At 36.7% G+C, this 57,671-nt stretch carries 46 protein-coding genes, 1 tRNA gene, 1 other RNA gene, 1 pseudogene, 2 riboswitches and 1 other annotated feature (1 of these 52 only partly in view); of the genes and pseudogenes, 33 read left to right on the forward strand and 16 right to left on the reverse strand.

Annotation, left to right across the window (positions count from 1 at the left end; all coding sequences use genetic code 11):
• A protein-coding gene (locus M948_RS39130; protein ID WP_021292033.1) for a NupC/NupG family nucleoside CNT transporter crosses the window boundary here: on the forward strand, positions 1 to 833 show its 3' portion. Its footprint begins 379 nt before the window's first position; 833 of the gene's 1,212 nt are visible here — the last part of the coding sequence; its start codon lies off the left edge, out of view; the stop codon is at positions 831 to 833.
• 41 nt (positions 834 to 874) lie between these two features.
• Here the strand turns inward: M948_RS39130 and M948_RS43295 are convergent, their stop codons facing one another.
• A complete protein-coding gene (locus tag M948_RS43295; RefSeq protein ID WP_021292034.1) occupies positions 875 to 1,252 on the reverse strand; it encodes a hypothetical protein in 378 nt (125 codons plus the stop codon).
• A 215-nt stretch (positions 1,253 to 1,467) separates the two neighbouring features.
• Between M948_RS43295 and htpG the strand changes: the two genes are divergently transcribed.
• Positions 1,468 to 3,351: a molecular chaperone HtpG gene (gene htpG / locus M948_RS39140; protein ID WP_031335713.1), complete on the forward strand. Its 1,884-nt coding sequence runs from the start codon at positions 1,468 to 1,470 to the stop codon at positions 3,349 to 3,351.
• A 137-nt stretch (positions 3,352 to 3,488) separates the two neighbouring features.
• Positions 3,489 to 4,418 (forward strand): MBL fold metallo-hydrolase, encoded by a 930-nt coding sequence (locus M948_RS39145; RefSeq protein ID WP_021292036.1) that lies wholly within the window; start codon positions 3,489 to 3,491, stop codon positions 4,416 to 4,418.
• Between the two features lie 481 nt (positions 4,419 to 4,899).
• Here the strand turns inward: M948_RS39145 and M948_RS39150 are convergent, their stop codons facing one another.
• Genes M948_RS39150 through M948_RS39160 form a run of 3 tightly spaced genes read right to left on the reverse strand, consistent with a single transcriptional unit; the run spans position 4,900 to position 7,444 of the window.
• Positions 4,900 to 5,892 (reverse strand): ABC transporter substrate-binding protein, encoded by a 993-nt coding sequence (locus tag M948_RS39150; RefSeq protein WP_021292038.1) that lies wholly within the window; start codon positions 5,890 to 5,892, stop codon positions 4,900 to 4,902.
• A gap of 15 nt (positions 5,893 to 5,907) precedes the next feature.
• Positions 5,908 to 6,669, reverse strand: a complete 762-nt coding sequence (locus M948_RS39155) for an ABC transporter permease (protein WP_021292039.1) — start codon at positions 6,667 to 6,669, stop codon at positions 5,908 to 5,910.
• Entirely contained in the window at positions 6,647 to 7,444 is a 798-nt protein-coding gene (locus M948_RS39160) for an ABC transporter ATP-binding protein (RefSeq protein WP_021292040.1), read from the reverse strand. The genes M948_RS39155 and M948_RS39160 overlap by 23 nt, the downstream gene beginning before the upstream one ends.
• Positions 7,445 to 7,700: 256 nt before the next feature.
• Here M948_RS39160 and thpD point away from each other — a divergent pair, with 256 nt between their 5' ends.
• On the forward strand, positions 7,701 to 8,603 hold the full coding sequence (gene thpD, locus M948_RS39165; RefSeq protein ID WP_021292041.1) for an ectoine hydroxylase: 903 nt from the start codon (positions 7,701 to 7,703) through the stop codon (positions 8,601 to 8,603).
• Positions 8,604 to 8,730: 127 nt separating this feature from the next.
• Positions 8,731 to 8,883, forward strand: a pseudogene (locus M948_RS43300) (winged helix-turn-helix transcriptional regulator); the annotation flags it as partial.
• Positions 8,884 to 9,048: 165 nt separating this feature from the next.
• Here the strand turns inward: M948_RS43300 and M948_RS39170 are convergent.
• Positions 9,049 to 10,143: a branched-chain amino acid aminotransferase gene (locus tag M948_RS39170; protein ID WP_021292042.1), complete on the reverse strand. Its 1,095-nt coding sequence runs from the start codon at positions 10,141 to 10,143 to the stop codon at positions 9,049 to 9,051.
• A 147-nt stretch (positions 10,144 to 10,290) separates the two neighbouring features.
• On the opposite strand from M948_RS39170, the gene M948_RS39175 reads away from it, so the two are divergent.
• Positions 10,291 to 11,070: an HAD family hydrolase gene (locus tag M948_RS39175; protein ID WP_021292043.1), complete on the forward strand. Its 780-nt coding sequence runs from the start codon at positions 10,291 to 10,293 to the stop codon at positions 11,068 to 11,070.
• A gap of 108 nt (positions 11,071 to 11,178) precedes the next feature.
• On the opposite strand, the gene serA is transcribed toward M948_RS39175, so the two are convergent.
• Entirely contained in the window at positions 11,179 to 12,765 is a 1,587-nt protein-coding gene (gene serA, locus M948_RS39180) for a phosphoglycerate dehydrogenase (RefSeq protein ID WP_021292044.1), read from the reverse strand.
• 35 nt (positions 12,766 to 12,800) lie between these two features.
• Entirely contained in the window at positions 12,801 to 13,949 is a 1,149-nt protein-coding gene (locus M948_RS39185) for a pyridoxal-phosphate-dependent aminotransferase family protein (protein WP_021292045.1), read from the reverse strand.
• A 303-nt stretch (positions 13,950 to 14,252) separates the two neighbouring features.
• On the opposite strand from M948_RS39185, the gene M948_RS39190 reads away from it, so the two are divergent.
• The 5 genes from M948_RS39190 to rbsB all read left to right on the forward strand — a co-directional run bounded on the left by M948_RS39190 (position 14,253) and on the right by rbsB (position 20,650).
• Complete coding sequence (locus M948_RS39190; protein ID WP_021292046.1) at positions 14,253 to 15,698, forward strand: carbon starvation CstA family protein; 1,446 nt, start codon at positions 14,253 to 14,255, stop codon at positions 15,696 to 15,698.
• 341 nt (positions 15,699 to 16,039) lie between these two features.
• Positions 16,040 to 17,014 (forward strand): LacI family DNA-binding transcriptional regulator, encoded by a 975-nt coding sequence (locus M948_RS39195; protein WP_021292047.1) that lies wholly within the window; start codon positions 16,040 to 16,042, stop codon positions 17,012 to 17,014.
• A 241-nt stretch (positions 17,015 to 17,255) separates the two neighbouring features.
• Positions 17,256 to 18,737 (forward strand): sugar ABC transporter ATP-binding protein, encoded by a 1,482-nt coding sequence (locus M948_RS39200; RefSeq protein WP_031335717.1) that lies wholly within the window; start codon positions 17,256 to 17,258, stop codon positions 18,735 to 18,737.
• Positions 18,734 to 19,669 carry an ABC transporter permease subunit gene (gene rbsC, locus M948_RS39205; protein ID WP_021292049.1) on the forward strand — a complete coding sequence of 312 codons (936 nt, stop codon included), beginning with the start codon at positions 18,734 to 18,736 and terminating at the stop codon, positions 19,667 to 19,669. Before M948_RS39200 ends, rbsC begins: the two co-directional genes overlap by 4 nt.
• 36 nt (positions 19,670 to 19,705) lie before the next feature.
• Positions 19,706 to 20,650, forward strand: coding sequence for a ribose ABC transporter substrate-binding protein RbsB (gene rbsB / locus M948_RS39210; RefSeq protein ID WP_021292050.1), 945 nt, complete (start codon positions 19,706 to 19,708; stop codon positions 20,648 to 20,650).
• 259 nt (positions 20,651 to 20,909) lie between these two features.
• Here the strand turns inward: rbsB and M948_RS39215 are convergent, their stop codons facing one another.
• The gene (locus M948_RS39215) at positions 20,910 to 22,013 is read right to left on the reverse strand and encodes a 5-methyltetrahydropteroyltriglutamate--homocysteine S-methyltransferase (RefSeq protein WP_021292051.1); all 1,104 of its coding nucleotides are present in this window, start codon (positions 22,011 to 22,013) and stop codon (positions 20,910 to 20,912) included.
• Between the two features lie 89 nt (positions 22,014 to 22,102).
• Positions 22,103 to 22,205, reverse strand: a riboswitch (SAM riboswitch).
• Positions 22,206 to 22,341: 136 nt separating this feature from the next.
• On the opposite strand from M948_RS39215, the gene M948_RS39220 reads away from it, so the two are divergent.
• The 7 genes from M948_RS39220 to ssrS all read left to right on the forward strand — a co-directional run bounded on the left by M948_RS39220 (position 22,342) and on the right by ssrS (position 27,390).
• Positions 22,342 to 23,259, forward strand: a complete 918-nt coding sequence (locus M948_RS39220) for an aldo/keto reductase (RefSeq protein WP_021292052.1) — start codon at positions 22,342 to 22,344, stop codon at positions 23,257 to 23,259.
• Positions 23,260 to 23,388: 129 nt separating this feature from the next.
• A complete protein-coding gene (locus M948_RS39225) occupies positions 23,389 to 24,087 on the forward strand; it encodes a CBS domain-containing protein (protein WP_021292053.1) in 699 nt (232 codons plus the stop codon).
• Positions 24,088 to 24,116: 29 nt separating this feature from the next.
• Positions 24,117 to 24,728, forward strand: a complete 612-nt coding sequence (locus tag M948_RS39230) for a 3'-5' exonuclease (RefSeq protein WP_021292054.1) — start codon at positions 24,117 to 24,119, stop codon at positions 24,726 to 24,728.
• A gap of 344 nt (positions 24,729 to 25,072) precedes the next feature.
• A complete protein-coding gene (locus M948_RS39235) occupies positions 25,073 to 26,674 on the forward strand; it encodes a fatty acyl-CoA synthetase (RefSeq protein WP_021292055.1) in 1,602 nt (533 codons plus the stop codon).
• Between the two features lie 60 nt (positions 26,675 to 26,734).
• Positions 26,735 to 26,875: a small, acid-soluble spore protein L gene (gene sspL, locus M948_RS42970; RefSeq protein ID WP_021292056.1), complete on the forward strand. Its 141-nt coding sequence runs from the start codon at positions 26,735 to 26,737 to the stop codon at positions 26,873 to 26,875.
• Between the two features lie 3 nt (positions 26,876 to 26,878).
• Positions 26,879 to 27,136: a sporulation protein gene (locus M948_RS39240; protein WP_369759896.1), complete on the forward strand. Its 258-nt coding sequence runs from the start codon at positions 26,879 to 26,881 to the stop codon at positions 27,134 to 27,136.
• 69 nt (positions 27,137 to 27,205) lie between these two features.
• Positions 27,206 to 27,390: non-coding RNA, 6S RNA (gene ssrS / locus M948_RS42975), on the forward strand.
• A gap of 283 nt (positions 27,391 to 27,673) precedes the next feature.
• Here the strand turns inward: ssrS and M948_RS39245 are convergent.
• Positions 27,674 to 28,432: an arylamine N-acetyltransferase family protein gene (locus M948_RS39245; protein ID WP_021292058.1), complete on the reverse strand. Its 759-nt coding sequence runs from the start codon at positions 28,430 to 28,432 to the stop codon at positions 27,674 to 27,676.
• A gap of 155 nt (positions 28,433 to 28,587) precedes the next feature.
• Between M948_RS39245 and M948_RS39250 the strand changes: the two genes are divergently transcribed.
• The 3 genes from M948_RS39250 to M948_RS39260 all read left to right on the forward strand — a co-directional run bounded on the left by M948_RS39250 (position 28,588) and on the right by M948_RS39260 (position 31,168).
• Entirely contained in the window at positions 28,588 to 28,959 is a 372-nt protein-coding gene (locus M948_RS39250; RefSeq protein WP_021292059.1) for a VOC family protein, read from the forward strand.
• Between the two features lie 74 nt (positions 28,960 to 29,033).
• Positions 29,034 to 29,135: riboswitch (purine riboswitch) on the forward strand.
• A gap of 153 nt (positions 29,136 to 29,288) precedes the next feature.
• Positions 29,289 to 29,876, forward strand: coding sequence for a xanthine phosphoribosyltransferase (locus M948_RS39255; protein ID WP_021292060.1), 588 nt, complete (start codon positions 29,289 to 29,291; stop codon positions 29,874 to 29,876).
• Positions 29,873 to 31,168, forward strand: a complete 1,296-nt coding sequence (locus M948_RS39260) for a nucleobase:cation symporter-2 family protein (RefSeq protein WP_021292061.1) — start codon at positions 29,873 to 29,875, stop codon at positions 31,166 to 31,168. Before M948_RS39255 ends, M948_RS39260 begins: the two co-directional genes overlap by 4 nt.
• 242 nt (positions 31,169 to 31,410) lie before the next feature.
• Here M948_RS39260 and M948_RS39265 read toward each other — a convergent pair whose 3' ends face one another.
• Positions 31,411 to 31,899, reverse strand: a complete 489-nt coding sequence (locus M948_RS39265) for a superoxide dismutase family protein (RefSeq protein ID WP_021292062.1) — start codon at positions 31,897 to 31,899, stop codon at positions 31,411 to 31,413.
• A 211-nt stretch (positions 31,900 to 32,110) separates the two neighbouring features.
• Here M948_RS39265 and M948_RS39270 point away from each other — a divergent pair, with 211 nt between their 5' ends.
• Positions 32,111 to 33,550 (forward strand): MDR family MFS transporter, encoded by a 1,440-nt coding sequence (locus M948_RS39270; RefSeq protein WP_021292063.1) that lies wholly within the window; start codon positions 32,111 to 32,113, stop codon positions 33,548 to 33,550.
• Positions 33,551 to 33,587: 37 nt separating this feature from the next.
• On the opposite strand, the gene M948_RS39275 is transcribed toward M948_RS39270, so the two are convergent.
• Entirely contained in the window at positions 33,588 to 34,541 is a 954-nt protein-coding gene (locus M948_RS39275; RefSeq protein WP_021292064.1) for a DMT family transporter, read from the reverse strand.
• A gap of 169 nt (positions 34,542 to 34,710) precedes the next feature.
• Here M948_RS39275 and M948_RS42605 point away from each other — a divergent pair, with 169 nt between their 5' ends.
• Positions 34,711 to 35,691 (forward strand): phosphotransferase, encoded by a 981-nt coding sequence (locus tag M948_RS42605; RefSeq protein WP_021292065.1) that lies wholly within the window; start codon positions 34,711 to 34,713, stop codon positions 35,689 to 35,691.
• A 705-nt stretch (positions 35,692 to 36,396) separates the two neighbouring features.
• On the opposite strand, the gene M948_RS39290 is transcribed toward M948_RS42605, so the two are convergent.
• Positions 36,397 to 37,332 carry an NADP-dependent oxidoreductase gene (locus tag M948_RS39290; RefSeq protein WP_021292067.1) on the reverse strand — a complete coding sequence of 312 codons (936 nt, stop codon included), beginning with the start codon at positions 37,330 to 37,332 and terminating at the stop codon, positions 36,397 to 36,399.
• A gap of 81 nt (positions 37,333 to 37,413) precedes the next feature.
• On the opposite strand from M948_RS39290, the gene M948_RS39295 reads away from it, so the two are divergent.
• The 7 genes from M948_RS39295 to carB all read left to right on the forward strand — a co-directional run bounded on the left by M948_RS39295 (position 37,414) and on the right by carB (position 48,988).
• On the forward strand, positions 37,414 to 37,920 hold the full coding sequence (locus tag M948_RS39295) for a DNA-deoxyinosine glycosylase (protein WP_021292068.1): 507 nt from the start codon (positions 37,414 to 37,416) through the stop codon (positions 37,918 to 37,920).
• Between the two features lie 791 nt (positions 37,921 to 38,711).
• Positions 38,712 to 38,981 (forward strand) — a binding site (T-box leader).
• 52 nt (positions 38,982 to 39,033) lie between these two features.
• Positions 39,034 to 39,876, forward strand: a complete 843-nt coding sequence (locus M948_RS39300; protein WP_021292069.1) for an SAM hydrolase/SAM-dependent halogenase family protein — start codon at positions 39,034 to 39,036, stop codon at positions 39,874 to 39,876.
• Between the two features lie 280 nt (positions 39,877 to 40,156).
• Positions 40,157 to 42,340 carry a YhgE/Pip domain-containing protein gene (locus M948_RS39305; protein WP_021292070.1) on the forward strand — a complete coding sequence of 728 codons (2,184 nt, stop codon included), beginning with the start codon at positions 40,157 to 40,159 and terminating at the stop codon, positions 42,338 to 42,340.
• Positions 42,341 to 42,433: 93 nt separating this feature from the next.
• Complete coding sequence (locus tag M948_RS39310) at positions 42,434 to 42,925, forward strand: DinB family protein (protein ID WP_031335724.1); 492 nt, start codon at positions 42,434 to 42,436, stop codon at positions 42,923 to 42,925.
• Between the two features lie 530 nt (positions 42,926 to 43,455).
• A complete protein-coding gene (locus tag M948_RS39315; RefSeq protein ID WP_021292072.1) occupies positions 43,456 to 44,412 on the forward strand; it encodes an alpha/beta hydrolase in 957 nt (318 codons plus the stop codon).
• Between the two features lie 275 nt (positions 44,413 to 44,687).
• The gene (locus tag M948_RS39320) at positions 44,688 to 45,785 is read left to right on the forward strand and encodes a carbamoyl phosphate synthase small subunit (RefSeq protein WP_021292073.1); all 1,098 of its coding nucleotides are present in this window, start codon (positions 44,688 to 44,690) and stop codon (positions 45,783 to 45,785) included.
• A complete protein-coding gene (gene carB, locus M948_RS39325) occupies positions 45,764 to 48,988 on the forward strand; it encodes a carbamoyl-phosphate synthase (glutamine-hydrolyzing) large subunit (protein ID WP_021292074.1) in 3,225 nt (1,074 codons plus the stop codon). Before M948_RS39320 ends, carB begins: the two co-directional genes overlap by 22 nt.
• Before the next feature lie 326 nt (positions 48,989 to 49,314).
• Here the strand turns inward: carB and M948_RS39330 are convergent, their stop codons facing one another.
• The 3 genes from M948_RS39330 to dat form a co-directional block, all read right to left on the reverse strand.
• Entirely contained in the window at positions 49,315 to 51,318 is a 2,004-nt protein-coding gene (locus M948_RS39330) for a S9 family peptidase (protein ID WP_021292075.1), read from the reverse strand.
• A gap of 62 nt (positions 51,319 to 51,380) precedes the next feature.
• The gene (locus tag M948_RS39335) at positions 51,381 to 51,902 is read right to left on the reverse strand and encodes a DNA topology modulation protein (protein WP_021292076.1); all 522 of its coding nucleotides are present in this window, start codon (positions 51,900 to 51,902) and stop codon (positions 51,381 to 51,383) included.
• A 123-nt stretch (positions 51,903 to 52,025) separates the two neighbouring features.
• A complete protein-coding gene (gene dat, locus M948_RS39340) occupies positions 52,026 to 52,901 on the reverse strand; it encodes a D-amino-acid transaminase (protein ID WP_021292077.1) in 876 nt (291 codons plus the stop codon).
• Positions 52,902 to 53,191: 290 nt separating this feature from the next.
• Here dat and M948_RS39345 point away from each other — a divergent pair.
• The 3 genes from M948_RS39345 to queG all read left to right on the forward strand — a co-directional run bounded on the left by M948_RS39345 (position 53,192) and on the right by queG (position 56,281).
• A tRNA-Gly gene (locus M948_RS39345) sits at positions 53,192 to 53,265 on the forward strand.
• A 165-nt stretch (positions 53,266 to 53,430) separates the two neighbouring features.
• Positions 53,431 to 55,134 (forward strand): ABC-ATPase domain-containing protein, encoded by a 1,704-nt coding sequence (locus M948_RS39350; RefSeq protein ID WP_021292078.1) that lies wholly within the window; start codon positions 53,431 to 53,433, stop codon positions 55,132 to 55,134.
• Between the two features lie 16 nt (positions 55,135 to 55,150).
• Positions 55,151 to 56,281, forward strand: a complete 1,131-nt coding sequence (queG, locus tag M948_RS39355) for a tRNA epoxyqueuosine(34) reductase QueG (protein ID WP_021292079.1) — start codon at positions 55,151 to 55,153, stop codon at positions 56,279 to 56,281.
• Between the two features lie 132 nt (positions 56,282 to 56,413).
• Here queG and M948_RS39360 read toward each other — a convergent pair whose 3' ends face one another.
• The gene (locus tag M948_RS39360) at positions 56,414 to 57,562 is read right to left on the reverse strand and encodes a tyrosine-type recombinase/integrase (protein ID WP_021292080.1); all 1,149 of its coding nucleotides are present in this window, start codon (positions 57,560 to 57,562) and stop codon (positions 56,414 to 56,416) included.
• Positions 57,563 to 57,671 lie beyond the last annotated feature (109 nt).

The following is a 57,671-nucleotide window of genomic DNA, read 5'->3' on the forward strand; positions in this document are numbered from 1 at the left end:
CTTTTATGTTAAAAACAACAAAGCAAGAATCATTGTCAGCTGCTGCCAATATCTTTGTAGGCGTAACAGAAGCACCACTTGTTGTAAAACCATATTTAGAAAAAATGACAAAGTCGGAGTTGTTTGCAGTTATGACTGGGGGGACAGCTTCTGTGTCAGGGACGGTTCTTGTTGGATATTCCCTATTAGGTGTACCATTAGATTACTTGTTAGCCGCGGCATTTATGGCAGCACCTGCAGGATTACTTATTGCTAAAATACTTGTACCGGAAACAGAAACAACGGAAGAACAAGCGATTATCGCTGAGTCTGAAAAAGAGGCAAAAAATATCGTTGATGCAGCCTCTAATGGTGCATTAATCGGGCTCAAGCTTGCATTAAACATTGGGGCATTGCTGCTTGCGTTTATATCCCTAATAGCATTGGTTAACCTTGGTCTTGAATGGATCAGTGGCTGGTTTGGGTTTGAGGCTGTGACCATTGAACAGATTCTTGGCTATGCGATGGCACCATTAGCTTTTCTAATTGGTGTACCCTGGGATGAAGCGATACAAGCAGGTTCCTTTATTGGTCAAAAATTCGTATTAAATGAATTTGTTGCGTTTAGCAATTTTGGAGCTGAAATTAACCATTTTTCAGATAAAACGGTTGCAGTTATAACGTTTGCTTTATGCGGCTTTGCTAACTTGGCTAGTATGGGTATGCTCATTGGAGGAATTGGCGGACTCGCTCCGTCTAGAAAAAACGATTTAGTTCGGTTTGCTTTTTTAGCTATTATTGGTGGTACATTAGCCAATTTATTAAGTGCAGCAATTGCAGGATTGCTTATTTAAAGGTGAATAAAGGGGCTGACTTTTAGGTCAGCCTCTTATTTTTAATCATAAAAAATCATATATGATTTTACATTTGTACTGTGAATTTTTTGCACGTAAAATTCAGCTTCGTTATTGGAACCATCTACAAATCCGCCGATATTTCTAAAAATCGCACATTCACCATGGGATAAATATCTTTCTCCTACAAAATCATCTCCTACAGGGTCATCTTCCCATAACTTGTACCAGCCGGAAGGACCTGCATCTAAGCAGTACTTAAAATCCCCGCCGGTGGATTCTGCAATACCAGTAGTATTAAAGAAGATAGAGTAACCAACATAATCCCATCCAGTTAGTTGTGATTTTGCTTGTACGGATGAGAGGGAAGCGAATAAAATTGTTGCAACTGTTAGTAACATAATAAATACCTGTTTCATAAACAACCTCCTAAAGTAATAAATTTTGAATATGAATTCTCTTTACTTTATTATGATGGGGAGGAAATGGTTTCGGACATCTATTACAGGTTCCTCTAATTTCCAGCCTATTTTATACTAAAGGGAGTTTTTACTTGTTGTATTGACAGAAAAAATAGTTTATGGTATTTAAACATATGATAGATCAAATTAGTAAGAATAAAGGAGAGATCGTCTTGGAAACAAAACAATTTAAAGCGGAATCTAAAAGATTGCTAGAGTTAATGGTAAATTCTATTTATTCTCAACGCGAAGTCTTTTTAAGAGAATTAATCTCTAATGCTAGTGATGCAATGGATAAGATGTATTACCGTAGTTTAACAGATGAGAACTTAGCTTTTAATCAAGCTGATTATTACATACAAATTATTCCTAATAAAGCGGATCGAACGTTGAAAATCATTGATACTGGAATTGGTATGACGAAGGAAGAATTGGAAACAAATCTAGGTACAATTGCAAAAAGCGGATCATTTGCATTTAAGAAGGATACCGAAATCAAGGATGGACACGATATTATCGGACAATTCGGTGTAGGGTTTTATGCTGCGTTTATGGTAGCTGATAACGTCACAGTGAAGAGTAAAGCTCTGGATGAAGAACAAGCACATCAATGGGAATCAACAGGTACGGAAGGATATTCCATTTCTATTTGTGACAAAGAACAGATTGGTACAGAAATTACGTTAAAAATAAAAGAAAACACGGAAGATGAATCCTATGATGCTTATCTAGATGAAGTCCAATTAAAGGAAATTATTAAAAAATATTCCGATTTTATTCGTTATCCGATTAAAATGGATATCACAAAAAGCAAACCAACAGATGATGAAAGTGACGAATATGTAGACTATGTTGAGGAAGAAACCATTAATAGTATGGTTCCAATTTGGAAAAAAAATAAAAAGGAATTAACGGAAGCTGACTATGAGAATTTCTATCAAGAGAAACGATATGGTTTTGATAAACCATTAAAATCCCTTCATATCAATGTAGATGGAACTGTACGTTATAATGCTATTCTGTTTATTCCAGAAAATACGCCATTTGATTATTACTCCAAGGAATTCGAAAAAGGCGTAGAGTTATATTCGAATGGCGTGCTCATCATGAATAAATGTGGTGAATTGCTTCCGGATTACTTCAGTTTTGTCAAGGGGATGGTCGATTCAGAAGATCTATCTCTAAATATTTCAAGAGAAATGCTCCAGCATGATCGCCAATTAAAAGTCATTGCTAAAAATATTACAAAGAAAATAAAAAACCAGCTGCTTCATTTGCAAAGAGAGGAGCGAGAAAAATATGAAACATTTTATGACTCCTTTGGAAGGCAATTGAAAATCGGCGTTTATAGTGATTTTGGTGCAAATAAAGAAACACTTCAGGATTTATTAATGTTTTATTCTTCAACGGAAAAGAAACTGGTAACACTTGATGAATATGTAAAACGAATGCCTGAAGATCAAACATATATTTATTATGCCACGGGTGAATCGATTGATCGTATTGAAAAACTCCCACAGACTGAGATTGTAGCGGATAAAGGATATGAAATTTTATATTTCACAGAGGAAATTGATGAATTCGCAATTAAAATGTTAATGAATTATCAAGAAAAGGAATTTAAGTCCGTTTCCAGTGGCGATCTTGGTATAGATGAAGATTCGAATGAAGAAACGGATCAAGGGAAGCAAGAAGAAAATGAAGAACTATTTCATTTCATGAAAGAACATTTATCAGGAAAAGTAAAAGATGTTCGAGCTTCGAAGCGCTTGAAGTCTCATCCAGTTTGCTTGACTGCAGATGGAGATATATCATTAGAAATGGAAAAAGTACTAAATACAATGCCGAATAATCAGCAAGTAAAAGCGGATAAAATCCTAGAAATAAACGTTCATCATGAAATTTTTCAAAGCTTAAAAGCTACCCATGAAACAGATAAAGACAAGCTAGTCCTCTATACAAATCTATTATATAATCAGGCTTTACTAATTGAAGGTATGCCAGTAAATGATCCAGTAGAATTTACGAACGATATTTGCAAAGTAATGATTTCGTAATTCACTGATGATAAATAAAACAGCTCTTCCCTTATAAAAGGGAAGAGCTGTTTTATTTATTATTTGACCTAAGTCAACTATAATAGAAGAACACAGTAAATTGTGAAATTACAGATTTATCAAAAGAGGGGAAGGCAATGTTTGTTACTGTAACAGAGGGAATACATAAATTAGTGGTGAAATTCCCAAAAGGGATGGGAGAGATTAATTCTTATTTAATAAAAGGAGCCCATGGGTATACAGTTATTGATACAGGAACAAATTCGAAAGAAGCAAAAGGAACATGGAATGATGTATTAGATAAGGGCATTCCGATAGAAAAAATTGTATTAACACATACACATCAGGATCATATTGGGCTTGCAAAATGGTTTCAACAAGTTCATGAGATTCCTGTCTATGTTTCCGATTATAGCTATCAGGAAATGAAATGTCGGAGAGAAACAAATACAAAGAAGAAATTAGCCTGTCTGGTAAGAAAACATGGGGTTTCTAATTTCCCGGAAAAAAGCGAAAATGAATCAGATATTTATAATTTTGAACCGAATGGAATATTCACGAAGGATGAAAACATTAAACTGGGTGATGAGAAATATGAAACAATATGGACTCCAGGTCATTCTTGGGATCATTTCTGTTTTTATCAGCGCAATAAACAGCTTATGATTATTGGAGACCATATATTAAAAGATGTTTCTCCTGTAATTGGTTTATGGACTGGGGAAGAAGCTAATCCCTTGAAGGAATATTTTAATTCCTTATCCTTATTAACGAACTACCCAACCACGATTGCCTTGCCTGGTCATGGTGATCCGATTTATCATTTGAGTGATCGCATTGAAGAATTAAGGAAGAGACATGTTACTCGTTTAAAGCAAGTATTTGCATCAGTAAAAGATGAAGCAAAAACCGCTCATCAAGTTTGCTATGAGATTTATGGTACAACAAACATTATTTTAATACTTAGTTCATTTATGGCTACGTTAACGAGGTTACTCTATTTGGAATCGATGGATAAAGTGAGAAGAGAAGAAGTGGATGGAAAAGTTACTTTTAAAGCTATTTAAAAGTGGTTCTGTCATTCGAGCTGCGTCCTCAGTTATTCCAGCCAGTTTCAGTTTGAATCGAGTTCATGCGTTAAGACGAGCTCTGTTCCCGATTGAAGGGTAGTAATATCAATCGTTACTCGTAACATTAAATACAAGTCTTCTTCGTCCATCCGTTTACACGTGCAGTCAACATACGTAGACTCTTGAAGAAAGCGAAGCATTGTTACGAAGCGATAGACAACCTATTAAATGTAAACAAATCATCCGAACGGGTTCGAGTGAAATCGTTCCAATGATTATAGGAATAAGATACTTTTATCTTCGTCTCTATCAAGGTGTGAAAAAGCAGTTATGCTTGAATGCAGAAAGTGGAGCGGTTGGCTAGGTAATTATATGTGAATAACTGAAAACGGGGAATCATCCTTGTGCTTATCTTATGAAAGAAATAATAAAGATCCCCTGGAAGTCCATGATAGGCTCTTTCCAGGGAGATGATTGGTTATTCTATGAAACTTTTGTCAACTAATCCTTTTAAGTCAGGTTTTTCTTTTAGAAATGCTAAATCATAGGAAGCATTAGAGAAATCCTGTAAGACATCCGCTTCTATATTGTAAGTGAAGTCAATTCGTTTCCAAGCATTATCAATGACTGATTTCGAGAGTTTTTGATCTGTTATCTCGTTAATTTTATCAATGGCTATTGTTTTAGCTTCCTCTGGGTTTTCTTGAATGAATTCAGTCGCTTTTTTATGTCCATCAACGATATGTTGAACAAGTTCAGGGTTATTCTTTGTTAAATCTTGCGAGGTAACAAAGACGGCAGCTGGAAGTGATTCTCCCCAGGCAACTTCAGATGTGTCAATCAGCACTTCTCCACTGCCTTCTGCTTCTATGACAGAAGCCCATGGCTCTGGGACAGTAGCGGCGTCAATTTTTCCGGAAGTAAACATACTATGGTAGGTTGCTGGTTTGCCTGTAACATGTTTCATTTCTCCATTGACTCGATCAGAGGTAAGGTTGTATTCTTCTTTCATTTGTGCTTCGAATTGGACATCATGCGTACATCCCACGCGAGGTGAAATAAATGTCTTACCAGCTAGGTCGTCGGGCGTTTCTATCCCAGCATTATTTCGAGCCATAATCACCGTTCCTCCGGTTGATCCAGCTGCGACAATATTAACTTTTGCACCGCTAACAAAATGATTCATAGCTGGACCAGGTCCAACTAAACCACCTTCAATTTCACCTGTTTCTAATGCAGTCATAAAGGCAGAACCATCAGGAAAATATTGATAATTTACTTTTGTTCCATCTGGTAATGTTTCCGCATATAAATTTTTTTCCTCGGCTACCATTCCAGCGACATGATTAATGTTTGGGAAGTAACCAATTGTTATCTCTTTTTGTTCACCATCCGTTTCATTATTTCCGCAAGCTGCTAACACGCTCGCAATTAATGAAAATAGGAAAATAAATTCTACGATTTTATTCATTCGTTATTCATCCTTTCACCTTAATAGTCCCCATCTCTTTCTTACTGTGTGTTCTAACTTTGAAAATACAAAATGATCCATAAATGCTCCGATTACTCCAATAATTATAATGATACCAATCACTTGATCCATTCTCGCGTAGTCTTGCGCGTAGCTTAGCGAATATCCTAGACCTGGACCATTACTTAACAATTCACCAGCCATTAATGCACGCCAGCTAAATGCCCAAGCAAGTCGTATACCTGTCATAAAGTAGGGGATGCCAGCAGGTATCTCTACTCGATAAAATAATTCCATTCCTTTTGTCCCCATCGTTCTAGCTGCTCGAATAAGCTGTGGTGATACGTTCTGAATTGCTGAACGAACATTAATCGCCATGACAAAGGTTCCTCCTAGTACCACAACGAAAATGACAGAAAACTCCGTAAATCCAAATAACATGATCGCGAGAGGAACCCATACAATACTTGGAATACTTTGAAGTGCAATTAAATACATTCCTGCTGTTTCATCCGCTTGTTTCGATTTACCAAGAATGACACCGACAATCGTTCCGATTACAATGGCTAATGACATCCCAGCTAAAAGATGTTTAAAGCTAGCTCCTAAAGCTTCTACAAACTCCCCACTTGCAAAGCCTTCATATAATGTAGTAGCAACAGTACTTGGGGAGGGGAATACAATTGCTTCAAAAATGTTTAAAGAATAAATCGTTTGCCATATACCTAAAACAACAACGAGAAAGATCATCCGCTTAACTGCTATGCTGAAATTCATCCGATAACTCTTCCTTTAACACTTTATTTATTTCTATTTTTAAAAGTTCCATAATGTGTTGCTCTAATTCAATAACATTACGATCTTCGCGTTCACGCGGTCTCTGTAGATCAATTGGAATATCTGAAATAATCCTTCCTGGACGAGTACCCATTACGATAATTCGGTCAGATAATTTAATTGCTTCTTGAATGCTATGTGTAACAAATAGAATGGTTTTCTGTGTTTCCTGCCATATATCCAATAATTTGTCTTGGAGAATATGGCGTGTTTGTTCATCAAGCGCTCCAAAAGGTTCATCCATCAGCAGCACTTTAGGATCCATTGCTAAAGCGCGAGCAATTGCAACACGTTGCTGCATTCCTCCCGATAGTTCATATATATAATGGTTTTTAAATTTGCTTAATTGCACCATTTTTAAAAAACGATCCGCATGATTGTCGGCATCTTGTTTAGACAATCTTTTTCTAAGTGGAAAGGTAACATTGCCTCTCACGTCAAGCCATGGGAAGAGAGAAGGTTGTTGGAACACCATTCCGCGGTCTGGACCTGGTTTGTTTATTTCCTTTCCCTGTAATGAAATAGAACCTTCTGTTGTATTTTCTAGTCCAGCAACTATAGATAATAATGTGGATTTTCCACAGCCAGATGGACCAAGAATGGAAACAAACTGATTTTCCGGAATTGTAATTCGAATATCGGAAAAGACTTCAAAAGAGGATTGCTTCTCTTGATCAATAAACGTTTTTCCGATGTTTTCCATTTGAAGAAACAATACAATGACCTCCTTAATCTGTTAATTCCTATAAAAAAACTTGGAATTGATTAGAATTGTTATTATTATACGCAACAGTAGGCAAAAACGTCAATGTTCTATGAAAGATTATAGAATAATTCTAAAAATTTTATATTAGGAGTTTAATAGGTAATCTATACGGGTAGACGTCGTTAATGTAAGGAGGTTTTCCAACAATAGGGATAGGAGTTATACAAAGCTTACTGTGAAAATTCGAATAGGAGGAGTGCTAATCATGGAAGATCTTTATCCTTCAAGACAAAATAATCAACCGAAGATTTTGAAAAGGAAGGATCCTGTAATCTATACTGATCGATCCAAAGATAATCAAGCCCCTATTACAAAAGAACAGCTTGATTCCTATGAGAAAAATGGATTTCTGCAGATTAAAAACTTTTTCTCTGAAGACGAAGTGATAGATATGCAGAAAGCGATTTTTGAACTGCAGGATTCAAACAAAGATGTGGCTTCCGATAAAGTAATACGCGAACCGGAAAGCAATGACATCCGTTCTATTTTTCACGTTCATCAGGATGATAACTATTTCCAAGATGTGGCAAATGACAAACGCATTCTTGATATTGTTCGTCACCTTTTGGGAAGCGATGTGTATGTACATCAATCCCGAATTAATTATAAACCGGGATTTAAAGGAAAGGAGTTTGACTGGCATTCTGATTTCGAGACATGGCATGTAGAAGATGGAATGCCACGGATGCGAGCCATCAGTGTATCTATTGCTCTATCAGATAACTATTCGTTTAACGGACCTTTGATGCTTATACCAGGGTCCCATAACTATTTTGTGAGTTGTGTAGGTGAAACACCTGATAATAACTATAAAGAATCATTGAAGAAGCAGAAGCTGGGCGTACCTGATGAAGAAAGCCTTCGTGAACTAACAAGAATAGGCGGGGGTATCTCTGTTCCAACTGGTAAGGCAGGGTCTGTTACATTGTTTGAAAGTAACACAATGCATGGTTCAACCAGCAATATTACACCATATCCACGTAATAATTTATTCATGGTGTATAATAGTGTTAAAAATCGTTTAGTGGAGCCGTTTTCTGGTGGTGAAAAGCGTCCGGAATATATAGCAGTACGAGAGAAACAACCAGTGTATAGTGCTGTAAACTAACATAGAATAAGAAAACCTTCTTCTTAACCACTTCTATCCCTAGATAGAAAAACCAGCTTCCAAGACAATCACTTGGAAGCTAGTTTTTTAATAATAAGATATTGTATATCGTGCAGTTTATTTATGGGGTTCGAAACGATTTGGTGAATTACAACGATTAATGCCAAATGTCACAAGGATGGTGCTGCCCCAATAGCTTAGAGAGCTAGAAGCTGATGGCATTATCTATCGGAGAGTTCCTTCAAAAGTAGAGTACGTGCTTACAGAATATGGAGAAACCTTCTGAGAAGTACTTGATATTATGTGTGCATGAGGAGAACAATGGATTCAACTAGAAATATTAAACAGGAAAAAATAACGTAATAAAAAAAGGAGGAAGTATTAAGCTGCTTCCTCCTTTTAATGTTACTAGTTATGCTTCTATTAAATGGAAATATAAATTCAATTACTGCTTTACTGCATTCGCTTCATTAACAATATCAATCCATCCGAAGGGGTCTTTTTCTTTGCCATATTGAATTCGAGTTAATGTGTTATATAAATCTCTTGATATTTTTCCGGTTTTTCCATCATTAATATATAAATCTTTATCCTCCCAGCTTAACTGCCCAATTGGAGAGATAACTGCAGCAGTTCCCGTACCAAACGCTTCTTCTAAACTGCCATCTAAATAAGCTTGATATAAAACTTCCATTGAAATTCTTTCTTCAATTACAGGAACATTCCAATGTTGCAGTAATTGAATTACAGAATTACGTGTAACACCTTCAAGAATGCTGCCATTAAGTGCAGGTGTATATACTTTTCCGTTTATTTTAAAGAATACGTTCATGCTGCCAACTTCTTCAATATATTTTTTCTCTACACCATCAAGCCATAACACTTGAGTAAATCCTTTTTGAGAACAAAGTTCTTGTGCTTTTAGACTTGCAGCATAATTTCCACCCGTTTTTGCTTCACCCGTACCACCTTTAACCGTTCGAACATATTGATTTTCTACAGCGATTTTTACAGGATTAATCCCTTCTTTATAATAGGCCCCAACTGGTGATAGAATAACGATCAATCTATACTGATGTGATGGAGCAACTCCAATAAACGGTTCCGTAGATATAATGAATGGACGAATATAAAGGGAAGTTCCCTCAGCAGTTGGAATCCAATCTTTATCTAAATACACCAGCTGCTTAATAGCCTGCAATACAAACGCTTCATCGATCGGAGGGATACAAAGACGATCATTTGACCGGTTTAAACGTTGCATGTTTTTTTCAGGGCGGAACAACTGAATATTACCCTCTGGCGTGTAATACGCCTTTAATCCTTCAAAAACCGATTGACCATAATGAAATGTCATTGCAGAAGGATCAATTGAGAATGGTTGGTAAGGGATGATGCGTGCATCATGCCAACCTAATGGTACAGAATAATCCATTATAAACATATGGTCTGTAAATACTCTTCCAAACTCCAATTGATCTGTGTTTGGCTTTTCCTTTTTTGTTGCAGAACGATTAATTTCAATTGTCCATTCTTCCATGTCACTATCCCCTTGCTGTAAAAATTTTAATAACTATAATAGTCTATATTTCTAATAAAAGCAACCCTAAATATTCAGTTTTTTTAATTTAATTAAAATGTTGTATACTTTTAATTAACGTATGCAGGCAGAAGGAGAGATGTATAGATGCTAAAAGCAATTATATTTGATTTGGACGATACATTATTATGGGATAGCAGAAGTGTCTCCGAATCATTTAAAGAGACTTGTAAGTTAGCAGAAGATAAAAATCCAGTAATTGATCCTATCCAACTGGAAAATAGAGTAAGACAGGAAGCGCGAACGCTTTATGCTTCCTATCCCACTTATAAATTCACACAAATGATTGGAATCAATCCATTTGAAGGGCTGTGGGGGGAGTTTAACGATGAAGGGGAGAGCTTTAAACAATTAAATCGAATTGCTCCTCAATATCGTAAAGATGTGTGGACGAATGGTTTACAGGCAATAGGGGTTAATGATTCTCACTTGGGCTTAACCTTAGCAAATGTCTTTGTAGCATATCGTAAAAAGAATTCATTTGTATATCAAGACACCTTTTCTGTATTAGACAAACTATATAAGAAATACAGGTTAGCACTTTTGACAAATGGGTCTCCTGATTTACAACAAACAAAATTAGCGATGACGGCAGAGTTAGAACGATATTTTGAGCAAATTGTAATTTCTGGAGAATTCGGAAAAGGCAAGCCAGATCCAGGTATTTTTCAATATATGTTAAAACAGCTTGGGGTAGCTAAAGATGAAGTGTTAATGGTGGGGGACAATTTACATACAGATATTCTAGGGGCTTCACGTGCAGAAATAGCTTCCATATGGATTAATCGAAATAATCTCGATAACAACGAGATTCCGACATATGAAGTAAATCGTTTATCTGAAATTCTTTCGATTATTAAAGAATAAAGCAAGAGCGCTCTAAAAACTACTTAACAACTGGAAGATGCATCTGTTGAGGATCCTATGCCAGTTGTTAGGTAGGTATTTGACAGCTCTTGCTTTCCTATCGATATATTATAAATCAATTGCCGTGGCATCATGAATCTCTTCAAGTTGCTCCAGCGCTCGTAATTCCTTTTCTTCGATGTGTCGATCAACTGACATCACCATAATGGCTTCGCCTCCGATATCTGCTCTATCGACCTGCATCGTTGCAATATTAATCTCTTGGGTGGCTAAAAAGCTTCCCATTTTCCCAATGACCCCTGGTTGGTCCTTATGATGAATGACTAGTAAGTGTCCTTTTGGTGTAACATCAACACTGTAATGATCCATTTTTACAATACGAGGTCCTAAGCCATTCAATAGCGTGCCCGCAACACTTCGTTTTTCTGATTTCGTAATGATTTCCACTTTTAATAGATTGGTAAAACCTTGTGTGGAAGATGTTTTATTTTCATTGACAGTGATGCCTCTTTTTTCAGCGAGATAAAGTGCATTGACATCATTTACATGTTCGCCTAGATGACGGGTTAATAGCCCTTTAATTGTATTACGTGTAATTGGTCCGATTTTGGTTTGTGATAGATCACCGGAGTAATATAGATTGATCTCTTCAACAGGTTCATTTGCCAAATGAATAAGGAAGTGACCAAGTTTTTCGGCAAGATGGAAATATGGTTCAATTTGGCTAAGTATATCTTTAGGAACAGAAGGGAGATTAACTGGGTTACGTACAGCTTCTCCAGATAGAAAGCGAATGACATCTTCACTGACATCAATCGCGACACTTTCTTGTGCTTCAAACGTACTAGCACCGAGGTGAGGTGTTGCGATAACTTCGGGTAATTCCAAAAGAGGGTGATCATAAAATGGTTCTTCCTCAAATACATCTAAAGCTGCACCGGCTACCTTTTTAGATTGTATCGCATGATACAATGCGTCCTCATCGATGATCCCCCCGCGGGCACAGTTAACAATGTGTACGCCTGGCTTAACAGCATGAAACGCGTCTGCATTAAGTAAATGACGTGTCTCTTTTAAAAGTGGAGTGTGGATGGTGATAAAGTCAGCTGCGTGTAATACTTCGTCTACGGATCCATATTGAATATCCATTTTTTTGGCTTGATCTTCTGTTAAAAATGGGTCATATGCAATGATATTCATGCGTTGCCCTTTCGCACGATACGCAACCTCCGCACCTATTCTTCCAAGACCAATAATGCCAAGTGTTTTGTTTTTAAGCTCCGTACCTACGTATTTTTTCCGATCCCATTGTTTGTTCATTAAAGATAAATAAGCTTGAGGTATTTTTCTTGAGAGAGCCATGATCATGGCCATTGTATGTTCTGCTGCTGAATTCGTATTGCCATTTGGTGCATTAACAACGATTATTCCATGTTCCGTTGCGGCATCAAGATCAATGTTGTCTACCCCCACACCTGCGCGTCCAATAATTTTTAAATTGGTGGCTTTCGTAATTAATTCCCGGTTAACTTGAGTTTGACTTCTTACCAATAACGCATCATATTCTGTAATTTGGTTTGCCAATTTTTCCTGTGACCAATCTGTAGCTAGTTCAATACTAATATTCTCTGCCTGAAGCAGGGGATACATCCCTTCTTCACTTAATGGATCTGATATTAGGATTTTAAAAGCCATTTTGTCTGCCTCCTTGTGTGAAAATATATTTTCGATTAAATATCTAAATAAGCAGTTTGAGCCGCTTTAACACCGGTACCAAGTTCAATCGTTTTGTCTATCGATTGCAAGCCGACTTCTACTAGACTAATAATTTGTAACACATCAGCTGGTGAACAATATCCCATATGCCCAATTCGGAAAATATTACCTTTTAAATGCTGTTGTCCACCAGCAATCGTTAGTCCGAATTTTGAACGAAGTTCTCTTCGTAGATCTTCTGATGAAAAATCATTTGGTTTTACAGCTGTTACGGTTGGCGATGCATCCATATCAGTTGTGAGAAGCGGAATATCTAACGCATGAAAGGCATCTCTTGTCATTTTTGCCATTAAATGATGTCGTTGAAATACAGTAGATAATCCTTCCTCCTCAATTAGCTGCAGTGCTTGCTTTAGCCCTAATAATAGAGAGACTGCTGGTGTGAACGGACTTGCATCTTCCTGTAGTTTGTCTCGATATCTTCGCATATCTAAATAAAAACGGGGATGACTGTTTTTCTCAATCACTTTCCACGCTCGTTTGCTTGCTGCAACAAATGCCAAGCCTGCTGGGAGCATCATTGCTTTCTGTGATCCAGTTACAACGATATCAAGTCCCCACTTATCCATTTTTGTTTCCGTCCCCCCAATACAAGATACACCATCCACGATAAATAGAGCTTCCGATTCTTGATGAACAACCTTTGCTAATTGCTTAATTGGATTCAAAACACCAGTAGATGTTTCACAGTAAGTAGCAAATACTGCTTTTACCGTAGGGATTGATTTTAAGTATTGTGTTAATTGCTCGGGATCCGCAGCCTCTCCCCAATTCACATCATATTTGTGAACCTTTATGTGATATTCCTCACATATTTTTGTAAATCGATCTCCAAATGCGCCTGATACAATGACGATAACCTCATCTCCGGGCTGAACTGCATTCACCACAGCTGTTTCCAACGCAGCTGTCCCACTTGCTGTATATATTAATACATCTTCGTTTGTACCAAAGATCGGTTTGAGCTTATCTTTTACACCGTGAAGTAAATCTTTCATATCCTGACTACGGTGACCAATCATGGGCTGGGTCATCGCTCTTTGTATACTAGGGGGAATAGGGGTAGGCCCTGGGATTCTAAGTATTTGATGATCCGTATACATTATTTTCTCCTTTCCTTTCCTTGGGGTTTCATCTGAAATAATATTCTTCAGCATAGCAGAAGTTTGTGTATTGTCAATAAATTTAATGAATTTATAATAGTTAAATTACTGAAAAAGGTGTAAGATCTTATTCTTATTCGGGAAAGAATCTATTTGTTAATTCCATGATATGGAAATAAAATAAATTTTCATAAAATAGCTTGCATAAAACCAACATCCGATATAGAATATTCTTTAAAATTTCAAAAAACACTACGAGAGAATCTATATCTATTAGATTTTCGGATAAGGAGGGGAAAAGCGATGGTTACTTTTGTAGCATCCATCTTGCTATTACTAATCGGTTATTTTGTATACGGAAAGGTGGTGGAACGAATTTTTGGCGTCAATGATCAACAACCTACACCTGCCTATGCAAAACAGGATGGGTTTGACTACATGCCTATGAGTTGGTGGAAAGCTAGTCTTATACAGCTTTTAAATATCGCTGGAACCGGTCCGATTTTTGGTGCCATTTTGGGAGCGTTATATGGTCCCGTTGCTTTTATTTGGATTGTTATTGGTTGTATATTCGCAGGGGCTGTACATGATTATATGTCAGGGATGCTATCACTTCGTCATGGTGGCACGCAATTCCCTTCATTGGTTGGTAAATATTTAGGGAAATATGCTAGAGCTTTTATTACGTTATTATCCATTTTATTAATGATCTTGGTTGCAGCAGCTTTTACAGCAGCACCTGCCCAATTGATGACGCAAATCACGCCGCTTAATTTTGTAACATGTATTTTAGTCGTATTTGCTTATTTTCTACTAGCAACTGTTTTGCCAATAAATAAAATTATTGGTAAAATTTATCCAATATTTGGTGCGATTCTCATTTTTATGGCAGTTTCCATTGGAATAGGGATCTTCTTTTTTGATTATTCGGTACCGAATTTAACGCTTAGCAACTTGCATCCTGGCCAATTGCCTATCTGGCCACTTTTAATGGTAACAATCTCTTGTGGTGCAATCTCAGGATTCCATAGTACACAAAGTCCAATTCTTGCTCGAACCTTAAAAAAAGAAAGTGAAGGACGTAAGGTTTTTTATGGGGCTATGATCGGTGAAGGGATTATTGCATTAGTTTGGGCGGCAGCAGGAATGGCTTTTTATAACGGAACAAATGGATTACAGGCTGTATTAAATAGTGGTGGTCCTGCCGGGGTAGTAAATGAAATAAGTGTTGCTACACTTGGTTCATTCGGAGGTGTTTTAGCAATTCTTGGTGTTATGATTCTACCGATTACTACAGGGGATACAGCACTACGCTCATCTAGGATGATGCTAGCTGATTTAATTAATCAGATAGCAAAAAAGGATATAATGGGGAAAAAATCACTCATTTTACTTGTTATTCCAGTAGCACTTCCAGCTTTTTGTTTATCTTTAATTGATTATACATTTTTATGGCGTTATGTTGGCTGGTCAAACCAAGTAGTCGCTACATTTATGTTATGGACAGGCGCTATGTATTTATTAAAACATAATAAGTTCCATTGGATTTGTAGTATACCAGCATTATTTATGACAGCAGTTGTTAGCACATATATCTTCTATGCTCCGGAAGGATTCCAGTTAGACTATTCCATTTCAATGATACTTGGGACAATTATTTGGGCAATCGTATTAAGTTGGTTTATCTATACGTTAATTCAACATCATACAAAAAACAAACAAAAACTAGCAAAAACGATTGCAAGCTGATGCACGTAAAAGAGAGGGAGTCCCTCTCTTTTTTTATTACGTCCAGAAGGCGAGTTATGTTGGCGGAGGAATATAGAACCATGTAATGAAGTAATCCGAACAGATTCGAGTGAAATCGTTCGGATGATTATAGGAATAACCCCAATTTTTTGTCTTCGTTTCATATTTACTGAGTAGGAAAAGATAAATGCTGGTTGTCAGAGTAAAGATATACCAGTTTATCTTTTTGGAAGATAGGGATATTTTAAAAAATATTGACAATTTCTGCAAGGAGCTCTAAGATGTAACATGTAACGGGTTACATATAACTATCAACTTAATTCCGGAAGAGGTTAAAAAACATGGCAACAATAAAAGATGTGGCTAATTTAGCTAATGTTTCTACTGCTACTGTATCTAGAGTTTTAAATAATAATGGATACGTAAATATAGATACTAGAAAACATGTAAAAGCGGCTATTACCCAATTAAACTATCGACCGAATGATATAGCACGCAGTCTTTATAAGGGTAGCTCAAGAATAATTGCACTATTCGTTCCTGATATTATGAATCCTTTTTTTCCTGAACTTGCACGTGCAGTTGAAGACGTTACAAAAAAACATCAGTACACCTTTGTTCTTTGTAATACGGATGACAATCCTGAAAAAGCAAAAGCTTATCTAGAAGCATTACAGCAAAAATCTGTGGATGGTTTTATTATTGTATCAAGTAATTTAGAACCGAAACATCTTGGTCATATAGATGTGCCTGTAGTCGCGCTTGATCGGATTGTAAGCGATAAATTATCGTCCGTCACTATTAAAAATCGCGAAAGTGCAAGAGTAGCCACACAGTATTTAAAAGATGCGGGATGCCAACGTATAGCCCATATTTGTGGCCCTGATTTTGCAGTTAATACAATGGAGCGATTAAAAGGGTATCTCGATGTCGTGAAAGAAGAAAAATGGTTTTTATCTAGTTACGTTGTCTGTGGAGAATATAATTATGAAATGACGATTTCAATTACGAAAGAATTACTCGTGAACCATCCTGAAATTGACGGTATTTTTGCAGCGAATGATTTGATGGGCATCAGTGTTTTGAAAGCAGCTGAAAAGCTAGGAATTAAAGTACCGGGTCAGTTAGCTGTAGTAGGGTTTGATGGTATTGCGATGGCTGAAACAGCCACTCCTTCATTAACAACCATACAACAGCCAATCTATCAAATTGGGGCACAGGCAGCACATTTATTATTAGAGCATATTAATCATCCAAATAGCGAAATACAACAATTAAAATTGGATACAAAATTAGTAGTTAGAGATTCAACATAATTAAAAAAACACTAGGAATATAGTAAACAAAAGGCATAAGTCGTAGGAATCTTCATTCTTGATAAAACACGGCAATATAGAGTTTTTACATATTATTATCTGTATATTCCTCATGGTCACATTAAAAGACCAAATCGTTTTAATAACTGAAGTTATTCAACCATATGTGAATACAGTGTTTGAGTAGGCATTATAGGGACAAGGGGGGATAGAAGTGACTAAAGCAACCAAGATAATTGAGATGACAAATATTGATAAAAGATTTGCTGGGAATCACGTTTTAAATTCCGTTTGTTTTCAAGTAGTCCAAGGAGAAATACATGCATTAATGGGAGAAAATGGTGCAGGGAAATCAACACTAATCAAAGTACTCACTGGTATACACACCCGTGATCAAGGGGTGATAAAAGTTCGGGGCAAGGAGGTACATTTCTCTGATCCAAAACAAGCAGAGAAACAAGGTATTGTGGTTATTCATCAAGAATTAAATATTATTCCTTACTTAACAGTTACTGAGAATATGTTTCTAGGTAAAGAAATAACGTACAAAAAAACTGGTATTCTAAATAAAAAGGAGATGAAACTACATACCGAACGAAATTTAAAGAGACTGGGAGTATCCAATATTTCTCCAGACGATATTGCTAGTGATTTATCTGTAGGTAAGCAGCAACTGGTAGAAATAGCTCGAGCATTAGCAGCTAATGCGGATTTACTTATTATGGATGAACCGACTGCTGCTTTAACAGAAAGAGAGATTAAAAACCTATTTTATGTTATTTCCACTCTAAAGCAACAAGGTGTTAGCATTATTTATATTTCACATCGAATGGAAGAGATCTTTGAAATTTGTGATCAAATTACCGTTCTACGTGATGGTGAATTTATTAGTACTAAAGCCACCGAACAAACATCCTTTGAGGAAATAGTTAAAATGATGGTGGGTAGAGAACTTGGAGAACGTTTTCCAGTAAGGAATGGAAAGCTTGGAGAAGTAATATTTGAGGTAAATCATTTGTCTAGAAAAGGATATTTTCAAGATGTTAGTTTTGATGTAAAACAAGGAGAGATACTTGGTGTTTCTGGTTTGATGGGAGCTGGACGATCCGAAGTAATGGAAGTCTTATTTGGATTTCGTAAAAAGAATGAAGGAACTATAAAATTACATGGTAAACAGTTAGTCATTAAACATCCAAATGACGCAGTGAAGGCAGGGATAGGATTTATTACTGAAGACCGAAAAGCAAAGGGGCTAGTATTGCAGTCATCCATTCGGGAAAATATCGCATTACCAAATTTGAAAACGATATCAAAAGTAGGAATTATCCGAAAATCACAAGAAATAGCTTTCATTGATCATTTAATGAATCGACTCCAAGTTCGAATGACTGGTAAAGAACAAGAAGTAAAATCTTTAAGCGGGGGTAATCAACAAAAAGTAGTTATAGCAAAATGGTTAGGTATTAAACCCAAACTATTAATTTTAGATGAGCCGACAAGAGGAGTAGATGTTGGGGCAAAGAAAGAAATCTATCATATTATGAATGAGCTAACGGAGCTGGGTGTGGCTATCATCATGGTTTCATCCGAATTACCAGAGGTGTTAGGAATTAGTGATCGTATCATGGTTTTACATGAAGGAAGAACAATTGGCATCTTTAGTCGGAACGATGTGGATCAAGAGATAATTATGACTGCAGCAACAGGAGGCGAGAGAGCATGAAAAAGCTAGGTCGCCTTCAATTAGCAACATTGGGACCACTCTTCGGGTTAATTCTTATTACTAGCGTATTAGCAATAATGAGCGATAATTTCTTTACATTAACGAATATTTTTAATTTATTACGACAAGTTTCCGTTAATGCGTTAATTGCATTTGGGATGACATTTGTCATATTAACCGCTGGAATTGACCTATCGGTAGGATCGATTCTAGCACTAGGCAGTGCATTGACAGCAGGTCTATTAACAAGTGGAATAGACCCGATCCTAGCTGTATGTATTGGCTTAATAATCGGCCTCATTTTAGGAACGGTCAATGGATTGATCATTACAAAGGGAAGAGTAGCGCCATTTATTGCAACATTAGCCACAATGACAATCTATCGAGGTATAACATTAGTCTACACAGATGGAAGACCAATCACTGGACTATCGGATAGCTTTGCCTTTGAGATGATCGGCAAGGGGTATGTTTTTGGAATTCCCTTTCCTGCCATAGTAATGGTGATTGTATTTATTGTTCTTTATTTTATTCTTCGACAAACTGTATTTGGAAGGGAAGTATATGCCGTAGGTGGTAATGAAGAGGCTGCTACGTTATCAGGAATAAAAGCAGATCGCGTTAAAATTTGGGTATATTCACTAACTGGTATGCTTTCTGTTTTAGCAGGTATTATTATTACAAGTCGATTGAATTCTGCCCAACCGACAGCCGGATCCATGTATGAGCTGGATGCCATTGCAGCGGTTGTAATTGGAGGGACAAGCCTTGCGGGAGGCCGTGGAAGAATTGTCGGTACCTTAATTGGTGCGCTAATTATAGGTGTTATAGATAATGGATTAAATTTATTGAATGTTCCATCTTTCTATCAACAAATTGTCAAAGGTGGGGTGATTCTACTAGCTGTATTATTAGATCGTAAAACATCGTAAGTAGTGATAATTTATACGTAATTAGGAGGAATGGACATGAAAAAACAATTACTTGTAAGCTTTACCTTAGGATTATTTCTCTTTCTCGTGGCATGTTCAACAGAAGCACCTGGAGAAGCATCTGATGGTTCAGATGAATCGAATAATGAAAAAGCGAGTGAAGATGTAAAAGTGGGTTTATCCATTTCCACTTTAAATAACCCATTTTTTGTAACATTGCGAGATGGTGCAGAAGCAAGTGCAAAGGAATCGGGATATGAAATAATTACTTTCGATGCACAGAATGATCCATCAACACAATTGAGTGATATCGAAGATTTATTACAGCAAGACATTGATGTTTTATTGATTAACCCAGTGGATTCGAATGCAGTGGTCTCAGCGATTGAATTGGCAAATGACGCGAATGTTCCTGTAATTACAGTTGACCGAAGTGCAGGTGGAGGAGAGGTGGTAACTCATATTGCTTCAGATAATGTTGAAGGAGGGGAAATGGCAGGAGATTTTATTGCTGAACAACTTAAAGAAACAGGAAAAATCGTTGAGTTACAGGGGATTGCTGGTGCATCGGCTACTAGAGAAAGGGGAGAGGGTTTCCATCATATTGTCGATGAATTAGAAGGCATCGAAGTAGTTACTAGTCAATCGGCAAATTTTGATCGTACCGAAGGATTATCCGTAATGGAAAATATCTTACAAAGTGTTGGAGACTTCCATGCTGTATTTGCGCATAATGATGAGATGGCACTCGGTGCAGTGGAAGCACTGCAGGCGCAGGGCTTATTAGATAACGTAGTTGTTGTCGGGTTTGATGCTACTGATGACGCAGTAGCAGCTGTAGAAGAAGGATCGATGGATGCAACCATCGCACAGCAGCCAGGTTTAATCGGTGAAAGAGCAATTGCTGCTGTTGGAAAGATTGTCAAAGGCGAAAAAGTAGAAGGTTTCATTCCGGTTGAATTACAAATGGTAACCGAATAAAATTCCTCCGAAAAGCGGTATCAAATTTAGAATGATGCCTCCTTCCATAAACGATTTTATGAAAGGAGGCAGCCACTGATATATCGATAAGAAGCAGTAGAAACCCTTCGGCTTCTGCGGAAACAACAAGGCCCATGATGCTCCACTCGGATAAGAACTTTGCTTATCCGGGTTAGCTAAGGCCATATTCTTCGAAAAGCAAAACGATTTCAAACTTCGATAAAATTACGCTTATAGATATAATTGGTGTAAGGAATCGTTACTCCCAAATTTCTTTCGCAACGTCTACAATGAATTTTAGTTTCCTCCACTGTGCCTCCTCAGTTAAGATATTGCCGTGATGGGTAGAAGCAAATCCACATTGTGGACTTAAACATAATTGCTCTAAAGGTACATAGTTGGCTGCCTCTTTTACTCTAGCGATAATCGCTTCTTTATCTTCAAGTTCTCCTGTCTTCGAAGTTACAACACCTAATACGACTTGTGGCCCTCCAGTAGGAATATGCTTTAAAGGCGTAAAGTCACCGGAACGTTCATCATCATACTCGAAGAAAAAGCCATTTACTTTCTCCTTTGCTAATAATGTTGGTGCGATTAAAGCATAGCTGCCTTCAAAAGCCCAAGTTGATTGATAATTACCTCTACATAAGTGGGTGGTAATCTTTAGGTCATCTGGTTTGTTTTCTAATGCACCATTAACAACGCGAAGAGCTAAATCAATTAATTGTTCCCTTGAATAATCGCCATCATTAAATGGGATAGAAGGTGCTGATAATCCTGCAATGTAGACATCGTCTAATTGAAGGTATCTAACGCCGGCATCATAAAATGCTTGAATTGCATCTTGATATGCTTTGATTACATCATTGGCATAATCTTCGATGTTTGGGTAGATTTCCGAATTTCGAATCCCTTTATTGAAAAGTTGATTTGGGCTCGGTATTGTCTGTTTAGGTACTGCACGATCACCAACAATTTCTTTGAACGCAATAAAATCCTGTATAAACGGATGCTCTGAATGAAACGAAATCTTACCTGTGTTACGTACATCGTATTTTTCTGTTTCGACATCTTTGAATTGGTAGCCAGATGATGGGACATATCCTTCAATGCCGTTTAAATGTTCCAAAAAGTCTAAATGCCACCAAGTTCTTCTGAATTCACCGTCTGTAACTACCTTTAAGCCAACTTCAATTTGCTTATCAACGATGTAATTAATTTCTTCAGTTTCAATCGCACGTAGTTGCTTTTTTGTTATCGTGCCTTGTTGATAATCTCTTCTTGCTTGATGCAGTCTCTCTGGTCGAAGTAGACTTCCTACATGGTCTGCCTTGAATGGAGCTTTAATAAGAGTGGTTGTCATTTTACATACCTTCTTTCTTTTTGTTTGTATAACTAAAAAGCCTCTTCTTATAGATAAGAAGAGGCTTTGATATACATTAGCTTGTCCTCTTCTTATCTTCATGCAGCATGCATCTGGAATTGGCACAGTACGTATGAAAAGTCTGTTGCCGAGGCTTCCAAGGGCCAGTCCCTCCACCTCTCTGGATAAGAAGTTATACGATTAATTTAATTATTGAAAATAAGATTACCGTATATACATTGTCTTGTCAACATTATTATTTTAAAACTTCAAATTTTCTTTATTCATGATATGCTAGAGTTATAAAATAGAAGAGGAGATGAGTGGTATGCGCAAATTAAAGTTGGGAAAGAGTGACCTATTTGTTTCTAACCTTGCATTTGGCTGTATGCGGCTAACTCAATTGTCTGTAATGGAAGCGGAAAAATTACTTCACCATGCATTGGGTCTTGGAATCGACTTCTTTGATCATGCAGATATCTATGGCGGAGGGCATTCCGAAGAAATATTTGCTAAAGCTATTCAAATGCGTCCTTCGGTACGAGAAAAAATGAAAATTCAATCAAAGTGTGGAATACGAGAGGGGTTCTTTGATTTTTCTAAAAACCATATAGTAGAATCAGTAGATGGAATACTTAAACGTCTCCAGACAGAGTACCTTGATGTATTATTACTCCACCGTCCGGATGCGTTAATGAAACCTGAAGAGGTGGCAGAGGCATTCCAAGTTCTTAAAGATAGTGGTAAAGTTAGACAATTCGGTGTGAGTAATCATAACCCATTACAAATAGAATTATTAAAGCAATACGTTGCACAAGATTTAATTGTTAATCAATTACAATTCAGTATTATGCATTCTGGAATGGTCGATGCAGGTCTGCAAGTAAACACCCAGCATGTAAATGGAATAAATCGAGATGGAAGTGTATTAGATTATTCTCGAATGAATCATATGACAATACAAGCTTGGTCACCATTTCAATATGGATTCTTTGAGGGCGTTTTTATTGATAATGAAAAATTCCCTGAATTAAATACAAAGCTTATGGAAATAGCTGAAACATACGGAGTAACAAAAACAGCAATTGCTATTGCATGGATTCTACGTCACCCTGCAGGAATTCAACCTGTTGTAGGTACGATGAATCAAGAGCGTTTGTCACTAATAGCAACAGCATCTGACCTTCAGATTACTCGAAAAGAGTGGTATGACATTTATCAAGCAGCAGGAAATAAACTGCCATAGTCAATAAACACAATGTTTCATTTTCGGGATGAAGAACCGCTTCATTCTATTTTTTTCGAAACCCATGAATCAATCTACTGAAAAAAAGGCGTTATTTCCCATCTTACTATGAAAATGAGGAGTACAACCATGTATCAAAACTCAGAGCGTTTTCTTACTGCATTCAACCGAATAGAAAAAATGCTACGTGCGTTATTAATTCATAAGAAAGATGTAGGTTTCTCTAAGGCTGTAAAAATACTTAGAAATTCTAACGCCCTCGTTCGCGAATATAGTGATGATCTTTTGGAGTTTGCAGAACTACGAAATGCTATCGTACATAATAAATTAGATATGACACATGCCATTGCAGAACCGCATGATGCAATTGTGGAGAGAATTGAAGAAATTGAAATAGAATTAAATGAGCCAAAACGGGTAACTCCTTTATTTTCTAGGCAAGTACTTTATTATCAGAGTAACGATCCGTTAAATCAACTTTTAACAATTATTCATGAAAAACAGTTATCTAAATTTCCTATTTATCAAGGAGATACGTACAAAGGATTATTAACCCAAAAGGGGATAACGAACTGGCTAGCTAGTAAAAAGCAAGAAGAGTCATTTGCTAAGAGTAGTTGTCAACTAGAAGAGATCTTGCCATTTGAAAAACAAGATAATTCTCGTTTTATACATCATGGAATGACAATATATGAGGCCATAGAAATTTTTAAAGAACATACAAGTAAAGGAAGGCGACTAGAAGCATTGCTCATTACCAAAAATGGTAAACCTTCCAAACAATTATTGGGTATGATTACCGCGTGGGATATTTTGGAAATATCCTAATATTGAATAAAAGAAAGAAGAGGAGAAATATGAGGGTTGTCTCGATTGATTTTGAAACAGCAAATGAAAAAAGATTTAGTCCATGTGCAGTGGGGATAGTAGTTTTAGAGGATGGAAAAATTATTGATGAATTCTATCATTTAATTAATCCACTTATGCATTTTAATTCTATGAATATTCACGTGCATGGAATTAATGAAGCTGATGTCGTGGGTGAACCGACGTTTCCTGAAATTTGGCCATCGATCAAATCGTATTTAAGAAGTGGTTTAGTAATTGCGCATAATGCTAGTTTTGATATGAGTGTTATTCGGCAAACACTTGATTATTTTGGATTACCCTATCCTGAAATGAATTATCTTTGTACCGTTGGATTGTCCAAGCAATTTTGGCCCGACTTAACTAATTATAAGTTACATACACTAGCGAACTTTCTACAGATGACGTTTAATCATCATCATGCGCTTGAGGATGCCAGAGTAGCAGCAGCACTATTTCATCATGCTTTTAGGGAAAGTGAAGCCAAATCATTAGAAACATTTTTAGATAGATGCAATTTACAAACTGGTAGAATTTATGAGCGAGGATATGTTACTCCAAAGAAAAAAAAGAAAAATCAACCTAAACGAATATATATTTAAATGGATGGAGGAATAACTAAAACGAGTAGCTGCATCGGCATCATCATAATTGCAAGAAATAAGCCATGCTTTCCGCCGAAACGATAACTTTGGTAAACAAACAATACCTACTCGCATCAAGCTTCGGACGCCTTATTGTTCCTCAAAAATTATCCTTATTTCATTCCTTTTGGCAGTAAGATATTTCAAAAAAATAACGTTAAAATCCCAACTACCATCCGAAGTAATTGGGATTTTGCTTTGTTTAAAACCAAGCTTCTTGCTTTTATTAAATATCTGAATTAAACTAAAAAAAAGAAAATTCTATCTTTTTATATAAATTTTATCATTTGAGGGGTGAGTAAATGAACACGCAGGCAAATGTACATGATGAAATGAAAATGATTCAACGTGCAAGACGGAACACGCTTAGTGATATACTCTCACGGACAGCAGCTAGAATGCCAGATAAAAACGCAATCGCTTACAATGGGGTGACAGTTACGTACAAGGAATTAGATACACTAGTAACTCTCACAGCATATGGTTTTAAGAGAGATGGGATGGGTAAAGGAGATATGATCATTGTCATGTCGAAAAACAGCTTGGACTTTGTGATAGTCAATTTTGCTCTTGCACGTATTGGGGCAGTGATGATCCCAATTAATTATATGTTGAGTACAACGGATACAGCTTACATTATTGAACATGCGAAAGCTTCGGGATTTATCGCATCTAAAGCGTACGCGGATGTACTAGATATTTCAGCGAAGGAAAAAGCGAAAGAAATTAAATATCGGTATATAATGGAGAACAGTGAAGACCAGGTAGAAGGATGGAAGAACTTAAAGGATATACAAGATGGGCACAATTCTAATGCAAAGATTGAAGTTGAAATTGCTGATGATGACCTCTGTCATGTGTTATATACAAGTGGTACAGAATCACGGCCAAAAGGGGTTATGCTCACGCATAAAAGCATCATGAACGAATACGCAAGTTGTGTTTTCAGTGGAAAAATGGAAAGCGATGACATTATGATTCATGCATTGCCACTATATCATAGCGCGCAATTACATGTATTTTTAGGTCCGAGTATATATATTGGATGCAGTAGTATCATCCTTGAAAAAGCTACTCCGGAGTTGATTCTTAAAACAATTGAAGAAACTGGTGCATCACAGCTATTTTGTCCTCCTACTGTATGGATAGCGATACTCCGTCATCCTGATTTTGAGGTGCGAGATTTATCTACACTAAGAAAATGTTATTATGGCGCAGCAATTATGCCAAGAGAAATACTAAAAGAATTGTCGAGTCGATTGCCAAACGCAAAATTCTGGAACTTATATGGTCAAACAGAGGTTGCACCACTAGCCACTGTCTTGCAACCGGAAGACCAGTTAAGAAAGATTGGTTCAGCTGGAACGCCATCCTTATATGTTGAAACAAGAATTGTGAACGACCAGGATGAGGAAGTTGCCCGTGGAGAAGTTGGTGAGATTGTGCATCGAACACCACATGCAATGAAGGGGTATTTATATGATCCAGTTAAGACTCGTGAAGCCTTTCGGAATGGTTGGTTCCATAGTGGTGATCTAGGAAAGATGGATGAGGAAGGGTATATTACGATTATTGATCGTAAGAAAGATATGATTAATACGGGTGGAATAAATGTTTCAAGTAGAGAGGTAGAAGAAGTAATTTATCAATTGGAAGGAGTATCAGAGGTCGCTGTTATAAGTATTCCGGATCCATACTGGATTGAAGCGGTTACGGCAATTATTGTCCCCAAAAAAGATGTAACGTTATCGAAAGAAGTGGTTGAGCAATTTTGTAAGGAGCATTTGACCAGATTTAAAGTTCCTAAGTATGTGACCTTTACAGATGCATTGCCAAAGAACCCGAGTGGAAAAGTACTTAAGCGTGCACTACGTGATCAGTATGAAATATTAAATAAAAAGTAATTCTTTATCGTAGGCATACATTACAGTATTTTTGTCAGACTATAAATGGAGGTGTTTTTTATGACTAAAGAAAAAGAACCATATCAAAAACGAAATGCACAAACAAGTGTAAATCCACAAGGCTTATCAGAAGATACGGCAGATCAACAACCTAAATCACAATTAGAACAACGAGCAAAGAAAAAGAACACAAAAATTTAAGAGGTGAAGAAGATCGACCATACATTAAAATATCTTAGAGAATCCTTGTCTAACTACATGGATAATGCGTATTGTCAAACGATCGTAGGAAAAATGGAACAAGGTCATTTTGCAAGTGAAGTAGCCTTTGTTAAACAGTTGAGTGAAGAAGAATTAACGTATTTAAATGATGTATTGGAAAATGAGATAAATTATGCAAAAGAAGTACAATTCGATAATCGCGTAAAAGAATTAACAGAAGTCTACGAACAATTATTTTGAATAATCCTTCTTTGAATTTAGGATAATTTTACCATTGATTATTCATTTCATAACGTATAATATAAATATTACAAGCTACGTTGTACGTATTTAATTAAGTTTTAACCTCTAATGAATGAATAGGGAGTTTTACATCGGAATTCTAATGTCGAGCCGTCCATGAACGGAAGGCAGGACAATTTCTGCAAACACCCACTTAGCGAAGTGGTGGTTTAAAACTTTTTATTAGATAATACGGCAAATGTGGCCTGTTACTATTATACGTAAATAAAGTAGACCAGTTTCTAATGAAACTGGTCTTTTTGGTTTCCTTAGTAATTATAAATTTTACGACTGTGGTATGGCTGATGCGACCAACGAGCCTAACGAGTCTTCTCGTACTTATTCGCTGAAAACAAAGCATAAAATCGAACAGGTGCCATACTGATGATCGTTATGCAGCAAATTCTAAGGAGAATCTCGCTTTTTAGCGGTCAGTGATTAGGTTGCTCTTATTAGAACAGCGTCAAGCGCTTGGTTGGTATCCATATGAAAAGCTTATATATTTGTGATTCCAAAACGCTCTTCAGATAACTGCTTGAACGAATGCGTATCTAATTTTAGTTTATTCTTTTTCCCATTTTTTATTTCCGTGAATGTATCTTTTGTTAGTGTAATGTGCCCTTCTTCCGTTAGTTTAGATAGTAATACGCTATGATTGAATGGAGAATTAGGATGAGAAGTAATGGTTTCTCTTACTTGATTAACATCATTTTCGTCTACAGCGTTTGTAAAGAATGCATATCCTGCTTGAATGAGATCATTCTGATATTTCACTAGTTGATAATCACCTCTATCTGTATGCTTTTGAGTGATTTGAAAATCTCCTGTTGTTGCATGGATTATCTCGCCGCTAAGCGGAATTGGCTGCAATGCTAGATGCGAACCGAATCCAACATCAACAATATACTTCCGTTGGTTAATAGATAGAAGGTTGGCAATATGTGTCCCTTTGATCCCGTTTTTAGGTACAGTAATCGTGGCCGTAATCATTTGTACATCAAATCCCAATTCTTTTAGTAAATAGTAAAAAAACGGATTTAATTCATAGCAGAGTCCACCCCGCTGCTGATTTATTATTTTCTGTTGTAAATTGGTGCGGTTAATAGTCAATGCCCGTTTATTGATAACATCAATGTTTTCAAAGGGAATATGCCTGGCAAATTGGTGCATGAGTGTGGATATATTGTTGAAATCAATTCGATTTGATTGCTCATAGTGGATACGTTGAAAAAGTTTATGAGTAAATTCGTTCATTATAAATCACCTCTCTCACACTAATCATAAAACATAGCTAGGTACTATGAAACCTATTCAACCTATATATAATAAAATCTGATCATATTGGATTTGAAACGGATATTAGCATTTGTTCTCACATTCACTTAATCTATTACCAGGGAGGGATTACATTGTCTTTTCAACTGGAATGTTTTGATCATGTTCAACTAGCAGCTCCATGTAATGGAGAGGAGCAAGCAATTGCATTTTACCAAGGGATTTTAGGAATGGAGCTGATCGATAAGCCAGAACCATTACGAAAAAATGGCGGTGTTTGGTTTCAAGCAAGATCGCTACAAATACATGTTGGTATAGAAGATCCGTTTAAACCTTCTAGAAAGGCACATCCAGCTATTCGTGTTCAACATTTACAGGAGTTAAAAAACCGATTCGTATTGAGTCAAATTAATGTCATAGAAGATCAATTATTGCCTGGAGCAAATCGATTTTATGTAGTTGATCCATTCGGTAATCGCCTTGAATTTTTAGAATGGAAAATATAGCCTATCAAAATTATTGGAATGTTAGTTTTATTAGGGAGGGGGTTGTTAAATCACACTCACATGCTATACTAATTACATTCAAATAATTATTTTTTCATATAATCGCGGGGATATGGCCTGCAAGTTTCTACCGGTTTACCGTAAATGAACCGACTATGAAAACGTACTGGAAGAGGGATATTGTATGTGCTTATTGCAATGCAATTTCTTTCGCTATTTCGACTGTATTAAAAAGTTCGAAAACCAGCTTCCGTTCATGGTTCTTACGGAAACTGGTTTTCGAACTTTTTTATTATTGTCCAACATCACTGCTAGAAAGGAAGATTTTCATGGAAGCTTTAAAGCAAAAGATCTTATCAGAAGGAAAAGTTTTGTCAGAATCCGTTTTAAAGGTTGATTCGTTTTTGAACCATCAAATAGATCCAGAATTGATGCAAGAGATTGGTAGGGAATTCGCTGGTCGTTATGCTGATGCTGGAGTAACAAAAATTTTAACATTAGAATCGTCGGGAATCGCTCCAGCTGTTATGACGGGGTTAACGATGGGGGTACCGGTGATTTTTGCCCGCAAACGAAAATCATTAACATTAACTAATCATTTGTATTCTGCTGAAGTATATTCGTTTACTAAAAGGGAAGCCAATGAGATTTCTATTTCTCAGGATTTTATTACGAGTGAAGACACCGTATTAATCATGGACGATTTTTTGGCAAATGGACAAGCAGTAATAGGCATGATTAATATTCTACAACAAGCAGATGCCCAACTTGCTGGAATTGGAATTGTGATAGAAAAAGGATTTCAAGAAGGTGGAAGAAAAATTCGTAATCAAGGGTATCGGGTAGAAACACTTGCGAACATTGCAGAGCTCACCGACGGGAAAGTGACGTTTATGAAGGAGGAAAAAGTCGTATGAAAAACGCAACTTTAGGGTTTCAACACTTGCTTGCTATGTATGCAGGAGCTATCCTCGTTCCGCTAATAGTTGGTGAAGCGCTCGGATTAACTTCTACACAATTAACGTATTTAGTGGCAATCGATATATTGATGTGTGGGGTTGCTACGATTTTACAGGTACTTAACAATCGTCTTATTGGAATTGGTCTTCCAGTTGTTCTAGGTTGTACGTTTACTGCAGTAGGACCAATGATTGCGATAGGCGGTCAGTTTGGTGTTTCGGCAATTTATGGAGCTATTCTTGTATCGGGTTTAGTGGTTATATTAATTAGCGGTGTTTTTGGTAGTTTGGTACGTTTCTTCCCTCCGGTAGTAACTGGTTCCGTAGTAACGATAATTGGGATAACATTAATCCCTGTTGCAATTAACAATATGGGAGGCGGAGAAGGAGCAAGCGATTTTGGTTCCTTAGCGAATATTGGTTTATCTTTTGGCACCTTATTTTTTATTATTCTGTTATATCGATTCACAAAAGGATTTATTCAATCTATTTCTATTCTATTAGGATTAATTGCAGGAACAATTGTTGCTTCTATTATGGGAAAAGTAAATTTACAGTCTGTTGCAGAAGCTTCCTATTTTCATATGCCTCATCCATTTTATTTCGGTACACCAACTTTTGAATGGTCAGCGATTATTACCATGATCCTTGTAGCTATCGTATCATTAGTCGAATCAACAGGTGTCTATTTTGCGCTTGGAGATATGACGAATCGTAAATTAAAAGGAAAAGATTTAGCAAAAGGATATCGAGCGGAAGGGGTAGCTATTTTATTAGGTGGAATTTTTAATGCTTTCCCATATACCGCTTTTTCACAAAATGTAGGACTAATGCAAATAACAGGTGTAAAGAAAAAGAAGGTTATTATCATTATGGGATGTATGTTAATTGTTCTTGGTCTGATTCCAAAAATTGCTGCATTAACCACAATTATCCCGTCGGCAGTATTAGGCGGAGCTATGATTGCAATGTTTGGAATGGTGATTTCACAAGGAATTAAAATGCTAGGCCCAGTAATTACAGAATCATCCGAAAATGCAATGATTATTGCTTGTTCGGTTGGTATGGGCTTAGGTGTAACAGTGGTTCCGGAGTTATTTGCTAAACTTCCTGATAGTATTCAAATCTTAACTAGTAACGGCATTGTTGCTGGAAGTATAACAGCAATTTTATTAAATATTTTATTTAATATGCTGTCGCAACGAAAAGAAAATAAGTCAGTAGTATTAAAAGAACAAGAGGCATCTTAAACGTAAAAGATAAGACAATAACAGAATACCATCTGTACTCAGCTTGTAGAGAACCCCCTGTGTTTTTCTACAGGCTTTTTAACTGGATGACGTATGTCGTTCTCTTGGTTATGGAAAAAGACGCTCTGTATCTAGCTAAGTTAAGCTAGATACAGAGCGTCTTTTTATATGTTGCTAGGTAGCTGTTATTCGCCCCTATTCATTTTTATATTTCAGATTCTGTATAATGCTTAAAAGTTAGATTACCTGCCTTGAATAACACCGCAAGCTAATCGTTTTCCTGCATCACCCGCTGGCTGAGTACGGTAATCATCAGGCGATTGATGAATGATGATTGCTTTTCCGATAACATCAGTTGGAAGAAACTTATTGGTGAAGAAGCAGATATACGCAAAGCCATTGTTGGAAAATAGAACAGGGAAATCACCAGCATGGTTACCATGTGGTTGATCTGTCGGATTCCAGTGCTCTCCTGCCTCTTGGAAAGGGTTTTGTTGATCACCTATTTGACAGCTGTCGTTTTCATGAAGATGAAATCCATGAGGCCCGATCGGTCTTCCGTCTCCTTGTCCGGCTTGATATGGCGGAAGCCCTTCGATTTGAGCACAAACCATGGTTCCGTTGTAGACTTGTTGAAACGTTACGAAACCGTTAATTTCAGGAGCTAAAGGGCCACCATTAATTTCAGCGAAAACTTGGTCCACTCGATGTGGGTAATAGTTATAATACATGTTGTACTCCCCTTTACATACTCACTTCGTTTTTATTCATTCTATGCTCTTGCCCATAAAGCTGTTCTCGCGTAAACGGTAATAATCAAATACGATTAACCATGTATGGATAACGCAGGCTAACTTATTGTAAAAAAAGATATATCTGTTAAAATGAAAGGTACTTTTTAAGAGGATTATACTTTAAATTTCAACGAATAGGGGGGAAAAAATGAAACAAAACGATATAGACAATTTAGGAGAAATAAATAAACTACCAATCGTCATCGTACTCATAACAGGAGCTTTCTTGGCAATATTAAATCAAACGCTGCTGGCGACAGCGATCCCTCATATCATGACGGATTTACAATTAACTGAGAACACGGCACAATGGGTGACTACGATCTTTATGCTAGTAAATGGGATCATGATACCGATTACTGCCTTTTTAATAGAAACGTTCACAACTAGACGCTTGTTCATTACAGCAATGAGCATATTCGCATTAGGGACGCTCATATGTGCATTATCACCAAACTTTCTCTTATTGATGGTCGGTAGGATTATTCAAGCTGCAGGTGCTGGAATTATGATGCCTTTAATGATGACGATATTCCTGTTAATTTTCCCAGTTGAAAAAAGAGGGACGGCAATGGGAACAGTTGGATTGGTTATCGGTTTTGCTCCGGCTTTAGGGCCTTCTATTTCAGGGTGGCTAGTCGAGCATTTTCCGTGGCGATCATTGTTTTATATTGTGTTACCTTTAGCAGTCATTGATATTATTGTCGCTTATTTTGTAATGAAAAATATTACAAAGCGTACATTTCCAAAAGTTGATATCCTTTCTATTATTTTTTCAACACTTGGTTTTGGCGGTATTCTACATGGATTCAGCAGTGCGGGAAATATCGGCTGGTCTGATCGAGTAGTAATTATTTCTTTACTAGTAGGTTTCATTTCATTAGGCATTTTTATTACCCGTCAATTTAAATTAGCACAGCCCATTTTAGAATTTAGAGTATTTCAAAATAAAATTTTCACCATAACGATGATCATAGGGATGATTGGATTTATTGGACTTATTTCTGCAGAGACGATACTTCCTATATATATGCAAAACATGGCAGGTTTCTCTGCTTTTGAGTCTGGATTAATGATCCTCCCTGGAGCTTTACTGATGGGAATTATGTCACCAATTAATGGTAGGATCTTTGATAAATTTGGCGCGAGGTATCTTGTTATTATTGGTCTTTTATTACTGACGATAACATCGTTTCTTTATACTAATTTGACGCCAGATACCTCTTTCGCTTATTTAACGGTTGTATTTGCGTTAAGAATGTTTGGGATATCGATGATTATGATGCCTTCTACAACAGCTGGATTAAATCAATTATCCAATCGTTTAATTCCACATGGTTCAGCCATGACAAATACAATGAGACAGGTCGCTGCATCGATTGGAACGGCATTATTAATCACAATCATGACTGCTTCTACATTAAATAGTGGTAGTCAAGTTACTGCTATAAATCAAATTCATGGTGTGAATATCGCTTTTTATGTAGCAACGGGCATTTCGTTTATTGGTTTAGTCCTAGCTTTTTTTATTAAAGATAAAACACCAACAGAGAATAAAACAAATGCTGTACGACAAAAGGAAGCCTAGAAAAAAGGATGATCTCAGCGGTGAGAATCATCCTTTTCTAATTTATTCCTGCTTTTTTTGGCGTCCATTTTTGTTTTCGGTCACTAATAATAGATAGCAAACTATGTAAAATCATTCCGATAATTACGAATGAAATACCAATATAAGATAATGCTCCTGGCATGGGAACACTTAAAAATAATAATTCTCCACCTAGTACAAAAATTACTTCTCCAGATTGTGTAGCTTCTACTCCAGCGAGTTTATGGTTATCATGCTGTACTTGCTCTGTGGCATAAAAGAAAAGAGCTGTAGCTATAATGCCAGATGAAATGGCAACAATGAATGTCTGCACAAGTTGACTTGAATCAGGGGCTCCGTGAGATAAAAACCCAAAAACTGATAGGAATATCCAAAATGGCATGGATGCAATTGTCATACCGAGGATACGTTGAAAGGTATTTAATTCCCCTTTCACCATTAACATCATTTTTCGGTTTCCTAATGGATAAGCAAATGCTGAGATAAGAATTGGCACGACACATAAAATAACACTTAACCATGATACAGCAGATGCATGTTCAAATTGGATAAAGAACACCCCAACGATAATAATGAAAGAGATAACTACTGCACGATAAGGAATACGCTGTTTCACTTTTTGATTTAATAATGGAACGAGGATAGATCCTGCAATAATCGTTAATTGAAATGTCGCTGCAACTAGCCACCCTGGTCCATATATTGTAGCAAAGGTTAAGGGTGCATAAAATAAGCCGAAACCGACGGTACTCCATAGAATCCATGGCCATGGATGAGATCTTATATGTGTAAGGACAGGTTTGACATTTTGTTGATAGCCAACAATAATGAATAACATAGGAAGCATAAATAGAAAGCGAAGGGAAGCGCTCCATGCCCAACTGCCCCCTTCTAATTCCATCGAACGATTTAAAATGAATGTAACCGAAAAGAACAATGCCGCAAATATACCGATCAGTATTGCTTTCATGACGTCACCTCGATACAGATATGTACCATCATAACAAATACCGAAGTGTTTTGTGTGAAAATTTATAAAAAAAATGAACTAATTTTGCTTGTGAAATTTTATTAAGACACGTTACGCTTGTTAGAGAAGTTAGTAATAACAATGTTTGATGATTTTTGGGGGTATAGATATGACAGCGGTCCAACCAAAACATACGTTAATAACTGAGGCATCCATAAAGGGATTAATGCATACCTATGACATTGGCCACGTGGATGAATGTATCTTTCTGACAAGAGGATTAAATGATACATATCGAATAAAAACAGCTAATGATTACTATATATACCGCGTTTACCGTCATGGATGGAGGGATTATTCCTCTATTCAGTTTGAGGCGGACGGGCTACAGCACCTGAAACAAAGGCGATTTCCTGTATCCTATCCGATAATTAAAAGTGATGGAACGATGATTAGTACCATAGAAGCCCCTGAAGGGACGCGGTATGGTGTGCTTTTTACATACTCTCCAGGAGAACGTCCCACTATCCAGCCAAATCATGCTGGGAAAATTGGGGAATTACTTGGTAAGATGCATAGTCTAACCGACGACTTTCGTTCATCAAATTATCGGGGATTTAAATTAGATGAATCCCATTTGCTCGATGAACCGTTATCACGAATCAACCCATTAATTAAAGCATATTTAGGAGAGGAAGCTGAAGAAGAAATAGCAAATGCAGTAAAGAATATAAAAAAAGAACTATCTAATAAGAAACTTGAAGTTGGATTTTGTCATGGTGACTTTCACAATCATAATATGCATATAAACCAAGGGAATCTCGAAGTGTTTGATTTTGACTGCAGTGCAATTGGGTATAGAGCTTATGATATTGCAGTTGCCTGGTGGAATATAAGAAGCAATTATCAAAGTGAAGAAAAAGCTTGCTGGAATGCTTTTCTGTCTGCTTATTTAGAGGAAAGAAATTTATCCGATGATGATTTTCAAAGTTTGCCGCTATTTATAACGGCTAGAAGAATTTGGCTGCTTGGGGCAATGCTGGAAAATGATGATGTCTGGGGGAGTAATTGGATAAATAAATCGTCTCTCGAATTATTCATACTACAGATTCAATCGGATCGAAATAGGGAAGAGAATAGAATAAGATAAGTTAAAGGGAGTGATAACAAATTGGTGTCTTTACCAACATGGATTTGGGTCTTTTATTTTATTTTCTTGGTTTTTACATTAACTACAGCTTTAATCAGTAATTTTAAAAATAGGTCGATTTCATATGCCTACACAGCAATTATCTTATCGTTCGCCGCCCCGTTATTTTCATTTTTGTTTTCAGTGGGAAGACCAGAGGGTGTTCATTCGATTAGCTATGTTTTTTCACAAATTTGGAATGGAAACCTGTTTGCTTTAGCTATTGTGTTAGCAAATATCTATCTACTATTTTGGGATGGACTTTTTATCAAGAATTATCGGGATCAGCTTATAAGGTATTACCATAGAGTACTCAAAAAAATACAAGATACGGATATACTGAAAAAACGTGAAAAATCACAATAATAGATAAATTATTAACACCAATACGTAGGATTGAATTTAATTAATCTCTACAGTTGAAAAAACGCCATGAAAAATATGGAATGCTTTTCGCGGGCGCGGTCTGGAGGTCGGTATACAAAAATCGATCATCTGTCTGCATCTCTAGATACTTGTTATTGCAGCTGGAGTTCCCTTTATTTTATTTACAATACTTACAACGGTATCCATAGTAATCATCAGCGTTTCAGAAAAAACCAAACGAATATTCAAGTATCATTCGTTTGGTTTTTTTCTTTATTTAATTACTTTTGTGTCTCAAAACTACTTTATTTTTATAATTATTTTTCCTTTTGCATGATGTGTTTCACTAAGCTGATGGGCTTTCTGTAGACCTTCCTCCGTAAGAGGGAAAGTATGGCCAATGGTAGGTTTTATTTTTCCTTCTTCAAGAAGTTCCGCAATTTCTGCTAATTGTTTGCCGTTTTCTTCTAACCATAAGAATCCTGCAACAATACCATTTTCACGTGCTATATCTTCATCAGGTGGTTCCGCGATAGAAACAAGTTTTCCTCCCTCTCTTAAAATTTGAAAACTCTTCAGCTGTATATCTCCACCCATTGTATCCACAACGATATCATAATCTGATAAAATTTCTTCGAAGTTTTCTGTTTGATAGTTAATCAAATGATCTGCTCCTAATTCTTTTACCAGCGCTTCGTTTTTTTCGCTAGCGGTTGTCGCCACATACGCACCAAAATACTTGGCGATTTGGATAGCGAAGCTACCTACACCGCCTGAACCAGCATGAATCAATACGTTGTCTCCTTGCTTGATTTTGGCAAAGTCTACAAGACATTGCCAAGCAGTTAATCCAGCCAATGGAACACCAGCCGCTTCATCGAACGTGATGGAGGAAGGTAGTTTGGCTAATCGTTTCTCATCTACTGCTGTGTATTCTGCATAAGTGCCATTAGCTGTTGTGGCGGGTCTTGCAAATACACGATCTCCAACTTGAAATTGAGTCACTTCTTCTCCTACTTGTTTCACAATCCCTGCTGCATCCCAGCCTAGGATAATAGGGAAGTCAAAATCAAACTTCTCCTTTAAATAGCCTTCACGAAGTTTCCAGTCAATTGGATTAACGGCTGTTGCGTGCAATTCAACCAAAACTTGATTATTCTTTATAGTAGGTAAGGGTACTTCTTGTTCTTTAAGTTGTTCCGATTTACCATAATTAGTGATAACAATTGCTTTCATTTTTAACCCTTCTTTCATAGCGTACTATTTATCATTTTCCCGATTCTATTTTCGTTAATCATAAATAAGAGGTGATTTTTTTTGGAAACGTTAACTTCATTTGAACCAATCTTACCTTCTGATCCTATTGTTCTTATTTTAGGATCGATGCCAGGTGGGATTTCATTAGAAAAGCAAGAATACTATGGAAATCCTCGAAATCATTTTTGGAAAATCATGTTTACTTTATTTGATAAACCTTTAAAAGAGGATTACCATGAAAAAATAAAACTCTGCAAACAGCATCAAATCGCCTTGTGGGATACAATTGCAAATTGTTATCGTGAAGGTAGTCTCGATGCCAATATCAAGAAAGAAGTCCCTAATAATATTTTAGAGTTGTTAGATAAGTACCCAACAATTAAATTAATCGCTTGTAACGGGGGGAAATCGTATCAAACGTTTAGGAAGTATTTTTCAACGGCGTTAATTAAACCAGTAGATGTAGTTAAGTTACCTTCAACAAGTCCGATTCCTGGGAGGTACACGAAGTCATTTTCAGGAAAACTGGAAGAATGGAAAGTTATTCTTTCATATCTTAGCGAATAGTACAAAAACAAAGCGAATAACCCTCAAAAAATCAATATTTATGTCGATTATCTATGTCAAAATAGGGTATAATAATAATACTTAGATAATTCATTACATTTAACTTGATTATGAATATTTTTGATGGAAACGTAATAAGATTACATTGGTTGTTTTTTAAGTAAAGGTTATGGCGAGATAGAGGTTGGGGACGGCAAATGAGTCGCAAGCGGCAACTTGCGACTCAGACAGAGATATCCGCAAGGAACGGCGACATTGCAACATAGGATACAAACGCATCTCACCTGATCCTTGTTACTATCGTCGACAGGGTGCTTACTTGTTTTCTCGGCTATTTACAATCAACAATACAAGCGTGGCGAACGAGAACATCAGCTCAAGTGTCTTGTCAATTGGTATCAATTTTTTTCAGCCCCTTTCCCTTAGGGGATTACCAGTCGCCAAGTATAAGAAGCCTTTTCACTAAGCTTCCATCTTACACCCTGCATATCCTGTCCCCACCATTATACTATAAATAATGTAATAATTGTGGAAATTATTAGGAAATGGTATAAAATTCACAGATTTCAGTTTTTTGAGTATAAACTGCCTATTCATGGACAGGCTTTCCATGGGTTAGAAGCCCTGTGAAACAAGTATGTGTAAAGGGTTACAGAGATTATATTGGTAGTATTAATCGACGATAATTATGTTACGGGATGTGAATATTTGCTTAGTTCCTGTAATATTTTGAAAAATTGATACTTGATTTATTTTTCTATATTACGTATACTATTTGTAAATTTAGCAATTAAAAGGCGATGACAGAGAAAAGTAGGGTTTGAATTGTTTATTCAGAGAGCTTCGTTTGCTGAGAAGAAGTTAAACGTCAAACTTGAACAATGGTCTCATAGAGCTTCGAACTGAACATAATTTTTATTATAAGTAGGTTGCGACGGGATTTGGTACTCGTTATTAATATCATAGTATCCATGCTAATATAGCTAGTGTACTTATAAAGGCTATTTATGTAATTAAATAGTGAAATAAGGTGGTACCACGTTACAAACCACGTCCTTATCGATTCTACGGTAAAGACGTGGTTTTTTAGTTAATCATATTGGAGGGGTTCACATGTTTAAGCAACTTGTATTACAAACAGACTTTGGGGTGAGTGATGGAGCAGTTAGTGCTATGTATGGGGTAGCAATTTCAGTGGATCCTGAAGTTCGAATCTTTGATTTGACCCATGACATACCACCGTATAATATATGGAATGCTTCTTATCGTTTGTATCAAACAATTTCATATTGGCCGAAAGACACCGTTTTTGTATCTGTCGTAGATCCTGGGGTAGGGACGAACAGACTGAGTATCGTTATAAAAACGACAGATAATCATTATATTGTAACACCTAATAATGGGACACTAACCCATATAAAAGAACATATTGGAATAAGAGAAGCACGAATTATTGATGAAAATGTAAACCGTTTACCGCAATCTGGAGATTCTTATACATTTCATGGTCGTGATGTGTATGTCTATACAGGAGCAAGATTGGCGTCTTCTGTGATAAATTTTGAAGAAGTGGGTCCAGAAATAGATGTAGACACTGTAATTAGTTTACCTAAGCCAAATCCAACGGTCGAAAATGGAGAAGTATTCGGACATATTGATATATTGGATGTGCGGTTTGGCAACCTTTGGACGAACATTGATCGAGAATCTTTTGAAGCGGCAGGAATAGCGTATGGTGACTTGTTAAATGTGAGAATTACCAACAATTCTCATGAAGTATATAATAATAGCATGACATTTGGACGTTCTTTTGCTGATACTCAATTAGGGGAACCATTAATCTATGTAAATTCATTAGACAAACTCGGTGTTGCATTAAATCAAGGATCGTTTGCAAACGCATATCATATTGGTACAGGAGCTAGTTGGAAGATAAGCATATCTAAAACAGTATAGTCACATATTTTAAGAAACTGGATAGAGATTGTCCACATAAGTATATTAAATATATTGACCTGCTAATAAAAAGCAGGTCTTTTACATATTCCTATAAGTATCCCGTTGTATCCGGTTGCATTCATTTACATATCACAAAAAGAATATTGTGAATACAATATCTTCCTGAAAATGGCTGGATTTACTTCTACAACGTTGTTATAATCATCCATTATATTATCGTTTTTTTGCCCTAAGATGAATAGTCATTCATTTATTATGTAAAAAGAGGTTGAGTTGTATGAAAAACAGCTTTAGAATTTATTCAAAAGATATAAAAAACATTGCTACAAATTGGGTAGCGGCTATTTTAATTGGTGGATTGATATTATTACCATCATTATATGCATGGTTTAATATCAAGGCATCATGGGACCCGTATGGACAGACAGATCAAATTCCTATCGGTGTCGTTAACGAAGATGCAGGTGCAACCGTTCGGGGTCAGCAAATTCATGTTGGAGATGATTTAGTTGCAACGCTCAAGGAAGATAAATCAATGGATTGGCAATTCACAGATAGAGATACTGCGATGGAAAAAGTAGAATACGGAGACTATTTTGCAGTTATTGTTATCCCCAAAAATTTCTCAGAAAAACTAGGCACCGTCGTTGAAGATGAACCAGAAAAAGCGGATGTTGAGTATTATGTGAATGAGAAGGTTAACGCCATTGCTCCAAAAATCACAGAAAAAGGTGCTTCCGTGATCGTGGAACAAATTAGTAGTAATTTTATTTCCACTGTGAATGGTGTCATTTTCGATATGTTTAATAATCTTGGTGTTGAATTAGAGAAGGATTTACCAGATATTAAGCGTTTTGAAAATTATATTTTTGAGATGGAGAAAAAGTTACCGGAAATCCATGATTTGCTAAATCAGTCATTAACAGATGCGAGTAGTGCACAGAATATTATTAATCAAGCTCAAGCATTAGTACCAGAAGCTGAACGTGTCACTGGCGAGGGAATGCAAACGATTGATAATACAACCGAATTTCTTAATAAAGCAGAAACGCGATTAGAAGAGATGGCACCCAAAATTGAAGAAGACTTAAATCGCGTCCAAGAAATAGCTAATAAAACAAATAATTTTATACAGGATATCCAACATTCAGAAATTGATTTTAGTAATGGGGAAGAGCTTACGGATCAAGTGAATGAACAGATTACGCAAGCTATGCAAAGAATAACGACGATTAATCAGGCATTAGATCAATTGCAAGAGCAAAATCAGGATGATCAGTCGGGAGATACAGGGAATGGTGCAAATAATGAAAAAATTGATCAAGCACAACAACAGTTAGAGGAGCTGCAACAGCGTCTAAATGAGGTGCAAACAAAAAATGAAGAAGTTGCTGCTTTTATCACGGATAAACATGCAGAAGTACAACAAACAATTGCAGAATTACAAGAGCTGTCAAGTAATGTTTCAACAAGTATAGATGATTTTGTTAAAGAATATAAAGAGAATATTGAACCGACGGTTATGGGGGAAATTGATCGCGCACAGTCTACATTAGCAAATGCACGAGGAATATTGGTAGACATTCAAAATACAATTCCTGAAGTAGAGCGAATTCTTTCCAATACGGAAGGGAGCTTAGGAGAAGGCGAAGATATACTGGAATATGCACTTGGAGAGTTTCCTTATGTAAATAGTAAAGTGAATGAATTAGCAGATAGGATTCGAGAAATACAAGGAGAAACGGATATTAATGAGATAATTCAACTATTACAGAATAATCCAGAAGCTGAAAAAGGTTTCTTCGCTGAACCTGTTCAATTAAATGAGAACAAATTATTTCCAATAGAAAATTATGGTACAGGCATGACACCTTTTTATACGGTATTAGCAATTTGGGTGGGCGGCTTATTATTGATATCTCTACTATCAGCAGATAGTCATCGATCAGATGACTTTACGGGTAGACAAATTTATTTTGGTAAACTATTTACCTTTATAACTATTGGTTTATTGCAAACAATCATTGTCACAAGTGGCGATTTATTATTATTAAATGTTGGCGTTACGCACCCATATTGGTTTATTGGATTTGGTTTACTTATCAGCATGGTATTTATGATGATTATTTACACGCTGGTCTCTGTGTTTGGTGATGTTGGTAAAGCCATGGTTATTGTACTATTAGTGTTACAAATTGCTGGAGCAGGCGGCACCTATCCAGTCGTCTTGCTGCCAGAATTCTTTCAAGTTATCCATCCATTTTTACCGTTCTCCTATGGCATTGATTTAATGCGCGAAGCTGTAGGGGGGATTGTATGGGATAGGGCCACCAAAGATATTCTCTTCCTATGTATATTCGGAGGGGCAGCAATTATCATTGGCGCCTTCTTAAAACCAATAATTAATAAACAAACAAATAAACTAAAAAAGAAATCAGACGAATCCGGGCTATTTCACTAGAAGCTAAATTAGCTTTATTAAATTCGTTAAGGAAGAAATAGCGAAAAGCTATCGAATTTTATCGTTTCGATTTATAATTGGTTGAAGGAGTTGATGATGGTGCAAATAAACGAACAGGCACGTGAAACGTTGTTGTCTGAAGTAAGTGGACTAACAGATGAACAATTAAACCTAAAACCGTCAACTGATCAATGGTCAGTGAAGCAAATTCTTGAGCATCTTTTTTTAATGGAAGCAGCCATTACAAAGACAATTCAACAACAAATAATTCTTGGTGATACGAAAACAGTGGATGAGAAACCCATTCATTTTACTGTTAATCGTTCTGTTAAAGTAGACGCTCCAGAATTTGCTATACCAAGTGAAGCATTTGCCACCTTGGAAGAAATGAAACAAAAGCTTGCGGCAAGTCATGAAGGACTACAAAATTTAGAAAAGACAGCAGATAAGAAGACATTAAGGGAGAAAGCATATCCGCATCCTGCTTTTGGTGAGCTAAGCTTATATCAATATATTCCGTTTGTTGGCTATCATGAAATGCGGCATATTGAACAATTGAAGGAAGTAAAAGCAAAGATGAACTAGAATAGAGACTGAGACAAAAAGTAGCTTATTCCTATCATAATCCGAACGATTTCACTCGAATCCGTTCGGATTATTTGTTTACATAAAACAAGTTCTATTATTGCTTCGTCAACATACTTCGCTTTCCGCGGACACGGTTTCACCTTCCTTGCCTCGGCAGGTGGATGCCGTCATTATCCGCAAAGGACGAGATTCGTTGCCCCTCATCTGAACACTTTCCTGAGGGATCTTCCACTCGTGCTGTTTTGCTTCGTATGTTGACGGCACCCTTATCAGTGTTTATTTCATTTCATTCCTGTTTTATCATTTGGCTTTTGGTTACCTTTTTTAATTGTGTCCGGCCCTTTTTAGATTTTATTTTACATATCGTCCTGCTCCACATGAAAAAAGAGGTACAGAAGCTTTTTAGATTGGAGTGAATATAGTTTGTTTGCTTTATTGTAAACAAGTACCAATGAAAAAAGGTTATGATGAAACTTGTTCTCCTGTATAATAGAAAGGGTAATGCTTTAAAAGGGAGGAGAGCGAGTTTGAAGAAAAAAACATGGATTCGGATAGGGATCGGACTACTTGCGACCCTTTTAGTAATAGATATCATAGCTAGTTTTTATTTTTATAATTTAGCGATCGCTCGTAATGTGAAAGATTTTCTTCAAGACAATTCGGATTTAGAGGTTTCAGCTGAAGCTTTAGATGAAATGCTAGAAGGAGATTGGAGGGATTGGGTTCGCAACCAAGATTTTGAAACTTGGAAAATGACATCTTACGATGACCTTCAATTACAAGGATATTACTTAGAGGCAGAGGAAGAAACAAATAAAACGGTTATATTTGCACATGGATATCTAGGTAATGCTATGGATATGGGGATGTTTGGGCAATATTATTATGAGGAACTAGGTTATAATATGTTTACGGCTGATCTAAGAGGTCATGGCGAAAGTCAGGGAGATTATATAGGGTTCGGCTGGCATGATCGTATTGATTATTTGGACTGGATTAATAGAGTAATTGAAGAGCAAGGGGAAGATACGGAAATCATATTACATGGTGTTTCTATGGGAGCTGCTACCGTTTTAATGGCAAGTGGTGAGGAATTACCAGATAATGTGAAGGCAATTGTTGCAGATAGCCCATATACAAGTGTTTACGATATGTTCGATTATCAGATGGATCGGATGTTCCATTTGCCAGCGTTTCCTGTCTTACCAAGTACGAGTGTTATTACGAAAATGCGAGCAGGCTATGGTTTACAAGAAGCCTCTGCGCTTAATCAAGTGAAGAAATCAGAAACGCCAATCCTTTATATTCATGGGAATTCAGACACATTTGTCCCTACTAGGATGAGTCAGGAATTATATGAAAATACGAAAAGTGAAGCGGATTTAATAACATTTGATAATGCTGGCCATGGAGAAGCATTTGTTACCCATAAAGAAAAATATATTGATAAATTAAATCGTTTCTTAGAAAAATATATTAATTAGTCATTTGGTTTCCTGTGATAACAACAGGAAACCTTTTTTATACGATGTCTCCATGAATGGAACGTTTTCTTTCGTACAAAAAGCAAATAAAGGATAAAAGGGCTGTTTTTCAGCCCTTATTGTATTTTTATTCCTTTTATATGCAAAAAAACGCATAAAATAGATGTTATTATGAATAATTATAAAATAAAACTAATAAATATGCTTGATAAATTGATGGCGGAAAACTATAATAGTCAATAATTAAAAAAATATAGTATAGGGGTGAAAGATAAATGACAAAAGGATATCTCGTGTTAGAAACTGGTGAAACATTTACCGGAGATTGGATAGGATATGAGAGCGAGGTTGCTGGTGAAGTTGTGTTTAATACCAGTATGACTGGATATCAAGAAATGCTTACTGATCCATCTTATGCTGGTCAAATACTAACTTTATCTTACCCCATTATCGGTAATTATGGGATAAGTTCATATAACTATGAAAGTAATACGGTTCAAGCTGCTGCCGTAATATTAAATGATGTTTGTGATGAACCGAGCCATTTTGAATCGGAGATGACTTTATCACAGAATTTAAAAGCAGCTGCGATACCAGGGCTTAAACATGTAGATACGCGATCGCTTGTTTCAACTATTAGAAAATATCAAACTGTTAAAGGAAGAATTGTGTTAGAAAAGGTTTTTCCTGATTATATACATAAGTTCAATATTCCGAACAGTCGTACTCTTGTTGAACAAGTCAGTGTGAAACGGCCAGTTGTAATGGGTAGAGGAAACTGTCATATTGTATTGATTGACTTTGGGTATAAAAAATCAATTGTTGAAGCTTTAATTCATGAACATTGTAAGGTGACAATTGTACCGAACTCAACTTCTTATAACGAGATTGAGGAACTATATCCTGATGGAGTTATCATTAGCAATGGCCCTGGAGATCCCAAAGATTTACATGCACATTTTCCACTAATCAAACATCTTTCTGAAAATTATCCAACTTTAGGAATATGCTTAGGCCACCAATTAATTGCTTTAGCCTTTGGTGGCAGAACAGAAAAAATGCCATTTGGCCATCGTGGAGCTAACCATCCTGTGAAAAATCTAGTGACAGGAAAAGTGAATATGACGTCACAAAACCATGGATATGTAGTGTTAGCTGATGGTATAAATTCAGAAGATTTTCAACTGCTTTTTAAAAATGTGAACGATGGTTCGGTAGAAGGAATGAAGCACAAAAAATTACCAATTACATCGGTTCAATTTCATCCAGAAGCACATCCAGGTCCCAGTGATACGGAATATATTTTTACTGATTTTATCGAAACAGCAAGATTATCAGGGGGGAAACAGGTATGGGAAAGCGTACAACTTTAAAGAAAGTACTTGTAATTGGATCAGGACCTATTGTGATTGGTCAAGCGGCTGAGTTTGATTATGCTGGTACACAAGCTTGTTTGACATTGAAGGAAGAGGGAATTGAAGTCATTTTAGCTAATAATAATCCTGCAACAATTATGACAGATAAACAGATAGCGGATAAAGTATATATGGAGCCGTTGAATGTAGCGACGCTTGAAATTATTATCGCAAAGGAGAAGCCAGATGGATTGATTGGTACTCTTGGCGGTCAAACTGGATTAAATTTGACGATAGCTTTACATGATAAGGGCGTCTTAGCTGAACATCAGGTTGAAATCCTTGGTACATCTGTAGACTCTATTCAAAAAGGAGAAAGTAGAGAATTATTTCGTCAGTTAATGCTAGATTTAAATGAACCTGTTTCCGCGTCAAAAGTAGTGGAAACTGTCCAAGAAGGTGTTGACTTTGCTATCGAGATTGGATATCCGGTTATTTTACGTCCAGCATATACACTTGGTGGTGAAGGTGGTGGATTTGCATACGATGAATCGGAACTGCTTAATCATCTGCAGAAGGCTCTAGAGTTAAGTCCCATTCACCAAGTATTAGTTGAAAAGAGTATTAAAGGTTGGAAAGAAGTTGAATATGAAGTCATGCGGGATGCAAATGATACTTGTATCATTGTGTGCAATATGGAAAATATGGATCCGGTAGGTGTGCATACTGGAGATTCCATGGTAGTGGCACCATCCCAAACATTATCTGATACACAGTATCAATTGCTGCGTGCCTCTTCATTAAAAGTCATCCGGGCACTTGGGGTTGTTGGTGGCTGTAATATTCAATTTGCCTTAGATCCGAATTCAAATGAATATTGCATTATTGAAGTAAATCCCAGGGTTAGTCGCTCATCTGCTCTAGCATCTAAGGCCACTGGTTACCCAATTGCTAGAATTGCTACGAAATGCGCGCTTGGATATCAATTGGATGAAATTAGTAATCCAATTACGGAAAATACATATGCATCATTTGAACCTGCGCTGGATTATGTCGTCGTCAAGCTACCTCGATTCCCCTACGATAAATTTACAGAGGCGGATCGTACGTTAGGTACACAAATGAAGGCCACTGGCGAGGTAATGGCAATTGACCGTACATTTGAGGCAGCTTTAAATAAGGCTGTACGTTCGTTGGAGATGAATGTTTATTGTATGCATTGGCCTAAAATGCATGAAAAAACGCCAAAGCAACTGTTGCAACTTCTGGAAGTACCAAATGATTTACGATTGTTTGCTATTTATGAGGCTCTAGAACGAGGTTATTGTATTGAGGAACTGACTCAAGTTACTCAAATCGATCCATGGTATTTGCGGAAAATGGAGAGGATCTTTTATTTAGAACAATTAATTACAAATGAAACCATTACATCTATTTCGAGAGATACATTACAACAAGCCAAACGTTTCAATATCAGTGATGAACGTATTGCTGAGTTACTGAACACTACTGCCACCGTCTTACGGCAGAAATATCAGTACATGCAAATGAAACCAAGCTACAAATTAGTAGATACGTGCGCAGGAGAATTTGATGCAATTACTCCTTATTATTACTCTACTTGGCATGGGCAGGATGAAGTGTCAGTAAAATATGATAAAAAGAAAATTCTTGTATTGGGTTCTGGTCCAATTCGTATCGGACAAGGCGTTGAATTTGATTATTGTTCAGTACATGCTGCCATAGCGGTAAAGGAGCTTGGATATGAAGCAATTGTGATGAATAATAACCCTGAAACGGTGAGCACAGATTATTCAGTTGCTGATCGATTATATTTTGAACCATTAGCTTTAGAAGATGTATTATCGGTTGTATATAAAGAAGCAGTGGATGGAGTACTCGTTCAATTTGGAGGTCAAACGGCTATCAACCTAGCGAATGGTTTAAAAAAAGAAGGGGTTGAGGTTTTAGGAACAGCACCAGAAAATATCGATCAAATGGAAGATCGTGAACAATTTTATCAACTATTAGATAGCTTATCTATTGACCATATTAAAGGGCATATTGTTAAGAATATAGATGAATTAACAGTATCTACGAAAGAATTAGGTTTTCCCGTGCTTATTCGCCCTTCCTATGTAATTGGTGGGCAATCCATGTTTATTTGCTATAACCAAGAAGAATTGTATCATTTTGTTACGCGAATACAATATGACACCAATGATCGTTGTTGGCCACTACTGATCGATCCTTATCTGCCCGGGAAGGAGTGTGAAGTTGATGTTATTAGCGATGGAAAAGACATTATTATTCCAGGGATATTTGAGCATGTAGAAAAAGCTGGAGTTCACTCAGGTGATAGCATGGCAGTGTTTCCGCCATTTTCTTTAAGTGATTCTGAAAAACGGAAAATCACAAATATATCACAAACCATTGCTCAGTCAGTTCCGATTGTTGGGATGATGAATATTCAATTTGTCATTTTTCATGATACCGTTTTTGTATTAGAAGTAAATCCTCGTTCGTCACGAACAGTTCCTTTTATTAGCAAAGTAACAGATATTGCAATGATTGAACTTGCCGTAAATGTACAATTGGGTCAAACAATACAAAACTTGGCACCCCAAACTGGCCTTTGTAGCGAACCGCATTATATTTCTATCAAGGCTCCTGTTTTTTCAGCTGGAAAGTTAAAGGGAGTTGATCACCTTTTAGGTCCAGAAATGAAATCGACTGGTGAAGCAATAGCGATGTCCAAATGTAAAGAAAAGGCTTTTGCAAAATTAGTTTCAAATAATCGTCCATCTAATCCAATTATTTTTGCTTCAATTGCTGATCGTATGAAGGAAGAAAGCCTTGCCTATTTTCAAAACTGTGCTGAAAAGGGAGCTACTATTATAGCAACGAAGGGGACTGCTAACTATCTAATTTCACATGGTTTACCCGCAGCTTCGGTTCTGAAAGATAGAGAGCGTATTTACGAATCATTTGAAAAAGAAAAGCCTGACATGATCGTAAATATTCCTGAACAAGGAAGGGAGAAAGAGAAAATAGGTTTTTATATTCGAGAACTTGCTACACGTTATCAAATACCATGCTATACAAGTTTGGAGAAATTTAAAGCAATGTACCTAGTTGGATCTGCTGCTGTTAACGATGATGTGTATGCTTTACAAGATTATCTTAATCGTATTCCTAAGAAAGCATCTATTCTTCGTTAAAAGTCTCACTTCTTATAATTCTTTATAACTGATACATAAGTGCAGTAAAAGGAAGAGAAGAAAGCAGACCATAAGTTAAAGAGACGAGGACCAAAGTAGCTTATTTCTATCATCATCCGAACGATTTCACTCGAATCCGTTCGGATGATTTATTTACATAAAACTGGTTCTATCATCGCTCCGTCAGGATACGTCGCTTTCCACGGGTGCGGTTTCAGCTTCCTTACCCTAGCAGAGGGGTTTGGCGACATTGTCCGCAAAGGACGAGTTTCGTCATCCCTCATTAGAACACTTTCGGCTTTCGAGTTACCTACCCTTAACCTATTCTATACGTATTTCTCAAACCATCGACAAATATGATTGAGTCGTTCAATTCGCATATTTGGTTTTCCGCTTCTGCTCAGTTCGTGATTAGCCTCTGGAAAACGCACAAATTCTACTTCTTTCTTTAAATGCTTTAAAGTAATAAATAACTGTTCCCCTTGTTCAATTGGACAACGATAATCATTTTCTCCATGCAGGATTAATAAAGGTGTTTCTACATCTGCTGCATATTTCAGAGGGGAAATTTCCCATAATTTTGATGGATCGTCTAATAAGTTCAAACCATGTTCCCATTCTGTAAAGAAGTAACCTATATCGCTTACACCGTAGAAGCTAAGCCAATTCGATATCGACCGTTGCGTAACAGCAGCTTTAAAACAATTCGTATGCCCAACAATCCAGTTTGTCATAAAGCCTCCATAACTTCCTCCTGTAACACCTAGACGGTCTTTATCTATAAAGCTATACATTTGAACAGCATGGTTAACAGCCTGCATCACATCATGATAATCCCCTCCTCCATAGTCCATGCGGCATGCATCCACAAAATGTTGATCATAACCATGGCTGCCTCTTGGGTTTGTATATAGAACGACATATCCTTGTGCTGCAAGTAATTGTAGTTCGAAAAAGAAGGTTTGGCCATACATAGCATGAGGACCACCGTGAATCTCCAGGATCATCGGATACTTCTTTCCTTCTGTAAAATGATATGGCCGAATAAGCCATCCTTGAATTTCTACATTATCCTCTGTTTTAATCCACAAGGTTTCAGGCTTTTCAAATGCAATCTGATCTTTTACTGTTTTATTTCCATTGGTAAGTTGTGAAAGACTTAAATCCTCATTTAATAAATAAAAATTACAAGGATCAGTCGGAGTACTGATTCCAAGAATCAATTGATCATTTACAACGTCATAGGTAAAACCAAAAACATGATTATCGTCCGAGTATAGTACTTGGTGGTTAGCTGTCAATTCGATTTGATGTAATTCGGTTGCACCTTCTCTCGTTGCAATAAAGAAAATGGTGGAGCCATCCTGAATCCAAGTTGGACCAGTTTCTGATGTACCTAGATGGGTATCGCCTATCATCGCATCACCAAGCTGGAAATTCCAATTGGTACTAAGACAGGTTTGTTCTAAGGATTGACAGTCGAAAATGTATAATTCGGTTAGTGTAGCTCCTTTATATGCAAAATCGTGCCCAAAACAAGCGATTTTGCTTCCATCCGGAGAGAAGGAAGCTTGCTGATAGGAACCATGTTTAGTGGTTAATTTGTTCATCTTTTGAGTTGCGATGTCAAGTAAATAGAGATCGTTAGACAACTCTTGATCCGCTTCATCATTTAAATTTGCTGCTATTAAAACGGTTTTCCCATCGGGAGAGATATCTTGAAAGGCATGATCCGTATCCGCTTGCGTTAATTGAGTAACAGAACCATCTTGGATATTCATGCGAATGATCTGTGTCTTTTTATTATCATGAAATCCTTTTGCATCTGATTTATATTTTAAGCGATTAACAACGAGGGGGTGCTCCTGTTTAGCAGATTTTATTTTTTGCTTCTCTTCTTTCGTCATTTCCTGTTGATTATGTATATCATCATCGTTTTCTAATAATGCGCTAAAGAGAATAAATTGTCCATCCTTTGTCCACGTAGGGTTTGTCGCACCATGCTTAAAGGTAGTTAATTGCTGTGCCTCCCCTCCATCGGTATTGATCAACCATAATTGAGGGAGACCACTTCTAGTAGATTGAAATACTGCTCTCTTCCCATCAGGAGAAAATCGAAGATGTGTATTTTTATCGTTGTCAAATGTCCAAGGAATTGCATTGTTGTCATTTAAGCTTTGGTAAAAAAGTTGAGACTGATAGTCTTTTTTATCATTAATTGTGGTAGATACATAGGTGAACGCTTGGCCATCGGGTGTGAATTGTGGGTCACTAAATACTTCTAGATTCAATATGTCTTCAGAAGTCAGCTTGCGTCTATGCTTACTCATTATTTTCCTCCTCTATTAAAATAAATGATTTTTTAATAGTTTAAACTATTTCGACTTCCGAATCAATCGACACTACGGTGATGATTTAGATTTTTCAGGAAGTTATTTAATTCTTTTCTGTTTTTGAAGATAAGAATGTTTTTGTTCTTATATTTAGAAAGGCGTTGATAAATTAGCGGAGCCTTTTTCTTATTAAATGTACGTACCCAATTGAAGAATTCGAGGTCAATTTTTTCCTTACAATCCTTTCCCATGTCTGGACGGGTTTTGTTACGGTGTTGAATCCGTCTTTTTATGATGCCATACAGACATTGTATTGTTCGGTAATGCAAGAAAATAATCGTATCTGCTTGTTGCATACGTATCTCCATTGATGCACTGTAATTCCCATCAATAATCCAATTGTCTGTTTTCATAATGTTGATTGTTTCTTCTACGAGTTGTTCTCGTTCAATAGCGACCCATCCAGGTTGCCAAAATATTGCATCCATATGATGGACAGGGAGATGAAGTAGCTTACCCAATTGTTTTGCTAACGTTGACTTACCAGAACCTCCGCTACCAATAATCATTATTCTCTTCATGAAGTAAAACCTCCTAAACGGGAAAAACTGAATTTAATTAAGTATCTTTACAGTGGGGGTTTCCATTAATCGCAATTAATAGAAAAGCACCTCACAAATGATGCAAGGTGCTTTTTCGATAAATTAAAGGGAATGCGTTATATTGTTTTCTGTTATATTCGCATCACGTTCATATTCTTGTTGTAATTTACGAGTTATCGGCCCAGGTGTACCATCTTGAATTTGTTTTTGATTAATTCGGATGACAGGCATAACCTCAGAAGTGCTACTAGACAAGAAAACTTCATCTGCATCAAACAGATCATCTTTGGTAAAGCCACTTTCATTAAAAGAAATAGAAAGATCGGTTGCGAACTTCTCAACGCGCATACGAACACAACCATGTAAGATTCGGTTGGTTGCTGGGTGCGTGTAAATAACGCCGTTCTTTACTATATAAATATTTGATGAGCTGCATTCAGTTACAAGGTCATCACGATGTAAGATAGCTTCATAGCAGCCTTGTTCTTTTGCTTCTTGCTTGGCAAGTACATTAGGTAACAGATTTAAACTTTTTATATAACAATTCTCCCAGCGCACATCTGGCTCCGTAATAGAAGAGACTCCTTTTTGAAGGTTTTCTAGATGACGAGGTAAATCTTGTACATACGCATACAAGTTTGCTGGTACATCGGCAGGAAATACATGATCTCTTGGAGCAGATCCGCGCGTTACTTGTAAATATACTTTCCCATCGGATGTCATTTCATTCTTTTCTAATAAATGGAGTAACAAATCTGTAATTTCCTCTTTCGTAGCAGGAAGTTTAATTTTTACTGCATCTAGCGAACGAAACAAACGATCAACATGTTCATTCAGTAAATAGTATGAACCATTATATATACGGATTACTTCATATATACCATCTCCAAATTGTAATCCACGTTCTTCAAATGGATAGGTTAAATTATCTTGATGAGTAAATGTTTGCTGTGTTAATACAATTGGATAAATAGCCATTCTCTCTCTCCTCCCTAAAACTTATGACTATTCTATAACTTCTAAAACACAATGTAAATCCTTTCTCATTGGAAATTCAAACTTTTAGAACGAGCGTCTAAAAGGAGTAATACCTGCCTCTAGGGGGAAAACAGTAGAAAAAAGAAATATTTTTTAAATAGCTGTAAGCTTTGTTATTATTTTATTAAATTTTTGTCGAAAAAAATTAAAAAACCTCTTGATTTCGTAAAACCTAATTGCTATAATTAACACTGCGTTCGAAAAAATGATAAATAATTTTTACATACATTGCGGGTGTAGTTTAATGGTAAAACCTCAGCCTTCCAAGCTGATGACGAGGGTTCGATTCCCTTCACCCGCTCCATACATATGTCTTAACGCAGTATTTCGTAATGGAAGGTACGAAGTATTGCGTTTTTAATTTATTTAGAAAACTAAAGTTGTTTTACTTATGTAAGTTAAGCATGTACAATCTTGGACGTAGAATATTACGTTGAAACGACTATACTTGGCTACTTGAGGTGATTATATGAAGAAATTATTGTCTATATTAAAGCGAATTGATAATAAAGGTTATAAGGCTTATAAAAGTATTCAAGATCATTACGAACATGAAAACTACGATTTAGATATTGATTATGTCCAAGGAGACCCTTTTGCCACTCCTTCTAAATTACGCATAACGATCCCTAAGCGTAAGCGATATGTTTATCCAGAATGGTTGGAGACTACTTCTAGAAAAATTGCTACAGAAGACGCTTTCGGAAGAATAATAGGGGAAGCAGTGACTAATGAAGCTTCATTTATAAAAGGTTCTGGTAAGAGTGGATTGATTCTATTCGATCGTCCAGGACAAGAAATATTGGAACGAAGTGCTGTACAAATTACGACACAATCAATTGTTATTTGTATTTCTGTTGGATTGCCAGCCAATGGAAGGAAGATTAATGGGAAAGAAGCAGAGAAATTATTTAGCCAAGCATTACCATCGATTATAAGGAATTCCGTGTATACGTTAAAAGATGAAGCAATTAATCAAGCCATCAAATTGGCAGATCAACAAGATGCGGTTCGTCAGCAAATGAAGGAAAATAATTGGGTTGCATTTTTAGCAAATGGCTCCATTTTACCAAGAGAGAGCGGTATAAGTAATCGCCCGTTAAAAAAAGCTGTACCATTTCAAAGTCCTGCAGAAAACCAAGTGGAAATCGAAATTCCTCATACAGATGAACCGATAAAAGGAATGGCCGTGGAAAAAGGTATATCATTAATTGTTGGCGGTGGCTATCATGGTAAGAGTACACTACTTCAAGCAATTGAACGTGGTGTTTATTCGCATGTAGCGGGCGATGGCCGAGAATTTGTATTAACGGATAGAAATGCTGTAAAAATTCGCGCTGAAGATGGGCGTAAAGTAAGTGGAGTAAATATTTCTCCGTTTATTAATAATCTCCCTCATGAACAGGAGACTACTTTTTTCTCCACAGAAAATGCTAGTGGCAGTACGTCACAAGCAGCAAATGTAATGGAAGCTTTAGAAGCAGGTGCATCTACATTATTAATTGATGAAGATACAAGTGCAACTAACTTTATGATTCGTGATCATCGAATGCAATTGCTTGTTCATCAAAATAAAGAACCAATAACACCATTTATTGATAAAATAACGCAACTACGTGATGAATTAGGCGTTTCAACAATACTAGTAATGGGGGGTTCAGGTGACTATTTTGCAACTGCTGATACAGTAATTCGAATGGAAAACTATATACCTGCAAATGTTACAATAGATGCAAAAGCAATTATGCAACAATATCCATTAGAAAGAGAGACTTCATTAGAGGGGACATTTGGAAAAGTTAGAAATCGTTATTTTCAGCAATCATCCTTACAGACAAATAAAGGAAAACGAGTAAAAGTTCAAGCCAAGGGCCGCACACATATATTGATGGGGAAGACAGATATATCATTTACAGATACAGAACAGTTGGTTGATGCCTCCCAAACTAGGATGATAGCTGAAATGATTCAACATCTAGACCGTAAACAAGGTATGAATGATATTGCGTTGTGTACATTGCTAGATCAGATTGAAGAACGAATGGATAAGCAGGGGTTAGGGTCAATTACTGCTTTTCCTAATCAGCATCCCGGCGATCTTGCGCGTCCACGTAGATTCGAAATTGCAGCAGTATTAAATCGGATGCGTACAGCTATTATAAAGCAGAGGTAGAACGGAGAAGAAGCTTATGCAAACAGATCTACTAAAACAAGAAATTATTGATTATAGTAAACAGATAGGTATCGATAAAATCGGTTTTGCATCTGCAGATGTATTTGGTGAGTTAAAAGAACGGCTTAAAAGACAGCAAGCGTTAAACTACCAATCTGGATTTGAGAAAGGTACAATTGAGGAACGTACGGAACCTACACGATTACTTCCAGAGGCAAAATCGATTATATCAATTGCATTGGCTTATCCTTCAAGAATGAAAAATGCTCCTCGGAGTACAAAAGAGGAACGACGAGGTTTATTTGCCAGAGCTTCATGGGGCGTTGATTATCATATCGTGATGAGAGAGCGTTTAAATAAGCTGGCAGCTTTTATTCAAGATAAAGTACCTGACGGGAAAAATAAAGTAATGGTTGATACGGGGGAATTATCCGATCGAGCTGTTGCGGAGCGAGCGGGCATCGGTTTTAGCGGAAAGAATACATCGATTATCACTCCGGAATTTGGTTCTTTTGTCTATTTAGGAGAACTAATTACTAATGTTCCTTTTGTACCAGATGAACCTGTTGACGATAGCTGTGGTTCATGTACAAAATGTATTGATGCTTGTCCTACAGGGGCAATTGTACAGGGGGGGCAATTGAATGCACAACGCTGTATTGCCTTTCTAACCCAAACAAAAGACTTCTTACCAGATGAATTCCGGTCCAAGATTGGAAATCGTGTATATGGTTGTGATACATGCCAGGTAGTTTGTCCTAAAAATCACAAGGTTGACTTTCATATTCATCCCGAGTTTGAACCGGAACATGAGGTATCAAAGCCAAAACTAATTCCAATGTTAAAATTGTCAAATAGAGAATTTAAAGCGACATTTGGGCATATATCTGGATCGTGGAGAGGGAAAAAACCAATTCAGCGTAATACTTTAATTGCTCTTGGGCATTACAAAGATAAAACGGCAGTAAAAGAGATTATTGATGTGATGACGAAGGATCCTCGGCCGGTTATTCGAGGTACTGCAGCCTGGTCGCTAGGGAAAATCGGTACGGAGGAAGCATTTCATGCAATAAAGATAGCAATGGAACAAGAAACAGATGAGCAAGTATTGTTTGAAATGGAAAAAGGACTTGCCTTTCAAAACTAAGAAATTTTTGGCTGTTTGACAAGCATTCTCTCCATATACTTTCTATGGAGGATTTGAGAATATAAACGTTGACATTACTGGGATTGTCGGGGGTGGATAAAAAACCTCCCCCAAAACCTCCCCCAGTTAATCTTACATACTTATCATAGAACTAAATACGGATGCTGCTTTTTTGTCAGCTTGATCATCAGAATGGCCATAAGTTTTATAAACTTCTTCAGGAGTATTCCCCAACCGTTTAGCAACTGTTATGACTGATGTCTTCTGGTCTAGCAGAATAGTTGCGTGGGTATGCCTTAGACCATGTGGAGTAATACGTTTAACTTTCGCTTTTTTGATCAATGCATTTAAAGCTCCATTAAAAAGCATATGATCTTTACTGGGAACACCTGATTTTGATATAAATATGAAATCATCATCTGATAAGTGATCTCCGATCGATAATTTTGCTTTTTTGCACCAAGTACGGTATGTTTTTAATTGATCAATCAGTTCATCATTGATCGGAATGGTTCGATAGCTATTTTTTGTTTTTGGAGAACGTACACCGTATTGATCACGGGTACGTTCTATTTTTATTGTCTGCTCATTAAAGTTAATATCACACCACTTCAAACCATTTGCTTCACCTTTTCTCATGCCAGTGTAGGCTAAGGTTAGCAATAATGAGTAGTTTGTTATATTTGCTGTATTTTTAGCTACATTCAGAAGAGTAATTAATTCTGTTCTTGTTAGAAAGTTATTCTTATTTTTTTTGTCGTCAGTGATTCTTATAGAGTTAATGTTATTTTCTTTAATAGTCTTATTAGCTACCGCTGCATTCACCGCTACTTTAAAGACATGATGGTACATCTTTACCGTGCTAGGTGCAAGCCTCTTTAAAATTTCGTTAATAAACACTCGTTCATAAGTCATTGAATCTAATTTCGAAAGGTTGTACTTGCCTATCATTGGTTTGATGACGTCATCTAACATCCGTTTTCTTTCTATGCATGTTGAGTTTTTCCAACCACTCTTTTTCGTTTCATACCAGATATCTAACCATTCAGAAACAGTTAAATTAGATTCTTCTACTTGTTTAACATCCCCGTTTACAATAGCAGTTTTGACTTCAAGCAATGCTCTATAAGCTGCGTTTTCTGATTTAAATCCTTGTTTGTATTTCTCTTTTCTTTTCCCTAATGCGTCATAATATCTGTGCCTATAACACCATAGTTTTTCTTTTTTCGAATTAAAATAGTAATATAGATCTTTATCCTTTTTGCTGTTGTACAATTTCATCGTTATCTTTCCCTTCTTTTGCGCGGACAGGCGTTCAAAATTGGGGAGGAAGATATCGGTTCTGTACTTATATTAGAACCACCTCCTTAAATGGATCGTTTGTTCTGTT

It is taken from the genome of Virgibacillus sp. CM-4 (assembly GCF_000445495.1).
In the GTDB taxonomy this organism is placed as follows: Bacteria; Bacillota; Bacilli; order Bacillales; family Amphibacillaceae; genus Virgibacillus; species Virgibacillus salexigens.

Coding starts and splice junctions, on each gene's coding strand:
- M948_RS43295 (WP_021292034.1), bottom strand. CDS start 1,252: ATGAAACAGGTATTTATTATGTTACTAACAGTTGCAACAATTTTATTC.
- M948_RS39145 (WP_021292036.1), top strand. CDS start 3,489: ATGTTTGTTACTGTAACAGAGGGAATACATAAATTAGTGGTGAAATTC.
- M948_RS39150 (WP_021292038.1), bottom strand. CDS start 5,892: ATGAATAAAATCGTAGAATTTATTTTCCTATTTTCATTAATTGCGAGC.
- M948_RS39155 (WP_021292039.1), bottom strand. CDS start 6,669: ATGAATTTCAGCATAGCAGTTAAGCGGATGATCTTTCTCGTTGTTGTT.
- thpD (WP_021292041.1), top strand. CDS start 7,701: ATGGAAGATCTTTATCCTTCAAGACAAAATAATCAACCGAAGATTTTG.
- M948_RS39170 (WP_021292042.1), bottom strand. CDS start 10,143: ATGGAAGAATGGACAATTGAAATTAATCGTTCTGCAACAAAAAAGGAA.
- M948_RS39175 (WP_021292043.1), top strand. CDS start 10,291: ATGCTAAAAGCAATTATATTTGATTTGGACGATACATTATTATGGGAT.
- serA (WP_021292044.1), bottom strand. CDS start 12,765: ATGGCTTTTAAAATCCTAATATCAGATCCATTAAGTGAAGAAGGGATG.
- M948_RS39185 (WP_021292045.1), bottom strand. CDS start 13,949: ATGTATACGGATCATCAAATACTTAGAATCCCAGGGCCTACCCCTATT.
- M948_RS39190 (WP_021292046.1), top strand. CDS start 14,253: ATGGTTACTTTTGTAGCATCCATCTTGCTATTACTAATCGGTTATTTT.
- M948_RS39195 (WP_021292047.1), top strand. CDS start 16,040: ATGGCAACAATAAAAGATGTGGCTAATTTAGCTAATGTTTCTACTGCT.
- M948_RS39200 (WP_031335717.1), top strand. CDS start 17,256: ATGACAAATATTGATAAAAGATTTGCTGGGAATCACGTTTTAAATTCC.
- rbsC (WP_021292049.1), top strand. CDS start 18,734: ATGAAAAAGCTAGGTCGCCTTCAATTAGCAACATTGGGACCACTCTTC.
- rbsB (WP_021292050.1), top strand. CDS start 19,706: ATGAAAAAACAATTACTTGTAAGCTTTACCTTAGGATTATTTCTCTTT.
- M948_RS39215 (WP_021292051.1), bottom strand. CDS start 22,013: ATGACAACCACTCTTATTAAAGCTCCATTCAAGGCAGACCATGTAGGA.
- M948_RS39220 (WP_021292052.1), top strand. CDS start 22,342: ATGCGCAAATTAAAGTTGGGAAAGAGTGACCTATTTGTTTCTAACCTT.
- M948_RS39225 (WP_021292053.1), top strand. CDS start 23,389: ATGTATCAAAACTCAGAGCGTTTTCTTACTGCATTCAACCGAATAGAA.
- M948_RS39230 (WP_021292054.1), top strand. CDS start 24,117: ATGAGGGTTGTCTCGATTGATTTTGAAACAGCAAATGAAAAAAGATTT.
- M948_RS39235 (WP_021292055.1), top strand. CDS start 25,073: ATGAACACGCAGGCAAATGTACATGATGAAATGAAAATGATTCAACGT.
- sspL (WP_021292056.1), top strand. CDS start 26,735: ATGACTAAAGAAAAAGAACCATATCAAAAACGAAATGCACAAACAAGT.
- M948_RS39245 (WP_021292058.1), bottom strand. CDS start 28,432: ATGAACGAATTTACTCATAAACTTTTTCAACGTATCCACTATGAGCAA.
- M948_RS39255 (WP_021292060.1), top strand. CDS start 29,289: ATGGAAGCTTTAAAGCAAAAGATCTTATCAGAAGGAAAAGTTTTGTCA.
- M948_RS39260 (WP_021292061.1), top strand. CDS start 29,873: ATGAAAAACGCAACTTTAGGGTTTCAACACTTGCTTGCTATGTATGCA.
- M948_RS39265 (WP_021292062.1), bottom strand. CDS start 31,899: ATGTATTATAACTATTACCCACATCGAGTGGACCAAGTTTTCGCTGAA.
- M948_RS39270 (WP_021292063.1), top strand. CDS start 32,111: ATGAAACAAAACGATATAGACAATTTAGGAGAAATAAATAAACTACCA.
- M948_RS39275 (WP_021292064.1), bottom strand. CDS start 34,541: ATGAAAGCAATACTGATCGGTATATTTGCGGCATTGTTCTTTTCGGTT.
- M948_RS42605 (WP_021292065.1), top strand. CDS start 34,711: ATGACAGCGGTCCAACCAAAACATACGTTAATAACTGAGGCATCCATA.
- M948_RS39290 (WP_021292067.1), bottom strand. CDS start 37,332: ATGAAAGCAATTGTTATCACTAATTATGGTAAATCGGAACAACTTAAA.
- M948_RS39300 (WP_021292069.1), top strand. CDS start 39,034: ATGTTTAAGCAACTTGTATTACAAACAGACTTTGGGGTGAGTGATGGA.
- M948_RS39305 (WP_021292070.1), top strand. CDS start 40,157: ATGAAAAACAGCTTTAGAATTTATTCAAAAGATATAAAAAACATTGCT.
- M948_RS39310 (WP_031335724.1), top strand. CDS start 42,434: ATGATGGTGCAAATAAACGAACAGGCACGTGAAACGTTGTTGTCTGAA.
- M948_RS39320 (WP_021292073.1), top strand. CDS start 44,688: ATGACAAAAGGATATCTCGTGTTAGAAACTGGTGAAACATTTACCGGA.
- carB (WP_021292074.1), top strand. CDS start 45,764: ATGGGAAAGCGTACAACTTTAAAGAAAGTACTTGTAATTGGATCAGGA.
- M948_RS39330 (WP_021292075.1), bottom strand. CDS start 51,318: ATGAGTAAGCATAGACGCAAGCTGACTTCTGAAGACATATTGAATCTA.
- M948_RS39335 (WP_021292076.1), bottom strand. CDS start 51,902: ATGAAGAGAATAATGATTATTGGTAGCGGAGGTTCTGGTAAGTCAACG.
- dat (WP_021292077.1), bottom strand. CDS start 52,901: ATGGCTATTTATCCAATTGTATTAACACAGCAAACATTTACTCATCAA.
- M948_RS39350 (WP_021292078.1), top strand. CDS start 53,431: ATGAAGAAATTATTGTCTATATTAAAGCGAATTGATAATAAAGGTTAT.
- queG (WP_021292079.1), top strand. CDS start 55,151: ATGCAAACAGATCTACTAAAACAAGAAATTATTGATTATAGTAAACAG.
- M948_RS39360 (WP_021292080.1), bottom strand. CDS start 57,562: ATGAAATTGTACAACAGCAAAAAGGATAAAGATCTATATTACTATTTT.